This window comes from Soonwooa purpurea (assembly GCF_053891095.1).
In genome coordinates, this window is record NZ_JBSSMA010000019.1 from 1 (window position 1) to 46,975 (window position 46,975).

Here is a 46,975-nt window from a genome sequence, read left to right on the forward strand (position 1 = left end):
GCCAGTTTTTATTTGAAAGCTCATCAACATTGTTGATGAGCTTTTTTTGTTTTAGAATATAATGTAAATGGAGAAAGGGAATAAAACAAAGTTGTTTTAAACACAAAATTTTGATGCTTTTAAAATTTGGCTAATATTTATTAGTTATAATTTTTTTAATTTCAACTTATATTTGTAAAAATCTTACTAAATTTATTAGTTTGCTATTGACACAATTATGGAAACTAATATTATTAATCAATTTCCTATGCTAGGCGTCTTAAATAATCGGAATATTATTTGGCTTGGAGATAAGGTTTCTTATGAAATTTTAAATATCATACGGGATAAGTTCAACATTAAGCTAGAGCTAGAAAGCGGAATTAATTATTTAGAAGATTCTGAATATGCTCGTTTTCTTCTCGGTCTTGATAGTCAATTTAAAGGGCGGAAATTTATTTCTAAAATACACTTTGACAATCTATCAGAATTCTACCGATACCTTGATTCTTTAGTATTAAAAGGATTTTCTACGAGTACTATTAAAACTTATTGTGGCGAGTTTGCCCAACTTCTAAATATTATTGGCGATTTTTCTGTGAAAAAACTTTCCGAAGACAAATTGAGAAGCTATTTCCTATATTGTCATATGGAATTGAATTTATCAGAAAACCAGATTCACAGTCGGATGAATGCTGTTAAGTTTTATTTTGAAAAGGTTTTGGGTAGAGATAAATTTTTTGTAGATATTCCGCGGCCAAAAAAGGCTCAGATTTTACCTAAAGCTTTGAATGAGAAAGATATCTCGAAATTGATAGATGTTACCACCAATGTAAAACATCAACTTATTTTGAAACTTTGTTATGGCATGGGACTTCGAGTAAGTGAAATTGTTAATATCAAAATTCAGGATATTGATGGAGTTAAGCTTAAAGTTCTTATCGAAAGAGCGAAAGGTAAGAAAGACCGCTATGTTAATCTTCCGAAAAGTATTTTGAAAGAATTAAGAGATTATTATAAAGAATACCGCCCTCAATATTATCTTTTTGAAGGAGAACCTGGCCAACAATATTCTAAACGCAGTGCACAAGCAGTTTTCAAACAAGCTATGAAAAAAGCGAACATCAACAAGAAAGTTGGTATCCATAGTCTGCGACACAGTTATGCAACCCATTTGTTAGAATACGGAACCGATATTTCTTTAATCCAAAAATTGTTAGGACATAATAGTATAAAAACAACCTTAATCTATACAGAAGTTACGGATAAGAATATTGCTAATGTTGTGTCACCTTTAGATCGATTAAATAAAAATAAATTTTAAGATTCTAATAGTTCTTGAAGTTCTAGCCAACGCAATTCTGACATTTCTAAGGCTTCCGAAATCTGTTCTAAATCTGTGGAAAGTTTAGCAATCTTGTCATAATCTGTTTCATTACTTAATGCATCAAGGATTGTAGCTCTTTTTGCTTCTAACTCTGGCAGGTCTTTTTCCAAAGTTTCCAACTCACGTTGGTCTTTATAGGAAAGTTTCTTTTTAGGCTTGTTGTTTTGTGTAGGAGCCTTTTCTACAGTTATTTTAGTTTTAGATTCATCTAGTTTTTTAGTTTCGGAATCTTGCGTTTTTTTCCATTCGCGATATTCTGTAAAATTACCGACAAAATCCTTAATTTTTCCTTGACCTTCAAATGCTAATACATGGTCAATTATACGATCCATAAAATAACGATCGTGGGAAACGATGATTAAACAGCCCTGGAATTGTAACAAGAAGTTTTCTAAAACCGTTAAAGTAGGCAGATCCAAATCGTTAGTTGGCTCATCAAAAATCAAAAAATTAGGATTTTGATACAAAACATACATCAAATGCAAACGTCGTTTTTCACCGCCTGAAAGTTTAGAAATTGGTGAATACTGCGTTTGATCATCGAATAAGAATAGTCTTAAAAATTGTGAAGCAGACAAGCTCCTCCCATTTGCTAATGGATAATATTCTGATTTTTCTTTGATGAAATCAATAACGCGTTCGTCTTCTTTAAAACTAAGACCTTTTTGAGAAAAATAACCGAAACTTATCGTTTCACCTGTTTCTATTGTCCCATGGTCAGCCTTTTCTAAATTCTGAATAATATTGAGAAATGTGGATTTTCCAGCACCATTTTTTCCAACAATTCCGACTTTCTCTCCACGCTGAAATTGATAACTAAAATCCTTCAGTAGAACATTGTCACCAAAAGCCTTGTCAATATTTTTAAGTTCAAGGATTTTTTTACCCAAGCGTTTCATTTCAAAATCCAGTTCTAGACTTTGTTTTCTGGTGTCGGTTTTTGCTACTTTTTCAGTTTCGTAGAAAGCGTCAATTCTGCTTTTGGACTTAGTGGTTCTTGCTTTTGGTTGACGACGCATCCACTCCAATTCTTTTCTATAAAGATTGTTGGCTTTGTCGATTGTGGATTCTAGATTGTCTTCTCGGATCATTTTATTTTCGAGATAGGTGGCGTAACTTCCGTTATGGACGTAGAGTTGTGCGTCTTCCATTTCCCAAATTATATCACAAACGGCATCTAGAAAATAGCGGTCGTGCGTTACGAGAAGCAAGGTGATTTTTTGTTTAGAAAGATAATTTTCCAACCATTCTACCATTTCGACATCGAGGTGGTTGGTAGGTTCGTCCATAATTAAAAGTACATGCCGATGTTCAGCTCTGGTCTCTGTAAGAAGCTTTGCAAGGGCAACACGTTTTACTTGTCCACCCGATAATTTGCCCATCTGGATTGATAAATCCGTAATTTGAAGTTGGGAAAGTATTTGTTTCATTTCGTTTTCCAAATCCCAAGCTTTGTGAACTTCCATTTCTAGAAGTGCCTTTTCAATAAAGTCATGGTTGCTCGACGTCAACGACAAATGATAATTTTTGAGTGCTACAATGGGTGGAGAGTTCAACGTCATCATGAATTCTTCAACCGTTAATTTGGGGTCAAAGTCAATCTCTTGGTCGAACAGAACAACTTGTATATCTTTATTAATGAAAATAGCACCATGGTCGGCAATCTCTTTTCCCATAAGGATTTTTAAGAGTGTCGATTTTCCACTACCATTTTTTGCGACAATCGCTATTTTGTCACCTTCATTAATATTAAAGCTAATATCTTCAAATAAAACCTTCAATCCATAGGATTTTGAAAGCTGTTCTGCCGTCACGTAATTCATAGTTCAAAAATACGAATAAGAATTGGCTTTGTTGCTTTTTATGAATTTGTTCCAATAATTTATTTTTTTTGATTTTACTATTTGTAAGGTTTTAGATTGATATAACTTAAAATTTGTTAAAAAATGTTATAATATTTGGAATATTTGGTAGTCATATTATAAAAATATTATCTTAGGTTTAAAATTAAATCTATGAGAAAAGCCATCTGTTTCGGAGAAGTATTATGGGATGTTTTCCCAAATGGGAAAGTTATTGGTGGAGCTCCTTTGCATGTTGCTGCTAGATTATCTAGCCTAGGTGTGCCATCTCGTATTGTTTCTAAAATCGGAAATGATGCGGCTGGAAGAACACTTTTAGAACATATTCAAAATCTTAATTTGACGGGTGTGTACATCAAAATCGATCAGGATTATCCAACAGGTGAAGCTATCGTTAAGTTTGACGAAAATTCTGAAGCTTTTTATGACATTAAAACAGCCTCGGCTTGGGATAATATAGAATTGACCAAAGAAATTGAAGAAGCTGTTTCCGCTGCAGATATTTTTGTATATGGCTCGCTGGCTGCTCGTGGACAAACATCCAAAGAAACATTGCATGAACTTCTTAAAAATGCAAAATACAAAGTTTTTGATGTTAATGTACGAAAACCTTATTGCGATTTTGATGAGATTTTGTTTTTAATGCGACAAGCAGATTTAATCAAACTTAATGAAATAGAACTTCGTTATTTGGTTAGACATCTTGGCGCAGAGAATGAATCTTTAGAATTAGATATTTTGTTTTTATCAGATTATACAGAAACTTCCCAGATCTGTGTTACACGTGGATTAGACGGTGCCGTTCTTTTAAGTGGTGAAAATCTTTATTCGCATCCTGGTTACGACGTGGAAGTTGTAGATACAATTGGCTCTGGCGATAACTTTTTAGCCGCTTTACTTTCCAAAATTCAAGATTGCGAAACCGAGCAGGATTTTAATGATTTGTTGGCTTATGCGAGTGCTGTAGGTGCGGTTGCAGCAACCAAAAAAGGTCCAGCTTCTAGAATTGATAAAGAAGAAGTTTTGCAATTAATCCAAGGTCAGTTGTCGTAAAGACCAATAGCTGCCGTTGTAAACGTTGAGATCAACTTTGACATTGATGCCGTAGGCAATTCCGTTTTCTGTGAATTGCCAGAATTGCCAATTTTCCTCTGGAGATGGCGCAGGAACATCGTTGTAATTGGCTAGCCAAAGTGGATAATCCTCGAACTCGCCTGCTAGTACATCTTTGTGATAATGATAATAGGTGTAGATAATTGGTTTTACACCATAAGCGTTTTCCATTATTTTTAACCAAAGTTTAAGATCAGCAATCAGTTGTGATTTGGTTTTACGGCGAGGCATTTTTTCAATATCCAAAACAGGTGGAAGATCGCCAGATTCTAATTTGACAACGGAAGCGAAAGAATTAGCTTGCAAAATAGGATCTTCGTCGGGACGGTAAAAATGATAAGCACCACGCAAAAGTTCATGCCTTTTGGCTTGTTCCCAAAAGTGATCGAAGTTTTTATCCGTTTTTTTGTTTCCCATCGATGCGCGGAGAAGAACAAATTTTAACGGAATTGTTTTGTTGCCGATGCTGAGACTGTCCCACTTTATATCTTCTTTATTTTGATAATGAGAAATGTCAAAACCAAACGTTTTTGTCGCATAATCGCCAATAATTCTATTGATGCGTTGCTCCTCTTGCTCAGAATTTTTTAATTTTTTGTGATGAAATTTGTTAAAATAACTCGAGTAATAAAAATGAATTTTTTCTTTTAAATAATAGCCTGTTCCAAAAAGACCAAAAAAAGCAAAAGCCAAGCTCCACCATAATAATTGGCGTTTTAGTCGACGTTTTTTTGATTTTGCTTGTCTTGATTTTTTATAATTCGGAACTCTTTTTTTCATCGGCGCAAAACTACAAAACAAATCCCGAAGTAGAGCGGATTTTAATAAATTTCCAAAATGGAAATATTTTGTTTGTTAAAGCTAACTATATCACCCGTTTTATGATTTAAAAGTGCTTGTGCGATGGGACTTTTATCAGAAATAACATAAAGCTTTTTGTCTTCAAATTTTATTTCTCCTAATGAAACTGAAACAAAAAAATCCGAAAGCGAAGTTTTGACGTAACTTCCCAGACTCACGACTTTCTTCTCAGAAAGCTTGATGTTTTTCAGTAAATTGTGTTGTTGTTTAAGTTCGTTAAGTTGAATTTGCAAATTGTTGATCTGTTGCTGCAACATTTCGCGTCCCGTTTCGTATTTGTCGCCCATGCTACTTTTGGTGTCATTATTTGACGTTCGCGTATCATCGATTAATTGTTCGAGTTTTGTGATTTTTTGATTTATAATTTCCAACAATTGCTCTTGAAGTGCTATTTTATTAATGGGCATTTTTTTAATTTTGAGGATTAAATCTTCGACAAAACTACTCAATGATCTTATGATTTCCTATAATTCTAAATTTAAAATTTTAATTTTCATCAACTTGGGACTTTTAATGTTTGGACAGAAAATGCCGCGCCCAGTAGAAGTTGTTGCCAATTATTACAAAGCTTTGGGAGGGAAAGAAAATTTGCAGCGCGTGACCTCTCTTAAAATGATGACAGAATTAAAAGTTGATGACAAAATTTTTCCTGGAACAGAAGTTTGGTTAGCGCCTAATATTTTTAAAAAATCTCAGAAATTAGGTGATGAGGAAATTGTACAGTTATTTGACGGGAGATTTGGTTACGTCAGCCAAGGCGATTTTCGGGAAACTTTTCCAAAAAATGTTATTGAAAAATTGAAACAACGAAGCTTGATAGCTGCGCAAGAATTTGATGTTAAAGATTTTAAAAATGTTGTTGAAATTAAAATGAATACAGCCGTATTTTATGTTTTGGAAAAGCCAGAAGTGAAAGTGTTTTTTGATAAGAAAACGAATTTACTCTCAAAAATTGAAACATCTGAAGCCAGCCAAAGTTTTGAAAATTATAAAATGTATGGTGAGATCATGTTTCCTACAAAAATATTGACCAAAACAAAAGATAAAACAACAGAGCTTATTTATCTGAAAATTGTCGTGAATGCCGAAGTGACTTATGAAGATTTGCGCTAATTAATCAAAATCTTCAAATGGGATTTTCAATTGTATCGAAACTTGTTTTTTTTCGTCGGTGTTGAGATTGGATAAGGACAGACCTAAAAGTCTTACAGCGCGATCAAAAGGTTTTTGTTGCCAAAGATTTTTTGCGGTTTTGTAATAATCGTCTTGGGTTTGGAAATAGTCCGTCTTTGTAAAACTTCGTGTAAAAAGTGAAAAATCTTTGTATTTAATTTTTAAAGTCAGACTTTTTCCAAGAATTTGGTGTTTCGAAAGTCGTGTTTCGAGCTCTTGCGAAAGATATTTTAATTTTTCGTCAATTTGTTGTTCATCCAAAAGATCATCAAAAAATGTACGTTCTACAGCAACACTTTTTTGTATCCGATTGGGTTTTACCTCACTATTATGGATGCCACGCACTACATTGTAATAATATTGTCCAGATTTCCCGAAAAGTCGTGTAAGCTCCTCAATTGTTTTTTTCTTAAGGTCCAAACCTTTGTAAATGGATAAGCTGAACATTTTGTTAGCTGTTACTTTTCCGACACCATAAAATTTTTCAATCGGAAGTTCTTCCAAAAATTTTTCGATATGTTGCGGATGTATGGTTTTTTGTCCGTTTGGTTTGTTAATATCCGAGGCTACCTTTGCCAAAAATTTGTTAACCGAAATGCCTGCCGATGCGGTAAGTCCTGTTTCATCAAAAATGCGTTGTCGAATTTCTTTGGCGATTTGGTTAGCAGATTTGATGTCTTTTTTGTTTTCGGTAACATCGAGATAAGCTTCATCCAAAGATAGTGGTTCGACCAGGTCTGTGTAGTCGTAAAATATACTTCTAATTTTTCGAGAAATGTCTTTGTAACGTTGAAAGCGATGAGGAACGAATATAAGATGAGGACATTTTTCTTTGGCTGTCTTACTTGGCATTGCCGATCGTACGCCATATTTTCTTGCTTCGTAACTTGCAGCTGATACAACGCCGCGATGACCGCCACCAACAGCAATAGCTTTGCCTTTCAGTTCGGGATTGTCGAGCTGTTCCACCGACGCATAAAAAGCGTCCATGTCAACGTGAATGATTTTTCTTTGTGGTAAAGGCATACACAAATTTAGAAATAAATAGACTTAAATTATTGATTTGAGTCTATTTTGAAAGTTGATCGATGGTCTTTTGGATGGCAGGATCTTCGGGAGATATTGCGTAATATTTTGCAATATTCGAAGATTGGTCAATCACCATGAATCTCGGAATCCAATTGAGTTCGATATAGTCATTGAAAGGATTTTTCCAGCCTGATGAGAACCAATAATTTTCTTTTTGCTTCATATTAAATCGTTCAATACTTCTGTCGAATCCTTCTTTGTTTCGTTCCAAAGAAAAGTAAATGAAGTCTATATTGGGATTTTTATCGGCGAGTTCATTAGATTTTGGAAGGGCTAGAATGCAGTCTTTGCACCAGCTTGCCCAAAAATCGATGACTAAAATTTTGCCTTTGTGTTGTTCCAAAATTTCTTTTACTGAAATGGATTTGCCTTCTTCGTCCTGCATTTTTTCAGCAAGGGCTTCTTGGCTAAATGTTGTTTTGTTTACGGATGGAATTTTTTGAGAAAAGCCTAAAGTGAAAATGGATAAACAAAAAATGGGAATTATCTTCTTCATTAATTCTAAAATCTAATATGACAAAGCTAAGTATTCTTGTTTGAGATTATCTTTTTTTTGATGTTAAAATTATATAAAAGTATTATTAAAATCGCGTTGAAAAATTTTTCTAAAAACTCTGTATTTGCGCCCCGGCGTAGGTGGAGCTCTTTTCTATCTACAAGGCTGTGGCGGCGAAGCCGCCACAGCCTTGTAGATAGAAAAAGCGGGAGCCGAAGACGGAAATGGCGCCCAAATAAAAAATGCATCCTTAAGTAGAATGCATTTAATTATATGTTTTAAAATCTTAATTGTAATTTTTAACAAGACCTTTTACGATTTTGATAACGTCTGGCATGGCTTTGTTAGCGGCATTCAGAACTTCTTGGTGGGAAACAGCAAAAGCAATTTCTGGACCGCCCAAATCGGTAATAATTGAAATGCAGAATACGTCCATGCCCATGTGCTTGGCCACGATAACTTCCGGAACGGTGCTCATCCCAACGGCATCACCACCGATGAAACGTACCAATCCGTATTCTGAAGGTGTTTCGAAAGTTGGACCTTGCAAACCAACATAGACACCTTCGTGTACCAAAATATTATTTTCTTTAGCCACATCGTGTGCGGTTTGTAACATGTTTTTGTTGTAAGCTTCGCTCATATCCACAAATCTAGGACCTAGCTCGTCGATGTTTTTACCACGTAATGGATGTTCTGGCATCATGTTGATATGGTCTTTCACCAGCATAATGTCACCAACGTGGAAGTTCGGATTAACACCACCTGAAGCGTTGGAAAGCAACAGGTTTTTGATTCCTAAAAGATGGAAAACTTTGAAGGGAAAAGTTACAGTTTCCATTGGATAGCCCTCGTAATAGTGGAAACGTCCACTCATCATAAGTACTTTTTTACCTTCAAGAATTCCGTAGATGAGTTTTCCGCCGTGACCAACAACAGTAACTTGGGGGAAGTTAGGGATATCTTCGTATTCTATCGTATGGATGGGTTGTACTTCGTCTTGTAATTTTCCAAGTCCAGAGCCTAAGACGATTGCAAAATCGGGTGTGTCATGGATAATATTTTTAATAAAGGCTGCTGTTTCTTTAATTTTTTCTAACATAATCGTTGATAATTTGATTAAACGCTTCTTGATTGTCTATTTCTACATTAATGGGCCAAAAAAAGATTTTATCTCTAAGATAATCGAAAGTTTTTAGTCTTACATAATCTTTTTCTGTGGTGAGGATAATTTTGTATTCTCCTAGTTTTTTATATTCGGATACTATTTTTTTGATGTCGTCATCAGAAAAATTGTGGTGGTCTTTGTATTTAAGATGGGTTACTTTGTTAGAATATTTTCCAACTTCTTTTACAATTTGTGTTGGATTTGCAATTCCAGTTATCAGAAGAACATCGTAATAATCCAGATTTTTAACAGGCATATATTTGTCGGCACTTATGATGTTTTCATCATATTCTATTGAAGAAAAAAACACTTTTTGATAATGTTGTGGTTTTATTCTCGAGATATAATATTGTTTCTTTTCTTCTGTAAGATCGTCTGGACATTTGGTTACCATAATAATGTCCGCGCGGCTTGCTCCTCTACGGCTTTCTCTTAAGTCGCCAGCTGGTAAGATGAAATCTTTAAAGTAAGGATCATTATAAACAGTTAATAAAATGTTGAGTCCTGGTTTTATAGCGCGATGTTGATAGCTGTCGTCCAAAACTAAAACATTGAGGTCCATGTCTTCAATCAGTTTTTTGGCGCCAAATACGCGGTCTTCACACACGGCAATTACGAAACGATTTTTAAACCTTTCGAAAAGCTGCATGGGTTCGTCACCAACACTTTTGTAGTTGCTGTCATAGTTTACTACATGATAGCCTTTGGTCATTCTGCCATAGCCCCGGGACAAAACACCCGTTCTGTAATATTTGGAGAGATAAGCTGCCAAATACATTACCATAGGCGATTTGCCACTTCCGCCCACGGAGAGGTTGCCTACGCCAATGATAGGAGTTTTGAATCGTTTTGAAGAAGAGATTCCCCAATCAAACATTCGGTTTCTAATAGAGGTTCCGAGATGATAACCAAGGGAAAAAGGGTAGAGATACCATCTTTTCATAGCCGACAAAATTACAATAATCGATTGTCTTTATCAATAGGTTTTTGTCTAAAAAGGATTAATATTTATCAGTTTATTGAAAATTTTGAACCAAAAAATATTTAGCGCCTCTTTAAAATTCAAGCAAAACACAATTTATATTGATTATTAAGAATCTTTGAAAGGCTTTTCGAGGAACATCGTTATATTTGCATATTAATAAGAAAGTCAATTATGGTATTATCAATGACGGGATTTGGCCGTGCAGAAGGTGTTTTCGAAGGAAAAAAACTTACTGTCGATATCAAATCACTCAACAGCAAAACATTCGACCTTAACATCAAAGTGCCTCTTCGGTATAAAGAAAAAGAATTTGATGTTCGGAAATTGCTGAACGATAAATTGCTTCGTGGAAAAGTAGATTGTTACATCAATTGTGAAAATCTTGAAGATAGCAACGATGTCAATATTAATAAAGAAATTGTAAAGTCTTATATCGCCCAACTTAGTGATATTTCGCCAGGTGCAGAAGCTGTAGAATACTTGCAGATGGCCGTTCGTATGCCAGAAGCGATTAGCAACAAAACAACGGATCTAAATGATGAAGAATGGCGTTTTCTTTTAAAAATTGTTAATGAAGCGATTTCTAAATTCTTAGAATTCCGTACCACAGAAGGTGCAATTTTGCAAACCGAATTAGGAAAAAACATCAAAAATATTGAGCTTAAATTATCCGAAGTTCCACCTTATGAAGAAGAAAGAATTGTTGCAATAAGAGAGCGTTATCAAAATGTTTTGAAAGAATTCGAAAATGTTGACGAAACGCGTTTTTACCAAGAAATGGCTTATTATACAGAAAAGCTAGATATTTCTGAAGAAAAAGTGAGACTGGCGCAACATCTTAAATATTATAATGACGTCATGAATACTGAAGATTTTAATGGAAAGAAATTAGGTTTTATTTCCCAAGAAATCGGACGCGAGATTAATACACTTGGTTCCAAAGCCAACCATGCAGCCATCCAAAAATTGGTTGTAGAGATGAAAGATGATCTCGAAAAAATTAAAGAACAAACCCTTAACGTTTTGTAAAGTATAATTTTCAGTTACAACTTAGTTTTGTAATCATAATTATTAAATGAAAAATGAATAAAGTAGTCATATTTTCGGCACCATCAGGAAGTGGGAAAACCACTCTGGTAAAACATTGTTTGGCACATTTTCCAGAATTGCAATTTTCGATTTCTTGTACCACGCGTGCCCCACGCGGAGACGAAAAATATGGGGTTGATTATCACTTCTTGAGTCCAGACGATTTTAAGAAAAAAATTTCTGAAAATGCCTTTGTTGAGTTTGAAGAAGTCTATACGGACAAATTTTATGGTACGTTGAAGGACGAAGTGCAAAAGATTTGGGATAATGGGAAAATCGTTATTTTTGATGTAGATGTCAAAGGCGGTGTTAACTTGAAAAAGATTTTTGGAGAACAAGCGCTTTCTATTTTTATTGCACCGCCAAGTATTGAGGAGCTAGAACGTCGACTGATTACTCGAGGAACAGATAATCTAGACACTATAAAAACGCGTGTAGCCAAAGCCGAGGAAGAATTAACTTACAAAGATCAATTTGATAAAGTTGTCGTTAATGATGTTTTAGAAATAGCAACTCAAGAAATGGAAAATATTTTGACGGCCTTTATTAAAGCCTAATTTTAAGCACAAACTAATATGGAAAGTACATTAGAAAAAGCAACATCCAACCTTCCTGTTAAAGGTTTTTTAGATATTAAAGACATTGCAATTCCGCAAGGACAAGATCTTGTAGATGCAATTTTGAAATTAAAAAAAGAAAAAAATGCTGTGATTTTGGCACATTATTATCAACCTGCAGCGATTCAGGATATTGCAGATTTTTTAGGAGATTCACTTCAACTAGCACGTCAAGCAAAAGATACCAATGCAGATATGATTGTTTTCTGTGGTGTACATTTTATGGCAGAAGCAGCGAAAATCCTTAATCCGACTAAGAAAGTGGTATTGCCAGATACCTTGGCAGGATGCTCTTTAGCAGATGGTTGTAGCGGAGAAGGTCTTCGGAAAATGAAAGCACAACATCCAGGTGCTTTAGTAGCAACGTATATCAATTGTAATGCAGAGACAAAAGCAGAAAGTGACATTATTGTGACCAGCTCTAATGCGGAAACTATTATCAATGCATTACCCAAAGACCAACCAATTATTTTTGCACCAGACAAAAACTTGGGTAGATATTTAGCTCAAAAAACTGGTAGAGATATGATATTGTGGGACGGTAGCTGTATTGTTCACGAAGCTTTTTCTATGGAAAGAATTGCCAAACAATTGGCAGAAAATCCAGATGCAAAACTTATCGCGCATCCAGAGAGCGAAGAAGCGGTGCTTAAGTTGGCGCATTTCATAGGTTCTACTTCAGCTTTATTAAATTATGTTGAGCAAGACGATTGTCAAAAATTTATCATTGCAACGGAGGAAGGTATTCTTCACGAGATGAAAAAGCGTGCGCCACATAAAGAACTTATTCCCGCGTTGGTGTTCGATGAAAGTTGTAATTGTAGCGAATGTTTCTTTATGAAACGAAACACCATGGAAAAACTTTATCTATGTATGAAGTACGAACTTCCAGAAATTCTTATCGATGAAGAATTGCGTCTTAAAGCTTTGAAACCAATTGAAGCGATGTTGGATTTGTCAAAAAGTATTAAGTAATAGGGCAATCCCGCGCCGAAGCTTTCCCAAGCTAGCGGTCGGGCTGTACGCTATATCTTGAGCGCTTCGCTCGGTCGACTCCGCGATGCTCCGTCGCCTCGCTCCGCTCCCAAGGATGCCGCTTCCATCCCTATTGCAATCAAAATAGAAATAAACTACAAGTTTTGTTGAGAAATTGGCAAAACTTGTTTAGTTTTACGAAAACGATTAAAGCCTATGAATTCAAAAATTATCCTTGAAAACATTAAGATATTTGCCTATCACGGTGTTTTACCAGAAGAAACGATATTAGGAACCTACTATATTGTCAATGTAGAATTACATGCAGATTTATCGAAGGCCACAGCGTCGGATGATTTGGAAGATACCATTAACTATGCCGAAGTCAACGATGTCATTCATCAAGAAATGAATGTGCCTTCCAAATTGTTAGAGCATGTTATTGGCAGGATTATTTCGAAACTAGAAACAAATTTTCCGCAGCTCAGTTTTATAAAAGTAAAACTAACCAAAACCCGTCCGCCAATGCATGGTGAAATGAAAGGCGTTAGCATCGAGATGGAGAAAAAACTATAATTGTATGAAGCCTAATTACAAACGCGTTAATCGATTTAAAGCCAGCCAAATGACGCGGTTTTATAATTTAATAATTGACAGTATTTTTCTTTTCATTCTCAATTATTGTATTGGGATGATTATCGGTCTTCTTTATGTGTTAACTAACTCTATGTTTATCTTAAAATTAATCTATAGTTTGGAAGACAAATTAATTAATTGGATGTTTGGAGCGGTAACTATGATACTGTATTATTTCTTGTTCGAATATTTTTCAAAAGGAAGAACAATTGGAAAGTTAATCACAGGAACTTGCGTTGTTGACATTAATGGATTGACGCCTTCCAGATGGGAGTTTTTTACAAGAACTTTATCAAGAATAGTCCCTTTTGAAGCTTTTTCTTTTTTATCAAGTGTAGATAGGGGCTGGCATGACCGCTGGAGCGATACCGCCGTTGTACAGTGGAAAGACTATAACGAAGATATTCAGCAAGCAGTGGCATTAGATGAATTAGGAAAGTCTACATAATTATCATTATCAAAAAGCTTGGAATAAACTTTGATGTCATTTCGGAACACTAAAAACAAAAAATATGAAACAATACATTACGGTTGGCATCGCTGCGTTGGGGCTTATAATCGCTGCCGCTTTTCTCGGAAATGCAATCAAAAACCGTAACAAAGCAGATAATACAATTTCGGTAACAGGTTTGGGATCCAAGACCTTTACTTCCGATTTAATTACCTGGTCGGGAAGTTTTTCAAAAAATAATTTTGATCTAAAATCGGCTTATGACGAATTGGCGATTGATAAAAATGTCATTGCGCAATACCTAAAATCAAAAGGAGTTAAAGATGATGAGATGGTTTTTTCAGCGGTAGACATTCAGAAAAATTTTCGAAGTTATAATGACGCAAATGGGAACTATGTGCAAGGCGAATTTGCTGGGTATAATTTATCACAAAGCGTTAGCATAGAATCCAAGGAAGTTGCGAAAATCGAAAATATATCACGAAATATTACAGAAATTATCAACCGCGGTATTGAATTCACCTCTTCTTCTCCACAATATTTTTATACCAAACTTGCGGAAGTGAAACAACAAATGATTGCCGATGCGACCAAAGATGCCAAAGAACGCGCTGAAAAAATTGCCGATAATGCAGGAAGTAGTCTTGGTAATCTTAAAAAAGCAACCATGGGTGTTATCCAAATTACAGCGCCAAACTCCAACGAAGACTATTCGTACGGCGGGACTTTTAATACTTCATCAAAAGAAAAAGAAGCATCAATTACCATAAAATTAGAATATCAGGTTGACTAATTTTACTAAAAAATATTTCAAAAAAGCTAGATTCTTGAAAATCTAGCTTTTTGTTTTACTATCCATTACAATCGTTACAGGACCGTCGTTGATTAAAGAAACTTTCATGTCTGCGCCGAAGATTCCACTTTCTATTTTTAAAGATGATTTTTTGAGTTCAGCCTTAAAATACTCAAATAATGGAATGGCCTGGTCGGGTTTTGCAGCTTTAATGAAAGAAGGACGATTCCCTTTTTTGTAATCCGCAATCAATGTAAATTGGCTGATGCAAAGGATTTCGCCACCAATATCTTTTATGGATAAATTCAGCTTTCCTTCCTCATCACCAAAAACTCTCAGGTCCAGTATTTTTTTTATTAACCAATTGGCATCTTCCTGATTGTCGCTTTCGTCAATACCAATTAAAAGCATAAAGCCTTTTCCAATTTCACCAACAATAACATTATCTACTTTAACCGAAGATTCGGAGACACGCTGAATAACAACTTTCATTTTTAAAATTTAATAATACACAGAAATAGTTCCCGATGCAGCATCGTATGCAAATGGATACGTTTTTGGCGGAAGCCCTTTTGAGGTTTCATTAATCGGAGTTCCGTTCATCATCCATTCAGCACCATCTTTTGGACAAACTATCGTCGTATTGTCTTTTACATAAAGTATTGTTTTGTCGGTGTCTGGACAGATGTGTGGTGCGTTACGATCAAAAATTTTAAAACCAGAATTGGTGTTTACGATGATAAGTCCATGCGTGCCAGAGCCTGCCTGGTCAACATACACCCAACCGCCCTGATAGTTCAAAGCATGGTACAATGGTGTGTTGATATTGATGCTTACATTGATTTGTACTTGTGGGAAACAAGAAACGGTTTCGGCACGTTCACTACAGGAGTTGATAATGAATAAGTTACTGAAAACCAGAAAAATAATTGGCCCAAAATGCTTCAATCTCATTTTCATATCAAAATTAATTTATATATTTGTCAAAACGATTCAACACAGCAAAAATTATATCCGGCAAAGGTCGGATAATTTTTTTATATCAACGTTAAAAAATTATTGACATGAATTACGTGACTAAAGAGGGGTTAGATAAAATGAAAACCGAGCTAGAACGATTGGAATCTATCGAAAGACCGAAAGTGACGCAACAGATTGCAGAAGCGAGAGATAAAGGTGACCTTTCTGAAAATGCAGAATACGATGCTGCTAAAGAAGCGCAAGGTCTTTTAGAAATGAGAATTTCTAAACTGAAAGATGCTATCTCTGGTTCAAAAATTATTGATGAAAGTTTATTAGATATCTCGAAAGTTTCCATTCTTACAACAGTTAGATTGAAAAATCATGCTACGAAAGCAGAACAAAAATTCACACTTGTGCCTGATAATGAAAGTGATTTGAAATCAGGGAAAATATCTGTTAATACTCCAATCGCAAAAGGTCTGCTAGGGAAAATCGTGGGTGATGTTGCAGAAATTGTATTGCCAAATGGTAATAAGTTAACTTTTGAAGTTTTGGAAATTAGTCTGTAAATTTGCAAAAGATTTAATTTTTAAAATAATGAGTTCTATTTTCACAAAAATCATCAACGGAGAAATCCCAAGCTACAAAATAGCCGAGGATGACAACTTCATTGCCTTCCTAGATGTTATGCCTTTGGTGAAAGGTCATACTTTGGTAATTCCAAAAAAGGAAGTCGATTTGATATTTGATTTAGAATCTGAAGATTTTAAAAATCTTTGGGGCTTTGCCCAGCAGGTTGCAAAAAAAATTGAAAAGGCAATTCCTTGCAAAAGAGTCGGCGTTGCCGTGGTGGGATTAGAAGTTCCACACGCGCACATCCACTTGGTGCCGCTTAATGCTATGCAAGATCTTAATTTTGGGAATGAAAGGCTTAAGCTAAATCCTGAAGAATATCAAGCAATTCAAGAAGCTATTACAAACGCATAATTTAAAAGAAGCAACTGCTTCTTTTTTTATCATTATAAAAGAAAAACGTACAGAATTATTATATGAATCCGAACCAATGTTCTTTCTGTGGAAGAAAAAGAAATGAAGTACAAACCCTAATATCTGGGCAGAATGGTTTTATCTGCGAAAACTGTATCGAACAGGCACATGCTATTGTTAAAGATAGTATGAAAGCTAATGGCGATGCTGGATTTACAATGGAAGAATTGTCAAAGCCCAAGCAGATTAAAGAATTTTTGGACGAGTATATTATTGGTCAAGATCAAGCTAAAAAACAATTGTCAATCGCGGTGTATAACCATTATAAAAGACTACTTCACAAACAAGATGAAAATCGCGAAGTAGAAATTGAGAAATCAAATATCCTAATGGTTGGCGAGACTGGGACGGGTAAAACCTTGTTGGCAAAAACAATTGCAAAACAGCTTAATGTTCCTTTTTGTATCGTAGATGCAACGATATTGACAGAAGCAGGCTATGTAGGAGAAGATGTGGAAAGTATCCTGTCCAGACTTTTGATGGTGTCCGATTATGATGTTGAAAAAGCAGAAAGAGGTATCGTCTTTATTGACGAAATTGATAAAATCGCCCGTAAGTCTGATAATCCCAGCATTACAAGAGATGTTTCTGGAGAAGGCGTTCAGCAAGGTTTGTTAAAACTTTTGGAAGGAAGTGTTGTTAATGTGCCACCGCAAGGCGGAAGAAAACATCCTGATCAAAAATATATTCAGGTGAATACACAGAATATTTTGTTTATCGCGGGAGGTGCTTTTGATGGTATTAAAGAAATCATCGAAAGACGTCTTAACAAGCAAGCGATCGGTTTCAGCGCAGAGAAGCTTAATAATACCGAGGATGACGAATATATTTTGAGCCAAATCAATGCGATCGATTTAAAATCATTTGGACTAATCCCCGAACTTTTGGGAAGATTTCCTATTATTACCTATCTTGAGAGTTTGACGAAAGAAACTTTGGTAAGAATTATGAAAGAACCAAAAAACTCTATTATTAATCAATTTGTAGAATTGTTTAAGATGGATGGTGTTAAGCTAAGTTTTACAGATGAAGCTATTGAAAAAATAGTTGATGATACCGTAGAAAAGGGACTTGGCGCTAGAGGACTTCGTGGTACAACGGAAAAAGTTTTAGAAGATTATATGTATGATATTGGTAATGTGGAAGAAATTGTAATTAATAAGACCTAAACTAAAGTATGTTTGAAAATGAATTAAAATATTCTTAAAAATGAATTAAGTATTGATTTTTAAGGATATGATTTCATATTTTCAAAAAAAAGGCATAGTTTTGCAATTGATAAAAACACATAACACAATTTTGTAAATCATGAGAAAAACTTTATTAACTTTAGGAACTATTGCTGCTTTTGCACAAGTTCATGCTCAAGATAATTTCACATATATTGGAGATAAAGCTTATTTTAAAGTAAGTGAAGGTGCATTAGTGTATAGCAAAGATCTTAGTATGCGTACGGTTGGCTCTGGTGTTCTCGATGTTTCTGGCGATGTTATGATTGATGGAGGAGTCAGTAATACTTTCGAGACAGTCAATACCAACGGAAGTGCCAAGAGTAATGGAGGGAATATAATTCTGAGAATGAATAATGCTTCCAACAATACTTATGGGCAGTTGTATATTGAAGGTTTTAACCAAAATAATATAACAGGTATAGTAGATAAAGAGTATCGTGAGAGAAAACATGGTACTTATCAACAATTATCATTGCCATTTTATGGGAAAATTTTATCGACACTAAATACTGAATTTGGAAAACCTTTTTCCGATGTAAGATGGTCAAAAAATGAAATCCTAAAATGGAATAACCCAAAACCAAGATTCGATATTTTTTCAGTAAATCAACAAACTTTAACTGGATTAGAATATATTGCATTAGGCTCAGGAAATTTTGACGCATCGAGTAATCCAACTGTAGGAATTCAGAATCCAAATGTTGCGACTAACGCAACAGTGCCTAACTATACAAATGGCGTCTATATTGTAAGAGGGAAACCTATCGCCGATACACAAAGCAAGACTGCAAGGCTGTATGGCGCAGGACTTGGTATTGATTATGGAACCAGCGGACAGGTTAGAAATTTACATGGAGAAACTTATAATTCTTATCTTCAGGATAATTTTGATGCCTCTGTAACCAATCCATGGTTACAAGCCAACTTCGGTAAAAATCTTTATCAATATGGAAACCCATATTTAACCAATTTAGATCTAAGTCAAATAGGAATTGTAGAATCGGCTACTATAGGAGATGGAAATGCTATTCCAAACATACAAGGTATTAGATTCGATCCAGGAGAAGTTACTTCAGATAGCGATGGTGCAACTTATTCTACTAACGCAAGATATATTACCTATGCTGGAGGGGTTCCTGTAGCGGATGTTAATAATGCTATTATTAAACCAATGCAAACCTTTGTAGTAAAGTTGGCAAATAGTGTGGATAATGCGTCTTATAATTTGAATTTTAAAACCCTAAGACGTTTTAAATACACAGCCCGCGCAGCAAATGTCAATTATGACGTTACCGCAAATAGAGGAGCTTCCGCAACGACTGTTAAGCAACTTGGTGTTATTGCTTTAGATGCTAACGGGAAAGAATTGTCAAGAACCTATTACGTTGTCTATGCAGATGCTAAGACAGGTATGTTGGATTTAAACCAAGTGAGTTCGCAGGTAACAGCAGGACCTATAGATATTATTGGTACCTATGAGGAAAAGCCAGACGGAGGTATGGATACTAATTTGTCCGACAAATATTGGCTGTATGTTAACGAAGCTAACGAAACTAACTTTGCTGGAAAGCCAATTGTAATGGAGCTGTATAGCAATGATATTAAATCATTAAAATTCGAAATTCTAGAAGATGCCGAAATGATTGATGATAACCAAAGTTTATTATCATCAGGTAAAGCTTTTTATATTCGTAAAAGTGATTCTTCGGAATTGGTAAGTATTTCTCAAGGGAAAATATTAGATATAACAGGAGATCAGTTTAATCTTTATTATGATAAACCTAATGATGCGACTTTAGGAAATGATGAGGCTAAAATGTCTAGATCTAAGATTGCATACAATCCGAATATTGATGAATACGTTTTACTTTTTGATCCAAAATGGAATGAAGCAGACGTTAAGGTGTATGACATAAGTGGCAAATTGATATTATCAAAAAATAGAGTTTCAACAAAAAAAGATTTGATATTAGATATCCAGAAGTTCAACGGAACCTATGTTGTAACTGCAACATCTGAAAAAGGTGAACTATTTAATGGTAAAATTATAAGATAAAACACAAACACATATGAAAAATTCTTTTTTTAAATATCTTGCTTTAGTACTTTTTTGTGCAAATCAGTTCGTTTTAGCGCAGATGGCGCCACCGGTGCCAGAGTCCCGACCAGGTGCAGGAGGAGGTGGTGGAGCCGGAGGAGTTGGACCTGGTGGACAACCGAAAAACCCAATCGATATGTATGAATATGTTTTAGTAATTGCTGCAATTCTTTTGGTATTCTACTTCTACCAACGAAATAAGAAATTAAAATTATCTTAATATCATAAAAACTCACTTATTATTAAGTGAGTTTTTTATATTTGTAATATGAGAAATATAGCGCTGGCTCTATGTATTTTAGGAGCTTCTACTGTGTCCGCACAATTTAAGGTTAATGCTAATTTGCCTTCCAATTTTGAAGTTAATGATGCTTACTTATTCGGTTATGATGGTTCCAAAGATATTTTATTAGGAAAAGGAAGCATAAAAGGAACTGATCTGAAAATTTCCGTTCCCAAAGCGTATAAAGGAATGTTGCGTTTAGTGCTTTTTCCTTCCAATAATAGCATTCAGATGGCTTCGGAGAATAAAGACATCACGCTTAGTATTAATAAAGTTGAAAACAAAGCCATTAAAGATGTGAGCTTTTCCGATGAGGTTAACAAATATTTTGAATTTTCACAAAATGGACAAAAGAAAAAAGAAGTCATTTATCCCGCACTTCTGCAAATAAAAGAATATTATACGCCTTCCGATACGTTTTATTCCGCATTAGAAAAAGAAATTCTGGCACTATCTTCTGCTGAAGCTTCGAGTAATAATTATCCCTTTATTAATTATTATAACGAAACTTCATCAAAGTATGTTAATAACCCGAATTATAAATCAATCCCTTTACAAGAATACATTAATTTCTTTAACAATTCGGGAAGCTATTTAGAAACCTCGTCTTTGTTGAAGCCCGCACTTATTTCGTATCTTAATGCTGCTGGTAAAGATAATGTGAATACAGATATAGAAAAGCTGTTAAAAGCTGTTAATATTGAAACACCAAGAGGTCAGACCATTTTGTCAGAATTAATTGATATTTTTGATACGTATGAGATGCATGACCTTAAAGACAAATATTTCAAAGAAGCAAAAGATCTAAAATGTACAATTAATGACAGGCTAGCCGGAACTATTAAAAGTATTGATGATGTCAAAATAGGATCTACATTTGCAAATGCTGATTTATATAATACTTATAATACAAAAGCTAAATCAATCTATGATGTAAAAGCCGACCACAAAGTTATTGTATTTTGGTCTTCCACTTGTTCACACTGTACAAGCGAGTTGCCTCGATTCATCGAGAAATATCCAACGATGAAAACCAAGAAAATCGAGATTATTGGTTTGTCGCTAGATGCCGATCTTAAGTCTTATGCGGATATGGCATCAAAATTTCCATGGATAAATGCATCAGAAGCCAAAGGTTGGTATAGCGACTATGCAAAAAAATATAATATCCACGCAACGCCAACTTACTTTATATTAGATAGTTCTAATAAAATAGTTGCGAAGCCTAATCATCTCAATGAAGTTTTTGATTATTTTAATCTAAAATAATTTTGTGCAAGTGCAAATTTTTTCTATATTTGCACCACAAAATCGGCGAGGTAGCTCAGATGGTTAGAGCGCAGGATTCATAACCCTGAGGTCACGGGTTCAATTCCCGTCTTCGCTACAAAAGACACTTATTTGATAGGTGTCTTTTTTTTGTCTTTAATTTTAAAATTAAGGCAAAAAAAACATCCTAATTTTAAAATTAGGATGCCTTAGCTCTTTTCTTTTCATTCTTAAACTTCTTCGTCGGACTCTAAAGTATAAGATTTGGATTTAAAATCTTTGTCATGCTTTTCAGAAATCACATCTTCACCTTTTTGATCGATGATGAAATCTGTTGACTCATTGAACATGTCTAAGAAGTTCTTAAAATCTTCTTTGTAAAGATAGATTTTGTGCTTTTCAAAAGTTGCCTCTCCGTTTTCCCCGAAATTCTTTTTACTTTCAGTAATCGTAAGATAATAATCTCCAGCTTTTGTCTCGCGCACATCAAAGAAATAGGTTCTCCTACCTGCTTTCAATACTTTTGTGAAAATTTCATTTTCGTGGCGTTCCTTGTATTCACTCATTTGTACGATATTTTTGAAATCTGTGTAAACAAATATAATAGAATTCTGCCTAATCCAAAATTATTTTTGAATTATTTATAAAGAAAATTAAAAATTCATGTATTTAATTCTGTTTTTTTGGAAAAATTAAGAGTCTTTCTATGGTAGGTAAAGTATTTTGTCTGCACGTTTTGCGCTTGATTCTCTGTGTGTTATAATAACAGAAGTCGCACTTTGCAAATCCTTCTCAATGTTTTGTAAAATATTTTCCTCGGTTTCTGTATCCAAGGCAGAAAGGCTATCATCGAACACAAGAAGTTGTGGTTCTTTTATTAATGCTCTAGCAATACAAATACGCTGTTTTTGTCCACCAGAAAGCATTACACCACGTTCTCCTACAACTGTGTCGTATTGATCTTTGAACTCGATGATGTTTTTATGCACATCGGCTTTTTTAGCAAATGTGGTGATGAGGTCTTTCCCTGGATTGTCGATGGCAAAACCAATATTATAACCTATCGTATCAGAAAATAAGTAACTTTCTTGAGGAATGTAGCCAATCTTTTGGCGATAATTTTCGAGATTGTGATCTTTCAAACTTTTACCATCGATCAAAATTTCACCTTCATCGGGATCAATTAAACGGCAAAGTAATAAAGCAATAGTAGACTTTCCACTACCAGTTTTTCCCATAATGGCAAGTGTTTCACCAGCATTTACTTTAAAACTTATGTTCTCCAAAGCTTTAATTCCCGTATTTGGATAAGTGTAGCTAACATTACGAAATTCGATATCGCCTTTTATAGGATATTCTTCATGGTTTTTGTTAATGATTGTAGACTTCATTTCTAAAAATTCATTAACACGTTGCATGGATGCTTCGGCTCTTTGGTTGACCGATGTTACCCAACCAACCATAGAGAATGGCCATATCAGAATGTTAATATATAAAAAGAAATCGGCAATGGTACCCACGCTCATTTCGCCAGCAATGTACTTTTGCCCGCCGATGTAGATAACCGCCACGTTAAGGAGTCCGATAACAAATAAGATGATTGTAAAGAAATAAGCTTCTGTTTTTGCAAGATCTAAAGCTTTGTCTTGGTAATCCTTGACTTTGATGCCGTAATTACGTTCGATGTATTTTTCTTTACTAAAATATTTAACAACGCGAATGCCCGAAAAACTGTCTTGGACAAAAGTCGAAATTGCAGATTGGCTTTTCTGCATGGTCTTCGATTTTTTGTTGATAATATCGCTAACCTTATAAATTACAAATGACAAAATGGGCAATGGTAACAAGGTCCACAAAGTCATTTCGACATCAGTCATCAACATATAAGTACTCGTGATAATCAACAAAATTGCAAGGTTGACCACATACATCACCCCAGGACCTAGATACATGCGGATGGCTACAACGTCTTCGCTTAATCTGTTCATAAGATCACCAATTGTGGTTTTCTTATAATCTGTTAGCGATAATTCTTCGTAATGTCTAAAGATTTTATTTTTAAGCTCATATTCGATTCTTCGTGATGCAACGATAATGGTCTGGCGCATCATAAAAGTGAAAAATCCAGACAATAATGAACAAAGTAATAATATCCCGGAATTGATGAAAATAATGCGGAAATAATCCCAATTGGCTTTTACGTTATCAAAAATACTTGCCTCTTTAGAAAGTTTCAGATTGTCGTAATTACCTTCAATGATATTAATGGTTTGTCCAACAAATTGAACTTTGTAAATAGCAAAAAAATTACTGAGTATGATGAATAAAAATCCCCAAAAAAGGAGTACTCGATGTTTCCAAAAATAAGGGTTTAAGGTTTTTAAAGCTTTCATTATTTAAAAAAGCTTAGTCATTTCAATAGGCTAAACTTGGTCGTAAATTTACGAAAATATTTTTCAAGATATTCGGCAAATTAATTGCTTAGAAAGACTTCTTTGGTACGGAATTTTCTGCAAAATTTTGCATTAAACAATATAAATGTAATGGATACTCCGAAACCGAAATACGACCTTGTACTGATAGGTGGTGGTATTATGAGTGCAACATTGGGAACCATCGTTCACCAATTAGAACCCAATCTTAAAGTCGCAATTTTTGAACGTCTGGATGACGTTGCTAAAGAAAGTTCTGATGCCTGGAACAATGCTGGAACAGGGCATTCCGCTTTTTGCGAACTCAATTATACACCCCAAAAAAAAGATGGAAGTATTGATATCAAAAAAGCTGAAAAAATCGCTGAACAATTTGAAGTTTCTAAACAGTTTTGGTCTTATTTAATTGAAAATAAGTTAATCAGCAAGCCTAAAGATTTTATAAATTCTTGCCCGCACATGAGCTTTGTAATGGGCGAACACGATGTTGATTTTCTTCGAAAACGACACGCTGCGATGACAAAATCTCATCTTTTTGAAGGAATGGAATTTTCTGACAATCACGAAAATCTTCAGAAATGGATACCTTTAATCATGAGAAAACGTAACCCTAGTGACAAGTTAGCAGCCACCAAAATGGATATGGGGACAGATGTTAATTATGGCGCTTTAACAAAAAAACTAATTCATCATTTACAAGAAGATAGCAGTGTGGAAGTTTTCACGTTTCATGAAGTTAAGGATATTAGCTTGCAAGATGACGGCGAATGGCGCCTTACCGTGAAAGATCGTAAGAATCTCCATAAACAAGAAGTTGATGCACGATTTGTTTTCATAGGTGCGGGAGGTTATGCTTTGCCACTGTTAGATAGTTCTGATATTAATGAAAGTGCTGGTTATGGAGGCTTCCCAGTAAGTGGACAATGGTTGGTTTCGAAAAATCCAGAGTTGATCGCACAGCACAAAGTGAAAGCGTATACGCAAGCTACAGTTGATGCACCGCCGATGTCTGTGCCGCATTTGGATCTTAGAATTATCGATGGGGAAGAAGCTTTGTTGTTTGGTCCGTTCGCGGGATTTTCAACAAAATTTTTAAAGGAAGGAAGTTACCTAGATTTGCCAGAAAGTATTAACTTTAAAAACATAAGATCCTTGTTCGGCGCATGGTGGCACAATTTACCTTTGACAAGATATTTGATTCAGCAAGTTGCAATGACAAAATCTCAGAGAATTGCCCATTTGAGAGATTTTATCAAAGATGCTAAAGAAGAAGATTGGGATCTTAAAATAGCTGGTCAGCGTGTACAAATCATTAAAAAAGATGCAAAACACGGTGGAAAATTAGAGTTCGGGACAGAGGTTGTTGTCAACAAAAACGGAACTATAGCCTCGCTTTTGGGTGCTTCTCCTGGAGCAAGTACATCGGTTCATGCCATGTTGAGTGTCTTGGAAAAATGTTTCCCAGAAAATATGACAGGAAAATGGAAAGACAAAATCGTAGAAATGATTCCTAGTTACGGGACGAGCTTAGCGACTGACAAAGACCTAACTGAGAAAATAAGAGCTGCCAGCAAAAAAGCTTTGGAATTAAATTATTAAAAATGGAAACGATAAAAACCAAACCGATTATAGAAACGTCCCTGATGGAGGCTACAAAAGAGCTAGAACAACTGGACAAAATGGTAATTCTACATTGCCGCTATCAATCGATTGGTTTTTTTGAAGAAAAAATAAGAATTTGGGAATCCACTTATCTTTATGATGATGCAAGTCCCAATGATATAAGTTTTCTTATCCATTGTGAAAATATTAGTCTTTACCCGCAGTGGACAGATGTGCCGCCGGGTAAGACTTTTTATTTTACTTTATATTTTACAGGCCTATCAGATTCTTGTAAAAGTTTTAGCTTGAAAGAAGTCATTGCCGAATCTGGAGGTTTTTTTGTGCCGAATATAAAACGTAACAAATCCGATGTCTATAACGTAATTATTGCTTAAATGAAACAAATTCTATTTTTTTTTATTTTTCTAAATGTCATTAATCTTAATGCACAATCTTCTAAATCATGGAAACAAAGTGTTATTGATTTTCAAAACGAACTAAACCGAGAATATAAAACGCTAGACGAAACCCCACTGCGAGGCGAGAATTTTGAAAAATTTAAACGTCATCCATTTTTTCCAATTAACAAAAAATACTATGTTGTAGCCAGATTAGAGAAAGCTACTTCCGAAAAAAAAATGATTATGCCAACCTCTTCTGGGAAATCAAAATCATTTACAGAATATGCTAAAGCTTATTTTAAATTGAATGAGAAAAACCAGGAATTGACACTTTATACCAACGATGCTTTGCAGGATAATCCCAAATATGCAAATCTCGTTTTTCTACCATTTAGAGATTTGACAAACGAGGATAAAACCTATGGTGGCGGGCGCTACCTTGATTTGGAAAAAGTTGATGGCGATACTATGATGATCGATTTTAATAAAGCTTATCAGCTTTATTGCGCTTACAATGCTTATGATTATAGTTGTCCTTTAGTACCAGATCAAAATAAATTAAATGTAGCGATTGAGGCCGGTGTAATGTATGATGATGTCTACCATCATTAGAAAATATCCTGGATGATTTCTAATGATTTTGGGGTTCTGAAATCCACAAAATGAAAATGATAATACAACAAAAGACTGTCTAAGAATTTTCTGCGTTGTTCTCTTTTTAAAGTTAAATCATAAGGCTTTTCCTTGGCCAAGTAGGCTTTCCAGATTGTAGAATTTTCTTTATCAAATAAATAATGAACTTCGGAATGGACAAAAGTTCCTGTTTCTGGATTGAGATATGGCGCGTCGTTTTCCAAAGGTGCCCAACCTTGGATTTTAATTATTTTAAGCATCAAAACCAAATGCGCTTCCATGTTGGCGCATTCCACTTCATGTAAAAACTCAGAAATAGCTTGGTACAGTTTTGTGTTGGCTTGGTTTTCGTGTTTTAAAATTTGATTTAAAAGATCCGCAATATAGAAGATAATGGCATTGGCCTTTATGTCTTGGTACAAGTCATTTTTGTTGACCGATTCTATACTAGATACACTTAACAACTCCGAATTGAATTTGCTTTTTGAAGTGATTAATGCAATTTCATTTAATGGAAATAGATAAGCTTTCTTTTTGTTTCTTACGGAATATATACCTTTTACATAAAAAGTTAAATAAGCACTTTCTTCTGTATAACAGTGCAATATAGCATCATTATCTCCATATCTGATGTGGGAAAGAAGAAAGGCTTTGTAAGAGTTCATTAATTAACTACGGCAATTTTTGCAGTTTTTGTATCAGTACCATCTTCGTTGGTCATCAACACGAAATAAATTCCAGAGGCAACGCGAGCGCCTTTTGCATTGTTAAGATTCCATTCGTAATAACCACCACGGGCAACTGCAGAATGCACAACATTGCCAGCAGCATCTGTTATGCGGATGTTGGTTTTGGCAGCTAGACCTTTTATATAAACATTGCCTTTGTGCTGTGCATATACGACAGGATTGGGGTAAACCAAAACGTCGCCAAAGTTTTCTGTAACATCCGCAACATCACCTTGGTATACCATAATGCCATCAGCTGTTGCGAAATAGACTTTACCTGTTTTGCTGTCAATTTGGACATCTGTCACGGTGTCATTTGGTAGCGGCGAATTAGATTTTGTAAAATGTTGATAAGTCTGCTCTCCATTTGGACTAAGATAGAAAACGCCACCGCCTGCAATAGAAATCCATTTTTGATTTCCTGAATCTACAGCAATCTGCAATATTTCTGAGTCACGGAAGAGTTCTTCTCCTAGTCCGTTTTCTTCAATTATTATAGGTTCGGTCTGTGGTTTGTCTTCATTAAAAGCTGCTTTGGGGTTGGATAGAATTCTAAGACCTTTGTGTCCTCCAATCCACAAATTATCATTTTTATCTAAAGCAACACTAATTGCATCACTTGATGGTAGATTATTATCTTTTGTAAGATACTTAAGTGGATTAGTTGATGAAGAAGGATTGTTACCATAATCATACATAATTAAACCACTATTGTCGGCTCTAGGAGCGGGAATGTACATGGTGTTGTCCTTTAAAAGGGGCTTTTGAGCACGATTTGCATTAATTAAGGGAATTGTTATAAAATCGTCTGTACTTCGATTGTATAAATAATAACCGACATATCCAATATTTGGATTGTCTTTATATAAAGTACTAATTGTTACAAATAAATTATTGTTCTGATCGAAATCAACACTTGTGGGCCTGTTATATCCTGCAGGTCCATCACCTGACATATATAGTTTAGTAAATTGATCGTTTTTCATTTTGTAAATACCTTTTTGTCCTTGGATGGTAGAGTAGTTTACAAAATATACTTCATTCGTGTCTAATGGGTTAGGAGTAACATCAAGTAAGTTAAATAATGTAGAATTATTTTTAAAATACTCTGGATAACTCCAAGTTTGACCGTTAAAATAATAATACCCTAGGTTGGTAAATATTTCTTTGTCATAATTATCGCGGCTTCCGGTAGAAACCCATATTTTATTATCTATAATACTTAATTTATAGGAGAAGTTATTATACGGTCCATCTGGTTTAAAACTAGATTGGCTTTCATTAAGGAGCCCATTTAATTTTGTTGCAGAAAAAAACTGATTGTTAAGCGCATAACCAGAATTAAGTTCTTCAGAAAAGTCGATGTTTTTTTGTAATGCACCAGAGCTTTTATTAAAAATATATAATCGGCTGCCATCAGCAACAATTATATTTTGTGCCGTTATCACAACATCTTTTACATTGCTAAAATTTTGTGGCAAAGCGGTGGTTGATGTTATATTAGCTCCATACCTCACTTGGTTTGCATTAGAATACGCAATGATATCTTTTGTAGCGATGTTTGTAAAACTACCAGCACTTTGCGTTGTCCAAGTTGAATATACCGGGAAAGTGGTATCAATTGCGTGGGTTAAAAGTCCATTCTGTGTGGCGACTACAACTTTTTCATCGATAATGCCAGCTTCGAGAGCTGCATTGTAATTTCCTCCAATATTAAAAAATGCACTTTCACCAAATTCTCTTTTGTCAAGATTAAAAATAGAAACGCCATATCCAGCCGAGATAACCGCCTTATTCCCAGAAATAGAAATGTGATTAATTTTTTTATCTCCTAAATACCCCATTGCAATTGGAATGTCAACGATAAGGAACACACCTTCTGGTGTAATAACGTCCATTGCACCAGATTTGTAACCTACAAGTCCGATTTGTGTTTCCGGATTGTAATCAAAAGCTGTTATTTTAACTTCGTGTAAGCCATTGGCTTTTGATAATTTTTTAATTTCGCCTGAGGTAGGATTATAATAAAAAATTCCGTTTTCTGTTGCAGCTATTAGTTTTTGTCCATCATCACGAATGGCCAATACGTTATTATAGGAAAACAAATCACTCCATTTTGAAGTGTTTTGTGCGGTCAATGCTCCTAAACTAAGCAATGAAGATAATAATAAAGCTTTTTTCATATTAGGCAATTATGCTTTCATCTATAACTTGATTTCTCCAAGAAATATTTTTCACAGACTTATCTTTATTAAAATAAAAATCGATTCTTCCCAACAAAAGTCCAGCCCAACCAACTTGATTCACCAAGACGTTTTTCCCGTCTTTATTAACAAAAATTTGAGGTTCTGGTAAAAAAGTGTGGGTGTGGCCTCCCAAAATAATATCGATTCCAGATGTTTTGCTGGCTAAGATTTTATCGGACATTTTCTCTGCTTCTTTTTCGTAATCGTAACCAAGATGCGATAGACAAATTACCAAATCACATTGTTTTTCTTGTCTCAAAATACGACTGTATTCTTGGGCGGTTTCTATAGGATGCAGATATTCCGTTTCCTTATAATTCGCTTTTCCTACAAGCCCCTGAAGTTCTACACCCAGCCCGAAAATTCCGACTTTTATTCCGTTTTTATTAAAAATTTTATAAGTTTCTGTTTTGCCGTCTAAAATAGTATTTTTAAAATTATAATTGGAGCAAATAAATGGAAATTTCGCATTGGGTAAAACTTTTAGAAAACCTTCTAGTCCATTATCGAAATCGTGATTTCCCATTGTTGAGGCGTCATATTGCATCATGCTCATCAATCGGAATTCTAATTCGCCACCGAAAAAGTTGAAATAAGGCGTACCCTGAAAGATGTCCCCAGAGTCCAAAAGCAAAACATTGTTTTCCTGATTTCTGATTTGTTGGATAAGACTTGCTCTTCTTGCAAAACCTCCTTGGTTGGGGTTTTTGGAGTAAGAAGCATCAAATGGTTCGATACGGCTGTGTTGATCGTTGGTGTGTAAAATGGTTAACTTAAGATCTTTCGAAGATGTCGGTGAAGTTAGCGTATTAGCAAGCGTCAAACTTGGTGTCAAACTAAGTCCTAAAGTTCCTGCGCCTAGATATTTTAAAAATTCTTTTCTTTTCATAATTTTCTATTTTAAATCCAAACGTATGTCTGTTGGAACTTTCACTTCTTTATTTTCTTTAAATTTTTGAATGAAAAGATCCCGCATTTTGATGCCTGTTCCGATCATTTGACCTTTATTGAAAAAATACATACGATCGCCACCCATTGCTAGATAGTCGGAGGTTGCGATGTTATAGATTTTGTCTTTATCAATCGGTTGTCCCGATATTAACCCCGTTTTTATTTGATTACCACTTGTCAGAATTGTAATGTGCGAAACAGGATTGTTGGTTTTGTTTTCCAAATAATATTTGAACATATCTTCCAGATCGCTGCCTTTTATTTTGACAATTACGATTTCGTTTTCGAAAGGCATGACTTCAAAAATTTGTTTGATTGTAATGTCACCTTGTGGAATAATTGTACGGATACCTCCGATGTTGATGACGCCGCCATCGATTTGTGGAATGTTGTTTTTCTTCCCCCATTCTGCGGCACCATCATAGGTGAAATCGGCTAGGAGATTTCCCAGGTTACTATTGTCACCAGTTTTGTTTAGCTCAACAGAAGTATGAGAGATTTTAATGTTCATTTGCTTTTCAAGTTCGCTTTTGTAAGGCGCAATTACTTGATTAAAATTCGGGTCTTCAACAAGTTTCACATCAATCACAATATTTTTTTGAGGGTCAATATTGCTGATGTTTTGACGTGGCGAGCAGGCGTTAAGTAGCATTAGTGAAAATGCCAGCGCCAAGATGTGTAAGCGTTTCATGTAAGGTGAAAGTTTTAGACAACAAATCTAAGGATTTTTCTTAAAGCAGATTTCTTATCTTTTTAGTAAGTAATACATTTTGCTGTGTATTTTTTCGTTCTAATATTTAATTATAAACAAACGATTGAACGCATCTTATTTTTTGAAAATTTGATAAAAGAAATTCACTTTAAAATAAAACAAAAATCATAACTTTACCTATCAGTAATTTTTTAATAATATGAGCAATTTAAAAGGTGTAGGTGTTGCATTGGTAACGCCATTTAATGAAGATTTATCGATAGATTTTGATGCGTTAACCAAGTTGGTTGACTACAATATCGATAATGGGACTAACTATCTCGTGGTTTTGGGGACAACAGCAGAAGCGGCAACACTTTCCGAGGACGAGAAGAAACAGGTTATTGAGCATATTATAAAGGTGAACAATGCACGTGTACCATTGGTATTAGGAATCGGTGGTAATAATACGATGGAAGTTAAAAAGCAAATTGAAGAAGCAGACTTGTCGGCTTTTGATGCTGTACTTTCTGTATCGCCTTATTATAACAGACCAAATCAAGAGGGGCTTTATCAACATTATAAAATGATTGCTTCTACAGGGGAAAATATTATTATTTATAATGTTCCGTCAAGAACTGGACAAAATATCGAAGCCGAAACAACTTTGAGATTGGCAAAAGAATTCCCAAATCTAATTATGATAAAAGAAGCGGCACCTAATATTCTACAATATTTTGATATTATTAGAAAGAAACCTGCAGGATTTAACCTGGTTTCTGGTGATGACGAGTTTGCACTGCCAGTGACTTTAGCGGGCGGTAACGGCGTAATTTCTGTAATCGGACAAGCTTATCCAAAAGAATTTTCAACGATGGTACAATTGGCTTTCGATGGAAAAGTGAAAGAAGCTTACGACATTCATAACAAATTGGTTAACATCACAAGATTGATTTTCGCAGAAGGAAATCCTTGCGGTATTAAAACTGTTTTAGCAGAAAAAGGAATTGTCAAAAACTATTTGAGATTGCCTTTAACAATCGCTTCGGAAGGATTGCAAGACAAGATAAAAGCAGAAATGCAAACCATCTAAAACAACATCTAGGGCTTCGGCCCTTTTTTTATTTTTAAATTATGATATCAACGAAAAAGGCGAGTCAGTTCGATATTTCTATAATTCAGGATTTGGCGAGACGCTCATGGGAAGATGCTTACGCTGAGATTTTGTCTAAAGATCAGTTGGGATATATGTTGGATAAAATGTATTCTGAACACGAGATTATGTCGCATTTTCAGAATCCGAATTATCATTATTTTTTAATTTTTGAAAAGGAGACGCCACTAGGTTTTGTCGGTTTTGAGCATCATGTTGAGTCCGACATTACAAAACTTCACCGCATTTATCTCGTTCCGGAAGCCAAAGGAAAAGGTGCTGGAAAAATTGGACTTAATCTGGTTAAAGAAAAAACGAAAGAAAATCAGGATTCTAAAATTATACTCACGGTTAACAAAAACAATTCAGCAAGACAATTCTACGAATCCCAAGGTTTTAAAGTCTATGACGAAGCCGTGTTCGACATTGGGAACAATTATGTGATGGATGATTATTTAATGGAATTTGATGTTTGATTTCGATTAAAGAAAATAAATACAAATACACAAATCAGCAATAACCAAATATAATAAGAATGTCCAACGAGCGATAGATAATCAATATTCCCTTTGCTGAAACTCATTAATATTAAAACCTGTGCGCCGTAAGGAATAATGCCTTGGATGATACAGGCAAAAATGTCCAATACAGAAGCCATTTTTCGGGGCTCTATTTGATAATGTTCAGAAACAGGTTTTGCAACTTTTCCTGTAATTAAAATCGCAATGGTGTTGTTGGCAATACAAGCGTCCACCAGACTTACCAAAATGCCCATGCCAAACATTGCCGAGAATTTTGATTGAATGCTTTTCAGGATTTTATTTAATAAAAAACGAATGCCACCAGCATATTCAATAATGCCTGCAAGTCCTCCCGTTAGTAACGACAGTAGGAAAATTTCTGTCATCGAGGTAAAACCTTCATAACTGGTTTTCGAAAATGTGATGAGGTCCATTCCCGCGCTGTACCAACCGATAATTCCAGAAACGACAATCCCGATGAGCAATACGAAAAAAACATTCATGCCTAGAAATGCCAATCCAATAACCAGAATATAAGGAATCAAAAGATAAAAATGACTGTTGTGTTCGGTGTGATGCTGTAGTGGTGGCACATCCGAATTATTTAAAAATAGAAGGACAATTGTTATTAAAAATGCGGGCGCGGCAATCCACAAGTTGGTTCGGAATTTATCCGACATTTTGCTTCCCAAAGATTGAGACGCCGCAATAGTCGTATCCGAAATCACGGAAAGATTGTCCCCAAACATCGCTCCAGTCAACAAAGCGGCAGCCATAAGGTTGATGTCAATGCCACTTTTTGTAGCCAGTTCAATAGCGATGGGCCCAAGGGCAACAATACAACCTACCGACGTTCCGGAGGCTAATGACAGAAAAGATGCTAAAATAAAAATCCCCAACGCAATGTAATTAATAGGAATATAGTCCAAACCCAAATTAACAATTGCATCAACACTTCCAGAAGCTTTTGCTACTGCTGAGAAAGCGCCTGCCAAAAGATAAATAATACACATGGTCAGCACATTCTTATCGCCACAACCTTTTAAGAATTCATTCATTTTAGTTCTAAAGGGAAGACGGATTATCAAAAATGCGGAGATAATACCCACGGCCATAGCAATAGGAGAAGGCAAGGCATAAAAATCGCCCAAATATATTCCAGCGCCTAAAAAGCTAAATACAAAAACTAAAAAAGGAATAAGGCTAATGAAGCTTTCGCGAGATTTGTTTTCGGTCGTCATGCATTGATGTTTAGTAAGACCACAGCAGAAGATTGATAACAACATTTTTTCCAAAAATTGGCTTATCGCTTTAGCACCTTGCTTGTCGTTGCAGGTTGCTACCTCTGCGGAGGTTCCTGATAATTGAGTTACAAAACTATGTTATAAATGCCAATCTTCCAAATCTTTAGGAAATCTTGCCCCACTTATTTTTGCCTTTATATTGTTTGATGTAAAAATTCTTCATGGACAAATGCTTCGGATGTACAAGCAGTGCATCTTTTTGCAACAGATGGTCAACAGCCAGTTTTGCGCTTTTTATAATCTCCGAATCGGTCATGAGGTTCAGCTTTTTGAAATCGACAACGCCGCTTTGTTGTGTTCCCAAAATGTCGCCAGGACCACGAAGCTCCATATCCACTTCAGAAATTTTGAAGCCATCGTTGGTTTCGGTCATGGTTTTAATGCGTTTTCGACTTTCGTTAGATAATTTATCAGAAGTCATAAGAATGCAATAGCTCTGTTCTGCACCACGACCAACGCGCCCGCGCAGCTGATGAAGTTGTGACAATCCAAATCGTTCAGCACTTTCGATGACCATCACAGAAGCATTTGGGACATTTACGCCAACTTCAATAACCGTTGTTGCCACCATAACTTGTGCATTTCCTGAAGCAAAATATTGCATGGCTTGATCTTTTTCATCAGGTTTCATTTTACCATGAAGCATCGCAATATTGTAACTTTTGAAATGTTGTAAAATATGATCAAAACCATCTTGAAGATTCTTGTAATCCAAAGTTTCGGACTCTTCAATTAATGGATAAACGAAATAGATTTGTCGGCCTTTTTGTAATTCTTCATGACAAAAATTGTACACATAAGCGCGGTCTTTTTCACGGCGATGTGCTGTAACAATAGGCTTTCTACCAACAGGCATTTCGTCGATTACAGAAACATCAAGGTCAGAGTAGAAGCTCATCGCTAATGTTCTCGGAATGGGCGTGGCGGTCATTACCAAAATATGAGGCGGGATTTTGTTTTTTGCCCAAAGTTTGGCACGTTGTGCAACGCCAAAACGATGTTGTTCATCAATAATTACCAAGCCTAAATTTTTGAACTGAACAATATCTTCCAATACAGCATGCGTCCCAATAAGTATAGACAGTTCCCCCGACAAAAGTTGTTCATGAATGATTTTCCGTTCAGATGTTTTTGTAGAACCCGTCAAAAGTTTGACCTTAATATCTGTGTTTTTTAATAAATCTTGAATCGAATTAAAATGTTGTTGCGCCAGAATTTCGGTGGGTGCCATCATACAGCTTTGGAAAAAATTATCCATCGCGATCAGCATTGTTAACAATGCGACCATGGTTTTTCCGGATCCAACATCGCCTTGTAGCAAACGATTCATTTGTGTGGAGCGTTTCATGTCGGTTCGTATCTCTTTCAAAACACGTTTTTGCGCGCCAGTCAAATCGAAAGGAAGTTGATGGTTATAAAAGTTATTAAAATAGTCACCAACAATTGGAAAAGGATTTCCTATAGATTTGGTGTGTTGATGTAGTTTTTTTAGTCCAAAACCTAACTGGAAAAAAAAGGCTTCCTCGAATTTTATTCTTCGCTCGGCTTCTGCAGCTAGTTTTGCATTTTGAGGAAAATGAATATTAAAATAGGCCTCCATTCGTCCCATTAATTTTAAAGATTTAATGAGGTTTTCTGGAAGATTTTCGGTTGTAAGTTGAGGTAAGTTTTTCAGAATTTCATAAATGACGTTCTGAAACAATTTGTTAGTAATGCCACGTTTGGTTAGTTTTTCGCTGCTGGAATAGACTGGAAGAAGGCTGCCAGATATGGCTTTGGTTTCATCGGTTTCTATCTCGGGATGCGGCATGGAAAAACTGTTGTTAAACGATTGGACTTTTCCGAAAATAAATATATCGCGATTAGCAGGAATAGATTCTTTCATCCATTTGGTGTAACGGAACCACACCAAATCCATTGCGCCTGTCTGGTCCCGGAATTTTGCACTTAGTCGTTTGCCTTTTGGAGAAACTACCTCTTGCAAATCTGTGATTTTCCCTTTCAACTGAACATCAATTTCTAAAGAAGGCGAAAGTTCTGCTACCGTATAGATTTTACTTTTATCGATATAACGAATCGGGTAGAAGTTAAGAAAGTCTTCTACATTGTAAATGGCCAAAACATTTTTGATGAGTTTGGCACGTTCTGGGCCAATGCCTTTGATAAATTCTATTGGAGTTTCTAGACTCAAAATGGTGTTAAAATAAAATGCAATTTACGGGTTTTAAACATAATTAAAAATAGAAAGACATTCTAAGTTCTGTTGGAATGATAAATTGATGTGCATGGATTCATTTTAATTATTTGATTCAAATTTAATCTCAGTTTCAAAAATCAAAACTACTTTTGTATAATCTAATGAAATAACAATGAAAAAGTTTTTGCTCATAATTAATTTGGTATTGTTTAATCTTATTTTCTCACAAGTTGATACGGCACAAGTGATTGTTCCGAACCGAATAAATACGGCGACCAATTTTCAAGAAAAACCTTATGTTATCATGATTTCTGTTGATGGATTTCGTTACGATTATCCGCAAAAATATCAGACAGAACATCTTAATAAATTGGCATCTCAAGGTGTAAAAGCTAAGTATATGACTCCCAGTTATCCCAGTATAACTTTCCCAAATCATTATACTTTAGTCACGGGACTTTATCCATCGCATCATGGCTTGGTTGATAATTTTTTCTATGATTACAAACGTAAAGAAGCTTATAAAATGAACGATGGAAAGGTGGTCATCGATGGCTCTTGGTATAGTGGAAAGCCACTTTGGAGTTTGGCGGAAGAACAAGGCTTGCTGTCGGCTTCGCTGTTCTGGGTGAGTTCTCAGAGCGATGCGGGCAAGACGCGTCCAACTTATTATTATAATTATCATGAAAAATTTAATAACGAAACTAAAGAAAATATTGTCCTTAACTGGCTGAAACTTCCTGAAGAAAAAAGACCACATTTTATAACATTATATTATCCAGAAGTTGATGCCAACGGTCATCATCATGGTCCAGATGCAAAAGAAACCGCACAAGCTGTAAAAAGTGTTGACCAAAGTATCGGTAATCTGGTGCAAAAAATCAATGCCTTAGGTCTTAAAAACGTGAATTTTATTTTTGTTTCTGATCATGGTATGATTAAAGTTGATAAAGAACATACGATCGATATTCCAGAGATTTTGAAAGACAGATCTCGTTTCGATTATTTTAATAGTCAAACTTTATTACGTGTGAAAGTCAAAAATGCTGATGAAATAAAACAAGTTTATAGAGAACTAAAGCGCAGCAAATCCAAAGATTACAAAATTTATACGGCGGATTGTATGCCACGACGCTTGCATTATGGAGCCAAAGATGATACATTCGGTAGAATTGGGGATATTTTTTTATTACCAAACGCCCCGAAAATTTTCTTAGAGAAAGGCAAAACGACTACTTTGGGAAAACATGGTTATGACCCTAAAAAAGTCCCTGAAATGAGAGCTGCTTTTATGGCTTGGGGCCCTGCGTTTAAAAATAATTTAGAAATTAGTGCTTTTAACAATGTCAATGTTTATCCGCTTGTGACCAAGATTTTAGGACTTAAAATTTCCAGTTCGATTGACGGTGATTACGAAATCGCTAACGAAGTTTTAAGATGATTTTGAAATTTATAAATAATATTTAAGTATTGTGAGAAACAACACTTGTAATGTGTTTGTTTGCTGTTTCTTGCAAAAAAGACTCTGATGATGATACGTCTGCAAACTACGTTGGAAAATGGTACACCATGAAATTAACAACAAGTATTAATGGTTCTGTAGAACATTATACTTTTGATGAATGTGAGAGAAAGTCAAACTTCAATATTGAAAGTTCTGGTAAATTAATCTATCAATCCTATGAAGATGGTTGTACGAATCATGATGAATATTCTGGAAATTATGATGACAAAACCAAAAAGATAAGCATTTATATTGACGGAGAAACAATCACTGGTGATGTTTCTATTAACAATAATGAAATGGTAATTACAAGTAAAGAAACTTTTACAGAAAGTGGAACAACATATACAGCAATATCACAAATATATTGCACCAAAAAATAAATTTTAAAATTTAAATTAAAAACGCCTTTCAAAAAAAATTGAAAGGCGTTTTGCTTTATTTAGCACAAATTACTTTGAACTCAGTTCTTCTGTTTTGCTGATGTTGATCTTCTGTGCAGTTGGCGTCATTGTAACATTCGTTTAACAACTTGGTTTCTCCATAACCTTTAGCAACAATTCGGTTTCTGCTAAGGCCTTTCGAAACTAAATAATTAACCGCAGAGTCGGCGCGACCTTGCGAAAGTTTCAGATTATAATCATCCGATCCACGCGAATCTGTATGCGAGGATAATTCTAATTTTACAGAGGGATTATCAGTTAAAAATTGATAAAGCTTGTCCAGTTCTGGTTTTGCATCGTTTCGGATTTCGGTTTTATCAAAATCATAGTTGATGTTTTGCAGGTTAATCGCTTTATCGCAAGTCGCTTCTTCCATACAAACCTGAAGGTTGAGAAATAACTTTTTAGTTCGGTCATTTAATTTGCCATCAAGATTTTCTGTTTGAGAAAAATAATTGCCTTTTTTCCCGTAGATACTGTATAATTCGTCTTTTTTAGCCATGAAACTAAAAGTTCCGTTGGCTGAAGTTTTCAAATTTCTGACTTCCGAAGTTGTTTCATTTTTAAGGCTGACACTTGCATAAGGAAGTGTTTTTTTTGTGTTACAATCGCTAACTTTCCCTTCGATGATGAATCTTTCGTCTTCGTTTTCCAAATCCATTTTCATAGGAATTAAGGTAATTAAAGTCGTTTTTTCAACACGTTTGCTGACCAGCGTTATATCACGAAATTTTCCTTTCAGTTCGTAATCATCAGGTTTTACATTATTAAAAGTGATTTTTCCTTCTTTATTAGACGTTCCGTAATAGGCGCGCTGACCTTGGCTGTTGATAAGTAGAACTTCTGCGTTGGGAAGCGCCTCGTCTGTATATTTGTCTTTTACGATAACTTCCAGTTTGTAAGGATAGCTTGTAGTTTTGGATTTTTTTGATGTATAAGAATTTCCGAATCGGTAAACCAAACCAGCAAATGCGCCTACAGAATGCGCTTCGTGCTCCAAGCTGCCTCGAACTTGGTAATTTTGTTCTACATTATTTTGCCCATTATTTTCTGTAAAAGGCCGATAGCCCGCAATATTTCCAGAGCCATTTTCTTTAACTTGAAAATGCTGCAAGTAATAAGCACCAAAATTTAACCCAAGATTTTCGGTAAAGAAATAATTAAATTCCAGTTGTGCTTTTGCCGAAGCTATGTTTTTGATATCGTAACTGTTATGGCTGTTAAGGTCAATGCGATTGGCTTGGTCAACATATTGTTGCACTTCTCCGTTTTTTAACGTGCTAATGCCGCCTCTTAATTTAAAAATCGCAGAAAACTCATCCGAAAATTCATGTTTAAAATTTGGTCCAATCCCGATAAACAATCTGTTGATAGGATGTTTGTCAAGTTTTATGTTATTGAGTTTAATCGTATTTAAAAATAAATTATCGCTAGGATACGTACTTTCTGTAGCATTGCTGATGTAATTAAAATCGGCACCTAGCCCAAACCAAGTCCAGAAATAATCCAGATTAACACCAATATTAACACCAGGTTTATAATTGATGAAAGGGGTTTTGTTATCCAAAGACGGCATGTCTATTCCTGCATTGATTCCTATTTTGAAACTGTTGTCAAAATCTCCGTAATACTGCGCTTTTGAGAATAAAAAAGAAGCACAAATTAAAAATAAAATATAGATTTTCCTCACGAAATTAATTTTTGTAAAAATAAGGATTTTTAAAAAGCATAATTTATAAATTGACATTTCTGGTAGAAATTAGTTTTCAGTTGGAATAAGAAGTTTATATTTGAAAAAAAAATTAATGAAGAAACTCTTATTAGTTCCAATGTTTGTTATCAGCGGATTGGCATTTTCACAGTCAAAATTTGTGGAAGCAACAATTGTTAATAGAAATGGGCAATCAGAAAAAATACTGGTAAAAACGCAGAATCAAAACAATGCTGTAACATCATTCGTAACAAAAAAGAATGACAATGATAAGGAAGTTGTTTTGTTACCCAAAGATTTTGAAAGCATTAGTTATAACTCTGGAACAAAATATGTAAGCGTTGTTACTAATTTTTCGAGATTTGATGATATTAGAATTGAAGAAAATAACTCGATCTTGCCAACCGAAAAGGCGCTTTTACTGCGCGTTGTTTTAGAAGGACCATATAACTTGTTTCAATATAATGACAGCAATTCTAGAGCGTTTTTCTATCAGGATAAAAATGGTGAAATAAAGCAATTGATTAACAAACGCTATTATCGAGATACCAATGTTGTTACGGATAATTCTTATAAAAAAGAACTTGCAAATTTATTCGGCATTTCCGAAGATAGTAAAGACATCAGATTTCTAGAGTATTACGAAGATCCTTTGAAAAAATTATTTTTAAAATACTCAGGTAGTGATGCTTCTAATAATCAAGTGAAAGTTTATTCTGAAAAAGAAAAAACAGGGAATTTCTCTATGGGCATTGTCGCCGGTGTAGTTAATTCGTCTTTGTCAATGAATTACCAAGGCGATATCGCTGCAGAAAAAGCATCCTATAAATTTTCAAATACAGGATTTTTGATTGGAGTTAATTTTGAATACAGACTCAATTTTTTCAATGCTTCGGTTTTCATCCAACCAAGTTTTCAGTCATTCACAGATGAGGTGGATTCTGCCATAAGTCCTTCGAAAAAAGTGAAGTTGGATTACAATAACATTTTGTTGCCTTTTGGCGTTAAGTATAATTTTTACAATCATGGAAAATCCACCGTGTCTGCAAAAGCAATGGGGATTCTATATTTACCAATGGATGCTAAAACGGAAAATCTTATGGATTATTCTTATGTAGGACAAGACAATAGCATCGATGCAAAATTAGGTTTTGGCATTGGCTTATCTTATGAATATAATAAAAAACTAAGTGCTGAAGTTAGATACAGCTTACCGAGAAAATTGGTGCAGTCAAAGAATGGATATGTATATTCTAGTCTATGGGATACGGAGTATAATTCGATATCCTTCATCCTTGGTTATCAATTGTTTTAAAATAATTAAATGGTGTTTACAAATTAGTAAGCACATTTTTTTTGTCTTGATTCCATATTGTTGTTAACGAATCTATTTTGATTCGGATTTGGCGATGTGTTTTATAAATTGCTTTTTTTCCTAAACTTTCATCAGCGATATTGGACAATATAATCACCGATGTTTTGGTCTCGGGATAATAAAAATTAAGCGAAGGCGCGCCTTTCACATATCCAGAATGCATATAGGTTTGTGGTGATTTGGGACTTATCATAATGCCACAAGCGTAACCTACTTTGCCTAAAATATAATGTTCAAAACTCTTCTCGGGTTTTATGAAAATTTTGAAAGATTCCTTGGTCAAAACTTTGCCATTGTATAACGCATTATTCCATAAATGAAGATCGTCAACAGTTGATAAAATACCGCCTGCAGCAATAGAAATGTGATTTTTGTCCAAACGTTTTGGCATATTAGGAACTTCTTTAGGATTATTAAGTTTTCCTAAATGAGCACTTGCAAAATTTGTCCCAGAGTACAAGTTTCCCGTTGAGGAATGTCGCATGCCTAATTTTTGGAAAAGTGCCATAACATTCTCATCATAAGATTTTCCTGTGACCACTTCGATAATGTCGCCAAGACTTTTGTAAGCATCATTGGAATAATGAAAATCAGTGCCGGGTTTGAACATCAGTTTTTCACCAAAATAATTAATGCCCGAACTGTGATGAAGAAGCTCGGAAATTGTGATGCCTTTATAAGAAGGCGTTTGAAAAGATTTTAAATATTTTGAAACCGTGTCATTAAGACTCAGTTTTTGTTGTTCTTCTAATTGTAGAATTAAAACCCCTGTAAATTGTTTGCTATTTGACGCGATAGGAAATACCGTCTGGTTGTCGATGTTAGTTTGACGTTCAAAATTAGAAAAACCTTGTGCGCGTTCGTAGATTTTTTTTTGATCCCATTCGACAGACACAATGCCATTGAATTTATTTTTTGAAATAATAGAATCTAAAATTGGGACGATTTGTGATTTTTTCTGTTCCAAAACTATGCTGTCCCGAAGTGCGTTTTGGTCTATGATTTTTTCAGCTTCTGTTTTTTCTTGTTTTTTGCAAGCGTTTAGCATTAAGATGCTTATAAACATAAGGATCAATTTCTTCTTCATCTATTTTGTGTTTTTTACGAAAATAGGAAATTTAAAGTGAAAGTATTGCTGAAGTTAGTTCTAATTTTTCAAAAGATGAAGCTGATTTTATGTCGGGAAGCCGACTTGTATGTGTTTTCGGTTGTTGGTTTTAAAGATTCTGAAACCTATAAATTTATTAATAAGTAAATTTTGTTCAATATCATAATTATTTAATTGCATAGAAGTATTTCTATAAGTTAGAAGTCTCAAGATGTTTAGCATTTTGTGGCTTTTTTTATAGCATATTCTAAATTTTTCAACAAAAAAATATTGTTTCTATCCAAAACAGTTTTTGATTAATTTTGTTTTAAGTTTAAGACAAATATTATACGGAGGAATTATGTTATTGAGATATTTTTTATTCATTTCATTTTTTTTGGACAGGCTTTCAGTGCACAAGTTGCTGCTGAAGTTGCTAGCCCTATGGTAAAAAATATTGAAGATTTGGTTAGGAAATCGGACGAAGTCGCAAAATCAAATCTAGATTCTGCCCTTTATTATAGTAAAAGAGCGGAAATACTTATTAATCAACTTCCCGAGAATAATGATAAAGTCTATGTGTATAGAATGCTCGGCAGTATTTATTTAGGCAAAGGTAATTTTGCAAGTGCATTGAATTACAGTTTATCTTCTATAAAAATTAATGATAAATTATTTAAAAAAAATCCAAACGATCAAAGTTTAATTGTAAACAAAATCCGATTAATCACACAACTTGGTAACATAGAACTACAACAAAACAATTATGACAAAGCGCTCTCAAAATATCAAGAAGTTCGAGCATTATTAAATAAAGAAAAAGTTCTGGTGCCTCAAAAAGTACAAGCTTGGCAAACAAAAATACTCAATAACATTGCAGCAACTTACGCAAAACAAAAACAATTTGATAAAGCACTTGGCTTTTTTGAGTCAGCACAAAAAATAAATACTAATCTCAACGACCCTTCATTGGAAGCCTCTTTGCTCAACAATATTGGGGTTTGTCATTTGGAAGGTAAAGAGCACAGACTTGCTATTTATTATTACAATCAATCTTTAAAAATCCGTGAAAACTTGGGCGAAGATCGCGGCGTGGCACAATGTTACAACAATTTGGGAAAAGCATATTCCGAAATTGGTGGTTACGAATAATCCAAATATTACCTCAATAACGCGCTCTCTTTAGGGAAAAATCTAGGCAATACAGAGTCTATTCTCATAAGTTTGGAACTCTTACGGAATGTTTATAAAAAATTAGGTAATTACCAGCAGGCTTTAGAAAATCAAGAGCAATATAGCCATTTGAGAAATAGTCTTTTTAATGCAGAAACGGTTAAGAAAGTTAGCGGTGTAGAGCTAAAATACGCTTTAGAAAAACAAAAAGAAGTTTATGAAGCCAATGCCCAAAAACAAGAAAGTGAAAAAGAAAAAAACCGTTTGGCGTTTTATGCCGCAGGTGGTATTTTGTTACTTTTGTTAGCCCTAGCGGCACTTTTTCTGTATTTACAAAAAACGAAACTCAAAAATGCTAAACTTTCTAATGACAAGTTGGAGCTAGAACGGAAAAATTTGTCTTTAGAAAAAGAAAAATTAACCGAAGATTTGGATTTTCAACATCGGGAAATGGCAAGCAAAGTCATGTATATTTTAAAAAAGAACGAACTTATAAAAAGTATTTCCGACCAATTGTCCACTTTGAAAGCAACAACACCTCCTCCAAATCAGAAGCAATTACAAGAAATAATCTAGGAGATGAATCAAAAAAAAGATCAAGATGTCTGGACCGAATTTGAAACCCATTTTACAAAAGTGCATCCTAATTTTTATGCAAAACTGAGTCATCAATTTCCCAATCTCACCCCGAACGAAAAAAAAATGTGTGCGTTTCTTAGACTTAATATGTCCACAAAAGATATTTCGGCCATCACGCAGCAGTCGGTTAATAGTATCATGGTTTCGCGGTCGCGTCTTCGCAAAAAGCTTAAAATACAAGGCGAAGAACAAAATCTCATCAACTTTTTAATGAATTTGTAATTTTCAAAATATTTACTAATAAACCATTGGTTTTCAATATTTTATTCTGTTTTGTATTGTTAATGTAATAATGTTTTGAGGCTTAGTACAAGTTTTGTAAGGGCGTTTTATTTAGTTTTTTTGAACAGAATAGGATATTTGTGTTGATCAAATTCAAGATTATAACGATTACTTAATTTCAGTTTTATACAATGAAAAAATTTACATTATTAGCATCGATGTTGTGTGCAGCCGTTAGCTTTAACGCGCAAGAAAAATTAACATTTGAGGATTTTTCAAAATTCGGAAACCTTGACAATAGCTTTCTGAATCACTCTAATTCCACGGTATCCAACTATGCCAATTTGTTAGGATCGCCTTCTGCGAAATCGGCAGATGAGGCTACCAGTACTTTGACGAACAAAAGATGGGGACAATTTCGAAATATTAATGATAACCAGCTTCAGACTTTCGAACTTAATTATAGTTTCGGTGCTGCTGCTAATATTAGCTTAAAACTGTTAAATGATAATCTTGCAGAAACAAAAGCGATTAATTTTGATATTCCTACAACGACTAATGATGTACAGATTATCACAAAAGCAACCAAAAATATTGGGGCTAATGATGGTAAACTAAAATTTGGTATTTATGCACATTATTTTGAAGGGGGGATGGGGCCTAACTTCCAAAAAAATAAAGTCTATATTTTTAACGAAGATGGTGAAAAGTTGCATGAGTTAGAGGCTAGTTTCTGTTTTTTCATTAACAAGCCAGATGGCTCTACGGCTATCCTGACAGCGTCGGATGACAAAGCTGGAATGACTTATAGATTGTATGATGATCAATTCAATTTCAAAAAAGAATATTTAGTAGAAAAGTTCAGAACAAGTAATTATGCGGGTAATCCATTAAGCTTTGTTAAAATTAATGGTCAAGACAAAATAGTTTTCTCTCATTATGAAAAGCAATTCATGAACACTTCTATGGTGGTGACACCAGACAATCATCTTTTGGTGCAAATTGCAGATCTGGATCTTAATATCGAAAAAGAAATTAAATTGCCTCTTACCTCGAAGTTTCCAGATGAAAATATGGTGTTCGCATTAGGAAATTTCGGAACTTTACCTTTTACAGAACAATATGCTATTACCAGCCATAACTTTAATTCGGATGATAAATTAGAAATCATCTACGCATTGAGTTACCGCGATATGGTTAATGACAAAACTTGGAGTAACTATTATGTAGCATCCGAAGATGGCACAATTGTAAAAGAAATAAATAAAGACGTTATCGCTGTGAAAGGCTTATCACCAATAGAAGGAGAAAAAGACCAAGTTGGTTTTGTCGTTGGCGATGATAATGTGATCTCTAGCATCGATATGCTAAATGTGGAAACTATGGAAGATGCGGTTTCGTTTCCCGTTATTTTCAACGAACAGTTTTTAACAACCAACTTTGATAGATTCTCCAACAATGGTACTTATAGCTATATGTTGGGAACCAATAACGGTATTAAAGATGTTGACACGAACAAATCTTATGGTATCGTAAATCAAGCTTCAAAAGACGGTGTTCTTGAAAAAGAAAATAGAATATTTATCGGTTACGATCCTGTTGGTTTCTCGGTAGTACTTAACTCTGATACGCTTAATCCTAAAGTTTATAATGACGATGAAGATATTGAGTTTTCCTACGTACATTTCCAAAAAATGCCTGTAGGAACCAAATATTATAACACCTTTAGCGTGTCCAAAGGTGGCGATGAGGTTTTGTTTACTAAAAACGGAATGGGCGATTTGGGCGATGTTAAATCCAGCAGTTTCTTGAGAAATAAAGACAATACCAAATTCACAAAACTTGGCGTGGTTTATCAAGTAGGCAATAATCCGATTATTACAAGCGAGTTTTATGACTTGCCTTTGAGTAAAACTTTGGCTGTTAATGAGATTAAAAATAAAGCACAAGTATATGTTGATAAATTAAACAACAGCCTGAACTGGAAAGATAAAGCAGAAGAATTCCAAATCTATTCTATGTCTGGACAACTTGTTAAGAGAGGTTTTAATGACAATAAAACAAGTATGGATGGTCTTGAAAAAGGTGTATACATTATCAAATTAAAATATAAAAACGAGTTGGTAACCAGTAAATTTATCGCGAATTAATTGTAGCTCGTTTTTTAAAAATCCTCTTTGTGCAAACAAAGGGGATTTTTTATTGAGACATTGTAATAGATTATTTAAAAACCTCACCAAAATAAGTGAGGCTTTTTATTTTATAAAGTTGTAACGTCCTGAAATAGCGATACAAAAAAGAAATCGTTATTATGGAAGAAAGAAGCAATTATGTAAAACGTACTCAGCGCGATTACAGTATGTCTTTTAAGTTGAGTGTTGTAAAAGAAATCGAGT

The 46,975-nt window shown here is 34.7% G+C and carries 46 protein-coding genes, 1 tRNA gene and 1 riboswitch; of the genes, 28 read left to right on the forward strand and 19 right to left on the reverse strand.

Going from position 1 to position 46,975, the window contains the following annotated elements; translation table 11 throughout:
* Nucleotides 1-217: 217 nt before the first annotated feature.
* Nucleotides 218-1,303: a tyrosine-type recombinase/integrase gene (locus tag ACVFVN_RS13610; RefSeq protein WP_456235687.1), complete on the forward strand. Its 1,086-nt coding sequence runs from the start codon at nucleotides 218-220 to the stop codon at nucleotides 1,301-1,303.
* Here ACVFVN_RS13610 and ACVFVN_RS13615 read toward each other — a convergent pair.
* Nucleotides 1,300-3,189, reverse strand: a complete 1,890-nt coding sequence (locus ACVFVN_RS13615; protein ID WP_456235688.1) for an ABC-F family ATP-binding cassette domain-containing protein — start codon at nucleotides 3,187-3,189, stop codon at nucleotides 1,300-1,302. The genes ACVFVN_RS13610 and ACVFVN_RS13615 overlap by 4 nt on opposite strands.
* Before the next feature lie 192 nt (nucleotides 3,190-3,381).
* On the opposite strand from ACVFVN_RS13615, the gene ACVFVN_RS13620 reads away from it, so the two are divergent.
* The gene (locus tag ACVFVN_RS13620; RefSeq protein WP_456235689.1) at nucleotides 3,382-4,281 is read left to right on the forward strand and encodes a carbohydrate kinase family protein; all 900 of its coding nucleotides are present in this window, start codon (nucleotides 3,382-3,384) and stop codon (nucleotides 4,279-4,281) included.
* Here the strand turns inward: ACVFVN_RS13620 and ACVFVN_RS13625 are convergent.
* Both ACVFVN_RS13625 and ACVFVN_RS13630 read right to left on the reverse strand, forming a co-directional pair.
* On the reverse strand, nucleotides 4,258-5,121 hold the full coding sequence (locus tag ACVFVN_RS13625) for a glycoside hydrolase family 25 protein (RefSeq protein WP_456235690.1): 864 nt from the start codon (nucleotides 5,119-5,121) through the stop codon (nucleotides 4,258-4,260). The genes ACVFVN_RS13620 and ACVFVN_RS13625 overlap by 24 nt on opposite strands.
* A 41-nt stretch (nucleotides 5,122-5,162) precedes the next feature.
* Complete coding sequence (locus ACVFVN_RS13630; RefSeq protein ID WP_456235691.1) at nucleotides 5,163-5,609, reverse strand: GreA/GreB family elongation factor; 447 nt, start codon at nucleotides 5,607-5,609, stop codon at nucleotides 5,163-5,165.
* Between the two features lie 49 nt (nucleotides 5,610-5,658).
* Here ACVFVN_RS13630 and ACVFVN_RS13635 point away from each other — a divergent pair, with 49 nt between their 5' ends.
* The gene (locus ACVFVN_RS13635; protein ID WP_456235692.1) at nucleotides 5,659-6,315 is read left to right on the forward strand and encodes a hypothetical protein; all 657 of its coding nucleotides are present in this window, start codon (nucleotides 5,659-5,661) and stop codon (nucleotides 6,313-6,315) included.
* Here the strand turns inward: ACVFVN_RS13635 and dinB are convergent, their stop codons facing one another.
* The 4 genes from dinB to lpxK form a co-directional block, all read right to left on the reverse strand.
* On the reverse strand, nucleotides 6,316-7,401 hold the full coding sequence (dinB, locus tag ACVFVN_RS13640) for a DNA polymerase IV (protein ID WP_456235693.1): 1,086 nt from the start codon (nucleotides 7,399-7,401) through the stop codon (nucleotides 6,316-6,318).
* Nucleotides 7,402-7,444: 43 nt separating this feature from the next.
* Complete coding sequence (locus ACVFVN_RS13645; RefSeq protein WP_456235694.1) at nucleotides 7,445-7,960, reverse strand: TlpA family protein disulfide reductase; 516 nt, start codon at nucleotides 7,958-7,960, stop codon at nucleotides 7,445-7,447.
* Nucleotides 7,961-8,246: 286 nt separating this feature from the next.
* Nucleotides 8,247-9,062, reverse strand: coding sequence for a purine-nucleoside phosphorylase (locus ACVFVN_RS13650; protein ID WP_456235695.1), 816 nt, complete (start codon nucleotides 9,060-9,062; stop codon nucleotides 8,247-8,249).
* A complete protein-coding gene (gene lpxK / locus ACVFVN_RS13655) occupies nucleotides 9,046-10,071 on the reverse strand; it encodes a tetraacyldisaccharide 4'-kinase (RefSeq protein ID WP_456235696.1) in 1,026 nt (341 codons plus the stop codon). The genes ACVFVN_RS13650 and lpxK overlap by 17 nt, the downstream gene beginning before the upstream one ends.
* Before the next feature lie 213 nt (nucleotides 10,072-10,284).
* Here lpxK and ACVFVN_RS13660 point away from each other — a divergent pair, with 213 nt between their 5' ends.
* The 6 genes from ACVFVN_RS13660 to ACVFVN_RS13685 all read left to right on the forward strand — a co-directional run bounded on the left by ACVFVN_RS13660 (nucleotide 10,285) and on the right by ACVFVN_RS13685 (nucleotide 14,674).
* A complete protein-coding gene (locus tag ACVFVN_RS13660; RefSeq protein WP_456235697.1) occupies nucleotides 10,285-11,142 on the forward strand; it encodes a YicC/YloC family endoribonuclease in 858 nt (285 codons plus the stop codon).
* 53 nt (nucleotides 11,143-11,195) lie between these two features.
* Nucleotides 11,196-11,759, forward strand: coding sequence for a guanylate kinase (gene gmk, locus ACVFVN_RS13665; protein ID WP_456235698.1), 564 nt, complete (start codon nucleotides 11,196-11,198; stop codon nucleotides 11,757-11,759).
* 18 nt (nucleotides 11,760-11,777) lie between these two features.
* The gene (nadA, locus tag ACVFVN_RS13670; RefSeq protein WP_456235699.1) at nucleotides 11,778-12,794 is read left to right on the forward strand and encodes a quinolinate synthase NadA; all 1,017 of its coding nucleotides are present in this window, start codon (nucleotides 11,778-11,780) and stop codon (nucleotides 12,792-12,794) included.
* Between the two features lie 216 nt (nucleotides 12,795-13,010).
* Nucleotides 13,011-13,370, forward strand: a complete 360-nt coding sequence (folB, locus tag ACVFVN_RS13675; protein ID WP_456235700.1) for a dihydroneopterin aldolase — start codon at nucleotides 13,011-13,013, stop codon at nucleotides 13,368-13,370.
* A 4-nt stretch (nucleotides 13,371-13,374) separates the two neighbouring features.
* The gene (locus ACVFVN_RS13680) at nucleotides 13,375-13,878 is read left to right on the forward strand and encodes an RDD family protein (protein ID WP_165136207.1); all 504 of its coding nucleotides are present in this window, start codon (nucleotides 13,375-13,377) and stop codon (nucleotides 13,876-13,878) included.
* Nucleotides 13,879-13,942: 64 nt separating this feature from the next.
* Nucleotides 13,943-14,674, forward strand: a complete 732-nt coding sequence (locus ACVFVN_RS13685) for an SIMPL domain-containing protein (protein WP_456235701.1) — start codon at nucleotides 13,943-13,945, stop codon at nucleotides 14,672-14,674.
* A 42-nt stretch (nucleotides 14,675-14,716) separates the two neighbouring features.
* On the opposite strand, the gene dtd is transcribed toward ACVFVN_RS13685, so the two are convergent.
* The gene (gene dtd, locus ACVFVN_RS13690) at nucleotides 14,717-15,166 is read right to left on the reverse strand and encodes a D-aminoacyl-tRNA deacylase (protein ID WP_456235702.1); all 450 of its coding nucleotides are present in this window, start codon (nucleotides 15,164-15,166) and stop codon (nucleotides 14,717-14,719) included.
* Between the two features lie 9 nt (nucleotides 15,167-15,175).
* Complete coding sequence (locus ACVFVN_RS13695; protein WP_165136216.1) at nucleotides 15,176-15,628, reverse strand: hypothetical protein; 453 nt, start codon at nucleotides 15,626-15,628, stop codon at nucleotides 15,176-15,178.
* A gap of 110 nt (nucleotides 15,629-15,738) precedes the next feature.
* On the opposite strand from ACVFVN_RS13695, the gene greA reads away from it, so the two are divergent.
* The 7 genes from greA to ACVFVN_RS13730 all read left to right on the forward strand — a co-directional run bounded on the left by greA (nucleotide 15,739) and on the right by ACVFVN_RS13730 (nucleotide 21,684).
* The gene (gene greA / locus ACVFVN_RS13700; protein ID WP_165136219.1) at nucleotides 15,739-16,206 is read left to right on the forward strand and encodes a transcription elongation factor GreA; all 468 of its coding nucleotides are present in this window, start codon (nucleotides 15,739-15,741) and stop codon (nucleotides 16,204-16,206) included.
* Between the two features lie 28 nt (nucleotides 16,207-16,234).
* Nucleotides 16,235-16,624 (forward strand): HIT family protein, encoded by a 390-nt coding sequence (locus tag ACVFVN_RS13705; protein WP_456235703.1) that lies wholly within the window; start codon nucleotides 16,235-16,237, stop codon nucleotides 16,622-16,624.
* Nucleotides 16,625-16,686: 62 nt separating this feature from the next.
* Nucleotides 16,687-17,853 carry an ATP-dependent Clp protease ATP-binding subunit ClpX gene (gene clpX, locus ACVFVN_RS13710; protein WP_456235704.1) on the forward strand — a complete coding sequence of 389 codons (1,167 nt, stop codon included), beginning with the start codon at nucleotides 16,687-16,689 and terminating at the stop codon, nucleotides 17,851-17,853.
* Nucleotides 17,854-17,992: 139 nt separating this feature from the next.
* On the forward strand, nucleotides 17,993-19,972 hold the full coding sequence (locus ACVFVN_RS13715; protein WP_456235705.1) for a T9SS type A sorting domain-containing protein: 1,980 nt from the start codon (nucleotides 17,993-17,995) through the stop codon (nucleotides 19,970-19,972).
* A gap of 13 nt (nucleotides 19,973-19,985) precedes the next feature.
* On the forward strand, nucleotides 19,986-20,234 hold the full coding sequence (locus ACVFVN_RS13720; protein ID WP_165136231.1) for a signal peptidase: 249 nt from the start codon (nucleotides 19,986-19,988) through the stop codon (nucleotides 20,232-20,234).
* Between the two features lie 48 nt (nucleotides 20,235-20,282).
* On the forward strand, nucleotides 20,283-21,566 hold the full coding sequence (locus tag ACVFVN_RS13725; protein ID WP_456235706.1) for a peroxiredoxin family protein: 1,284 nt from the start codon (nucleotides 20,283-20,285) through the stop codon (nucleotides 21,564-21,566).
* A gap of 44 nt (nucleotides 21,567-21,610) precedes the next feature.
* Nucleotides 21,611-21,684, forward strand: a tRNA-Met gene (locus ACVFVN_RS13730).
* Between the two features lie 112 nt (nucleotides 21,685-21,796).
* Here ACVFVN_RS13730 and ACVFVN_RS13735 read toward each other — a convergent pair.
* Together ACVFVN_RS13735 and ACVFVN_RS13740 are read right to left on the reverse strand one after the other, a co-directional pair.
* Nucleotides 21,797-22,132, reverse strand: a complete 336-nt coding sequence (locus ACVFVN_RS13735) for a DUF3276 family protein (RefSeq protein WP_456235707.1) — start codon at nucleotides 22,130-22,132, stop codon at nucleotides 21,797-21,799.
* 138 nt (nucleotides 22,133-22,270) lie between these two features.
* The gene (locus ACVFVN_RS13740; RefSeq protein ID WP_456235708.1) at nucleotides 22,271-23,959 is read right to left on the reverse strand and encodes an ABC transporter ATP-binding protein; all 1,689 of its coding nucleotides are present in this window, start codon (nucleotides 23,957-23,959) and stop codon (nucleotides 22,271-22,273) included.
* 150 nt (nucleotides 23,960-24,109) lie between these two features.
* On the opposite strand from ACVFVN_RS13740, the gene mqo reads away from it, so the two are divergent.
* The 3 genes from mqo to ACVFVN_RS13755 are packed head-to-tail and all read left to right on the forward strand — an operon-like array spanning nucleotide 24,110 to nucleotide 26,613.
* A complete protein-coding gene (gene mqo, locus ACVFVN_RS13745) occupies nucleotides 24,110-25,597 on the forward strand; it encodes a malate dehydrogenase (quinone) (RefSeq protein WP_165136242.1) in 1,488 nt (495 codons plus the stop codon).
* A 2-nt stretch (nucleotides 25,598-25,599) separates the two neighbouring features.
* Complete coding sequence (locus tag ACVFVN_RS13750; protein ID WP_456235709.1) at nucleotides 25,600-25,995, forward strand: hypothetical protein; 396 nt, start codon at nucleotides 25,600-25,602, stop codon at nucleotides 25,993-25,995.
* On the forward strand, nucleotides 25,996-26,613 hold the full coding sequence (locus ACVFVN_RS13755; RefSeq protein ID WP_456235710.1) for a DUF1684 domain-containing protein: 618 nt from the start codon (nucleotides 25,996-25,998) through the stop codon (nucleotides 26,611-26,613).
* Here ACVFVN_RS13755 and recO read toward each other — a convergent pair.
* The 4 genes from recO to ACVFVN_RS13775 are packed head-to-tail and all read right to left on the reverse strand — an operon-like array spanning nucleotide 26,610 to nucleotide 31,250.
* Nucleotides 26,610-27,299, reverse strand: coding sequence for a DNA repair protein RecO (recO, locus tag ACVFVN_RS13760; RefSeq protein ID WP_456235711.1), 690 nt, complete (start codon nucleotides 27,297-27,299; stop codon nucleotides 26,610-26,612). The genes ACVFVN_RS13755 and recO overlap by 4 nt on opposite strands.
* Nucleotides 27,299-29,545 (reverse strand): type IX secretion system anionic LPS delivery protein PorZ, encoded by a 2,247-nt coding sequence (porZ, locus tag ACVFVN_RS13765; protein WP_456235712.1) that lies wholly within the window; start codon nucleotides 29,543-29,545, stop codon nucleotides 27,299-27,301. Before porZ ends, recO begins: the two co-directional genes overlap by 1 nt.
* 1 nt (nucleotide 29,546) lies before the next feature.
* Complete coding sequence (locus ACVFVN_RS13770) at nucleotides 29,547-30,497, reverse strand: bifunctional metallophosphatase/5'-nucleotidase (RefSeq protein WP_165136257.1); 951 nt, start codon at nucleotides 30,495-30,497, stop codon at nucleotides 29,547-29,549.
* Between the two features lie 6 nt (nucleotides 30,498-30,503).
* The gene (locus ACVFVN_RS13775; protein ID WP_456235713.1) at nucleotides 30,504-31,250 is read right to left on the reverse strand and encodes a 5'-nucleotidase C-terminal domain-containing protein; all 747 of its coding nucleotides are present in this window, start codon (nucleotides 31,248-31,250) and stop codon (nucleotides 30,504-30,506) included.
* Between the two features lie 220 nt (nucleotides 31,251-31,470).
* Between ACVFVN_RS13775 and dapA the strand changes: the two genes are divergently transcribed.
* Both dapA and ACVFVN_RS13785 read left to right on the forward strand, forming a co-directional pair.
* A complete protein-coding gene (dapA, locus tag ACVFVN_RS13780) occupies nucleotides 31,471-32,343 on the forward strand; it encodes a 4-hydroxy-tetrahydrodipicolinate synthase (protein ID WP_456235714.1) in 873 nt (290 codons plus the stop codon).
* Nucleotides 32,344-32,384: 41 nt separating this feature from the next.
* On the forward strand, nucleotides 32,385-32,879 hold the full coding sequence (locus ACVFVN_RS13785; RefSeq protein WP_456235715.1) for a GNAT family N-acetyltransferase: 495 nt from the start codon (nucleotides 32,385-32,387) through the stop codon (nucleotides 32,877-32,879).
* Here the strand turns inward: ACVFVN_RS13785 and ACVFVN_RS13790 are convergent.
* On the reverse strand, nucleotides 32,855-34,165 hold the full coding sequence (locus ACVFVN_RS13790; RefSeq protein WP_456235716.1) for a Na+/H+ antiporter NhaC family protein: 1,311 nt from the start codon (nucleotides 34,163-34,165) through the stop codon (nucleotides 32,855-32,857). The genes ACVFVN_RS13785 and ACVFVN_RS13790 overlap by 25 nt on opposite strands.
* 34 nt (nucleotides 34,166-34,199) lie before the next feature.
* Nucleotides 34,200-34,293: riboswitch (SAM-I-IV-variant riboswitch) on the reverse strand.
* A gap of 38 nt (nucleotides 34,294-34,331) precedes the next feature.
* The gene (recG, locus tag ACVFVN_RS13795; RefSeq protein ID WP_456235717.1) at nucleotides 34,332-36,419 is read right to left on the reverse strand and encodes an ATP-dependent DNA helicase RecG; all 2,088 of its coding nucleotides are present in this window, start codon (nucleotides 36,417-36,419) and stop codon (nucleotides 34,332-34,334) included.
* A gap of 178 nt (nucleotides 36,420-36,597) precedes the next feature.
* Here recG and ACVFVN_RS13800 point away from each other — a divergent pair, with 178 nt between their 5' ends.
* Together ACVFVN_RS13800 and ACVFVN_RS13805 are read left to right on the forward strand one after the other, a co-directional pair.
* Entirely contained in the window at nucleotides 36,598-37,866 is a 1,269-nt protein-coding gene (locus tag ACVFVN_RS13800) for an alkaline phosphatase family protein (protein WP_456235718.1), read from the forward strand.
* Nucleotides 37,867-37,916: 50 nt separating this feature from the next.
* Complete coding sequence (locus ACVFVN_RS13805; RefSeq protein ID WP_456235719.1) at nucleotides 37,917-38,312, forward strand: lipocalin family protein; 396 nt, start codon at nucleotides 37,917-37,919, stop codon at nucleotides 38,310-38,312.
* A gap of 55 nt (nucleotides 38,313-38,367) precedes the next feature.
* Here ACVFVN_RS13805 and ACVFVN_RS13810 read toward each other — a convergent pair whose 3' ends face one another.
* On the reverse strand, nucleotides 38,368-40,062 hold the full coding sequence (locus tag ACVFVN_RS13810; protein ID WP_456235720.1) for an OmpA family protein: 1,695 nt from the start codon (nucleotides 40,060-40,062) through the stop codon (nucleotides 38,368-38,370).
* Nucleotides 40,063-40,177: 115 nt separating this feature from the next.
* Here ACVFVN_RS13810 and ACVFVN_RS13815 point away from each other — a divergent pair, with 115 nt between their 5' ends.
* Nucleotides 40,178-41,398, forward strand: a complete 1,221-nt coding sequence (locus tag ACVFVN_RS13815) for a hypothetical protein (RefSeq protein ID WP_456235721.1) — start codon at nucleotides 40,178-40,180, stop codon at nucleotides 41,396-41,398.
* Between the two features lie 16 nt (nucleotides 41,399-41,414).
* On the opposite strand, the gene ACVFVN_RS13820 is transcribed toward ACVFVN_RS13815, so the two are convergent.
* Nucleotides 41,415-42,545: a serine hydrolase domain-containing protein gene (locus tag ACVFVN_RS13820; RefSeq protein WP_456235722.1), complete on the reverse strand. Its 1,131-nt coding sequence runs from the start codon at nucleotides 42,543-42,545 to the stop codon at nucleotides 41,415-41,417.
* Between the two features lie 444 nt (nucleotides 42,546-42,989).
* On the opposite strand from ACVFVN_RS13820, the gene ACVFVN_RS13825 reads away from it, so the two are divergent.
* The 4 genes from ACVFVN_RS13825 to ACVFVN_RS13840 all read left to right on the forward strand — a co-directional run bounded on the left by ACVFVN_RS13825 (nucleotide 42,990) and on the right by ACVFVN_RS13840 (nucleotide 46,729).
* Nucleotides 42,990-43,697: a tetratricopeptide repeat protein gene (locus ACVFVN_RS13825; RefSeq protein ID WP_456235723.1), complete on the forward strand. Its 708-nt coding sequence runs from the start codon at nucleotides 42,990-42,992 to the stop codon at nucleotides 43,695-43,697.
* Nucleotides 43,698-43,769: 72 nt separating this feature from the next.
* Nucleotides 43,770-44,294: a hypothetical protein gene (locus ACVFVN_RS13830; protein WP_456235724.1), complete on the forward strand. Its 525-nt coding sequence runs from the start codon at nucleotides 43,770-43,772 to the stop codon at nucleotides 44,292-44,294.
* A 3-nt stretch (nucleotides 44,295-44,297) separates the two neighbouring features.
* Complete coding sequence (locus ACVFVN_RS13835) at nucleotides 44,298-44,579, forward strand: helix-turn-helix transcriptional regulator (protein WP_456235725.1); 282 nt, start codon at nucleotides 44,298-44,300, stop codon at nucleotides 44,577-44,579.
* Between the two features lie 191 nt (nucleotides 44,580-44,770).
* Nucleotides 44,771-46,729 carry a T9SS type A sorting domain-containing protein gene (locus ACVFVN_RS13840; protein ID WP_456235726.1) on the forward strand — a complete coding sequence of 653 codons (1,959 nt, stop codon included), beginning with the start codon at nucleotides 44,771-44,773 and terminating at the stop codon, nucleotides 46,727-46,729.
* Nucleotides 46,730-46,975 lie beyond the last annotated feature (246 nt).

Bases quoted from the DNA above. Each gene is read 5' to 3' on its own strand.
- ACVFVN_RS13610 (WP_456235687.1), top strand. From the start codon at position 218: ATGGAAACTAATATTATTAATCAATTTCCTATGCTAGGCGTCTTAAAT.
- ACVFVN_RS13615 (WP_456235688.1), bottom strand. From the start codon at position 3,189: ATGAATTACGTGACGGCAGAACAGCTTTCAAAATCCTATGGATTGAAG.
- ACVFVN_RS13620 (WP_456235689.1), top strand. From the start codon at position 3,382: ATGAGAAAAGCCATCTGTTTCGGAGAAGTATTATGGGATGTTTTCCCA.
- ACVFVN_RS13625 (WP_456235690.1), bottom strand. From the start codon at position 5,121: ATGAAAAAAAGAGTTCCGAATTATAAAAAATCAAGACAAGCAAAATCA.
- ACVFVN_RS13630 (WP_456235691.1), bottom strand. From the start codon at position 5,609: ATGCCCATTAATAAAATAGCACTTCAAGAGCAATTGTTGGAAATTATA.
- ACVFVN_RS13635 (WP_456235692.1), top strand. From the start codon at position 5,659: ATGATTTCCTATAATTCTAAATTTAAAATTTTAATTTTCATCAACTTG.
- dinB (WP_456235693.1), bottom strand. From the start codon at position 7,401: ATGCCTTTACCACAAAGAAAAATCATTCACGTTGACATGGACGCTTTT.
- ACVFVN_RS13645 (WP_456235694.1), bottom strand. From the start codon at position 7,960: ATGAAGAAGATAATTCCCATTTTTTGTTTATCCATTTTCACTTTAGGC.
- ACVFVN_RS13650 (WP_456235695.1), bottom strand. From the start codon at position 9,062: ATGTTAGAAAAAATTAAAGAAACAGCAGCCTTTATTAAAAATATTATC.
- lpxK (WP_456235696.1), bottom strand. From the start codon at position 10,071: ATGAAAAGATGGTATCTCTACCCTTTTTCCCTTGGTTATCATCTCGGA.
- ACVFVN_RS13660 (WP_456235697.1), top strand. From the start codon at position 10,285: ATGGTATTATCAATGACGGGATTTGGCCGTGCAGAAGGTGTTTTCGAA.
- gmk (WP_456235698.1), top strand. From the start codon at position 11,196: ATGAATAAAGTAGTCATATTTTCGGCACCATCAGGAAGTGGGAAAACC.
- nadA (WP_456235699.1), top strand. From the start codon at position 11,778: ATGGAAAGTACATTAGAAAAAGCAACATCCAACCTTCCTGTTAAAGGT.
- folB (WP_456235700.1), top strand. From the start codon at position 13,011: ATGAATTCAAAAATTATCCTTGAAAACATTAAGATATTTGCCTATCAC.
- ACVFVN_RS13680 (WP_165136207.1), top strand. From the start codon at position 13,375: ATGAAGCCTAATTACAAACGCGTTAATCGATTTAAAGCCAGCCAAATG.
- ACVFVN_RS13685 (WP_456235701.1), top strand. From the start codon at position 13,943: ATGAAACAATACATTACGGTTGGCATCGCTGCGTTGGGGCTTATAATC.
- dtd (WP_456235702.1), bottom strand. From the start codon at position 15,166: ATGAAAGTTGTTATTCAGCGTGTCTCCGAATCTTCGGTTAAAGTAGAT.
- ACVFVN_RS13695 (WP_165136216.1), bottom strand. From the start codon at position 15,628: ATGAGATTGAAGCATTTTGGGCCAATTATTTTTCTGGTTTTCAGTAAC.
- greA (WP_165136219.1), top strand. From the start codon at position 15,739: ATGAATTACGTGACTAAAGAGGGGTTAGATAAAATGAAAACCGAGCTA.
- ACVFVN_RS13705 (WP_456235703.1), top strand. From the start codon at position 16,235: ATGAGTTCTATTTTCACAAAAATCATCAACGGAGAAATCCCAAGCTAC.
- clpX (WP_456235704.1), top strand. From the start codon at position 16,687: ATGAATCCGAACCAATGTTCTTTCTGTGGAAGAAAAAGAAATGAAGTA.
- ACVFVN_RS13715 (WP_456235705.1), top strand. From the start codon at position 17,993: ATGAGAAAAACTTTATTAACTTTAGGAACTATTGCTGCTTTTGCACAA.
- ACVFVN_RS13720 (WP_165136231.1), top strand. From the start codon at position 19,986: ATGAAAAATTCTTTTTTTAAATATCTTGCTTTAGTACTTTTTTGTGCA.
- ACVFVN_RS13725 (WP_456235706.1), top strand. From the start codon at position 20,283: ATGAGAAATATAGCGCTGGCTCTATGTATTTTAGGAGCTTCTACTGTG.
- ACVFVN_RS13735 (WP_456235707.1), bottom strand. From the start codon at position 22,132: ATGAGTGAATACAAGGAACGCCACGAAAATGAAATTTTCACAAAAGTA.
- ACVFVN_RS13740 (WP_456235708.1), bottom strand. From the start codon at position 23,959: ATGAAAGCTTTAAAAACCTTAAACCCTTATTTTTGGAAACATCGAGTA.
- mqo (WP_165136242.1), top strand. From the start codon at position 24,110: ATGGATACTCCGAAACCGAAATACGACCTTGTACTGATAGGTGGTGGT.
- ACVFVN_RS13750 (WP_456235709.1), top strand. From the start codon at position 25,600: ATGGAAACGATAAAAACCAAACCGATTATAGAAACGTCCCTGATGGAG.
- ACVFVN_RS13755 (WP_456235710.1), top strand. From the start codon at position 25,996: ATGAAACAAATTCTATTTTTTTTTATTTTTCTAAATGTCATTAATCTT.
- recO (WP_456235711.1), bottom strand. From the start codon at position 27,299: ATGAACTCTTACAAAGCCTTTCTTCTTTCCCACATCAGATATGGAGAT.
- porZ (WP_456235712.1), bottom strand. From the start codon at position 29,545: ATGAAAAAAGCTTTATTATTATCTTCATTGCTTAGTTTAGGAGCATTG.
- ACVFVN_RS13770 (WP_165136257.1), bottom strand. From the start codon at position 30,497: ATGAAAAGAAAAGAATTTTTAAAATATCTAGGCGCAGGAACTTTAGGA.
- ACVFVN_RS13775 (WP_456235713.1), bottom strand. From the start codon at position 31,250: ATGAAACGCTTACACATCTTGGCGCTGGCATTTTCACTAATGCTACTT.
- dapA (WP_456235714.1), top strand. From the start codon at position 31,471: ATGAGCAATTTAAAAGGTGTAGGTGTTGCATTGGTAACGCCATTTAAT.
- ACVFVN_RS13785 (WP_456235715.1), top strand. From the start codon at position 32,385: ATGATATCAACGAAAAAGGCGAGTCAGTTCGATATTTCTATAATTCAG.
- ACVFVN_RS13790 (WP_456235716.1), bottom strand. From the start codon at position 34,165: ATGACGACCGAAAACAAATCTCGCGAAAGCTTCATTAGCCTTATTCCT.
- ACVFVN_RS13800 (WP_456235718.1), top strand. From the start codon at position 36,598: ATGAAAAAGTTTTTGCTCATAATTAATTTGGTATTGTTTAATCTTATT.
- ACVFVN_RS13805 (WP_456235719.1), top strand. From the start codon at position 37,917: ATGTGTTTGTTTGCTGTTTCTTGCAAAAAAGACTCTGATGATGATACG.
- ACVFVN_RS13815 (WP_456235721.1), top strand. From the start codon at position 40,178: ATGAAGAAACTCTTATTAGTTCCAATGTTTGTTATCAGCGGATTGGCA.
- ACVFVN_RS13820 (WP_456235722.1), bottom strand. From the start codon at position 42,545: ATGAAGAAGAAATTGATCCTTATGTTTATAAGCATCTTAATGCTAAAC.
- ACVFVN_RS13825 (WP_456235723.1), top strand. From the start codon at position 42,990: ATGGTAAAAAATATTGAAGATTTGGTTAGGAAATCGGACGAAGTCGCA.
- ACVFVN_RS13835 (WP_456235725.1), top strand. From the start codon at position 44,298: ATGAATCAAAAAAAAGATCAAGATGTCTGGACCGAATTTGAAACCCAT.
- ACVFVN_RS13840 (WP_456235726.1), top strand. From the start codon at position 44,771: ATGAAAAAATTTACATTATTAGCATCGATGTTGTGTGCAGCCGTTAGC.